Genomic DNA, 51324 nt, shown 5'->3' with positions numbered 1-51324 from the left:
ATGCTTGTGTAGGGAGTGTTGTTGGAACAAGCAATGCAGTGTTCCCAATCACGACTTCGACAACCATAACTTGGACGTATTCGGATGGGGTTAATTCATCCAATCAAAATCAAATTATTAGCATTCAAGACACGACCGCTCCAGTCGCTGCTATTTCGACCTTGCCAACTGTAAACGCCCAATGTTCGGTTGCGAGTTTAACCGCTCCAACCGCTACGGACAATTGTGCAGGAACAATCACAGCAACAACAAATGCAGTGTTCCCAATCACGGCTTCCACAACCATAACTTGGACGTATTCGGATGGGGTTAATTCATCCCAACAAAATCAAATTGTTACTATTCAAGACACCACTAAACCTAACATTTCTTGCATAAGTGATCAAACTTTATCATGTGACACAACAATACCCGATTTTAGAAACTTAATTTCGGCTATTGACAATTGTGATGATTCTCCAGTAATTACACAGAATCCTGCTGCTGGAACGACACTTATTAACGGTATGAACATAAAAATTACAGCTACTGATAAGAACGGAAACAGTTCGGAATGCAACTTTACAGTATTCGAAGAAGCCATTTGGGTAAACGCTGGGGATGATGTTTACATAAAAGAAGGCGAAAGCATTCAACTTCATGCAACAGCATCGGCTACAGGAAATTTTGAGTGGGATACAACTTCAAGCTTAGATAATTTGCATAGCGCCACTCCTTTTGCAACACCTTCGGAAACGACTACTTATAAGGTTGTTTTTAGAAATTCGAAAGGCTGTACCATAGAAGATAGTATCACCATTTTTGTAGAACAAACCCCAAAAGATGATACCAAATATGGTTTTTCTCCAAACGACGATGGAATAAACGATTTTTGGAAAATTGATACTATAGAAGAATATCCTAATAACGAAGTTTACATATATAACCGATGGGGTGATTTGGTTTTTAATATTAAAAATTATGACAATGCCAGTAATGTCTTTAGTGGTATTGCTAATAAAAAAAGAAGTCTAGGAGCCGATGTTTTACCCGAAGGAACTTACTTTTTTGACATTAAAATAAACGGTAATCACCATCTTAAAAAAACCAAGGGATACCTTGTAATAAAACGATAAATAATGAAAAACAACTTTTTTACACGGACTATTATTGCCGTTTTGTTTACAATGCAACTTCAGTTTGTTTTTGCACAGCAAACCCCAGTTTTTGCTAATTACAGCTACAACACGGTGGTCATTAATCCCGCACATTCTGGTTATTATGAAGATGTTGATGTAACTTTTATAAATTCTGGATTCTTTAATTCGGTTGAGGGAAGTCCTAAAAACATAGGACTAACTGTAAATGCACCGCTGCGTTCCAAACATTTGGGATTGGCAGCGGGAATTGCAACAGACCAAATAGGGGTTACATCAGCAACTAGTTTTTTTGGTGCTTACTCGTACAAAATCTTCTTCGATTCGGAATACGACCAAGGAAGATGGTGGGCTTATGACCCTAATATCTTATCATTTGGAATTAGTGCAGGAGGCACCATGTACAGCGAAGATTTATTAAGTCTAAAAATCGAAAATGACCCTGAATTTCAAAACAATGTCAATGCCTTTGTTCCTACTGTTGGTCTTGGTCTTTTGTACAATAAAGATCATATTTATTGGGGAATTTCGGCACCCAATATATTAGGAAACTCGCTGTCTTCTGAAAGAAATATTAATTTAAAAAATCCTTTTTACAGCTATTTTGGCTATCGTTTTTTTACCACTCAATTAGAGGAAATACTTGTAAATCCAAGCATGCTGATTAAATATGTTCCTGGAGCACCACTTCAGGCCGATTTTAATCTAATGATAAACTACATCAATAAAGTAGAATTTGGAGCAGGATACCGTACCAGCGAAACCGTCAATTTGCTGGCAGGATTTCATTTAGGAACTAATTTTAAATTATTATACAATTACAGCTATGCCCTAAAACAATATAATAATATCAATACCCACGGAATTATATTGAATTACAGGTTTGGCAAAGGGTACGAAGAAAAAGGTTTTAAATAAGATTCAATTATTCTAATTTAATCAAAAATTTTACTAGGCTAATAATTCCATTTTTTATATTAACTAACCAATTTCAATATTTTAACATAACTCATTTACTATTAGCCTACTTAAAATTTAAAAACTATACAATTTTTCAAGTAAAATTTAAAAATTTATTTATTTTATTAAGAATTATCTCTATATTTGAACTTGAAAAACAAAAATAACAAGATTAAATTTGTTAAATAAATTATTTAAATAATTGCTAAAATTATGATTCACTCTACCTCCATTTTCAGTTTTGCGACTATACGTAATGCATCAGACAAGAAAAAAATAGATCTTAATAAAAGTGTGATGCCAAGCACCGATTTATCAAAAAAAATAGTGCAAATCATAGAAACAAATAAATTAAGAGATGAAAAGATTAAGGCTCTAAACACATTTTTAAAAAATTATGTAGAAGGTTCAAAATTTTTCAAAACAGAACACGAATTATCTAAACAAGTAGTGTCTGACCCAAACATTAAAGATAAAAAAACAACTGATCTTGTAGAACAATTATATGACAACATAGTAGTTAATGTCTTAATTGGAAACACTCAATCATTGGTATATAAACTCATAATAGAAGAACTACAAACAATATTTCAAAAATTAAATGAAGAAACTATTAAAGATCCTAAAACAGTAAATATAATACTACCAAAAGGATTGTTACTTAATTTAGGCAAAAGTAATCTAACAGAATCTATAAATAAAAAAGAAACTGTTATCTCAAAAAAAACAACAGCTACTGAATCTGAAGAAAGATTAATTTCAAAACCAAGAACATTTATAAAAGCTTCACATGGTAAATGGTATGATGCTGAACTAATGGGTAATTATATAGACATAAACCAGCAAACAGGCAATAATATTATGATATACAACGATGGCTGTCATACAAAAATTCCATTTCAAATTGCCGATTTAAGAGTTGTTGAAATTGAAACTATTGGTTATTTACCTAAGGAAATCGCACATGTAAATAATGTACAAGGCAATGAAAAACATACCAAAACTACCAGAAGATTAAAACGAATAGAAACTTTCGATTCATTTATTTCTGAGAACGAGATTACCAAAGAAACCGATACCCAATCTACCGAAAAATTTAGTATTGAACGTGAAGCTGCTCAAGTAAAAGAAGAGGAAAGCTCAATTAATGTAAATGCTAGTGTATCGGCTTCTTACGGTGTCGCCAAAGCTTCTTTGGATGCTGGTTTTCAGAATACCCAATCTGAGCAGACTGCAAACGCTACATCTCAGACATATGCCAAAGAAGTGGTACAAAAAGTGATCGATCGAGTAAGTAATAAAATTAGAAGTGAACGTAGTCTAAAAACGATAGAAGAATTTGAAGAAAATGTAGAGCATATTATAGACAACACCAATTCGTCCGAACCTAAATCTTATGTCTACAGATGGCTTAGTAAAATTGTAAAAGGAACTTTGAAAAATTATGGCAAACGTTTAATTTTTCAAATCGATATTGCACATCCATCCCATTATTATTTGTATCGCACCATGAATAGTCCAGTCGAAAAAGCCAACTATCCATTAGACCCTAGAATAGCCAAAATTAGAGATAATGAAATCACTGAAAAAGATGGCATTAAATTGTTTGATTATCTAAACCGAAATAATTATCAAGAGTTTGCTGATATTTATCAAGTAACCTTACCTTTTCCAAAAGATAAGGAATTGTTGATAGGTAAATCTTTCTGTGGAAAAGATGGTTTGATAGAAAAGGACATAATGGATATTGAAAAAGGCTACTGTGCAATTGAAGTAAAAGCAGTTGACTTGAGAGACGATTGGAATGCCGACAGTCAGGTCGGTTATTTTATCGGTGTTGAGGGGCAATTTAATGGTCCTGGCGAACATCATATGTGGGGAGGAGCAAGAGCATTTGGCTTAAATCGTTCCACAAAAAATATTGCTATTTCAGTTTTTTTCAAGGGTCCACATTATTCAATTCTAAATCTAGAAATTAAACTAGAACTAACAGATGAAGGAGAATTGGCATGGAAACAAGAGTGCTACAAGTTATTAATTGAAGGATACAATACTCTTAAAGAAGCTGCAGATATAAAAATGAATTCATGGAGTATTAATGATATTGATATGAATCCAACTAAAAAAAGAGAACTCATCGCATCAGAATTAAAAAGAGATGCTTTGAAAAAAATTCTTGATTGTAATATTGCCGGACTCAATTTTACTGTTAATGATGAATACATAATTGGTGAAGAATACAATCAAAGTTGCTGTGTAGATGCTATTAATGCAGAAAAAGTTCGTTTCATAGAAAACTGTTTTGATTTTAAAAACATGACCTATGAATTATTCCCATACTTTTATGGAAATAAAAATAACTGGGATGCACAACTAAAATTAAATGACGAAGATCCTCATTTTGAAGCATTCTTAAAAGCATCCTACGCTAGTATACAGATTCCGGTACACCGAGATACTATGAAAGAACGTGCTGCTATCAATTTTATCTTAAACAATTCGATTGCAAACTATGCAGCTATACCTGCTAACGCACAAAATCTTATTGCTGAACTGGAAAACGAACCCGCAAGTCCTTTTGATTACGAAATTAATGCAAACCCTTCAATTCCACCTAAACCAATTACTACTGTAGATATTGGTATGTTTGAAGTCCCTACAGATCTTGTTATATTAGAATGTGGTACCGAAAGAGGTATTAAACCAAGAGAAGATCATGCTCTTTCTACAGCTATATTAGATCAATTTAAATCGCCTGCTATTATCGCTGATCCTTGTGTACATTAAAAATGAAAAAATAATTTGGGAATACTATTTTGAAATAATCAAATTTACAACGAATCATTTTGGAGACGGTATCTATAAAATATTAAGGAATGGCAAAAATAGAATTTAAAGAGTTAGAGCATATAGCTCTTGAAGGTGGCGGAGCAAAAGGCGTTGTTTATCTTGGTGCTATTGAGGCATTAGAAGAAAAAATGGAAGAAATTTGGCGTAAAGGTGAAGTTTTAAAAATGATTGAAGAAATAACACCTCACCTATCTCCTATACATAAAAAAGTAAAATACAATTCACTTTATAATGATTTAAAAAAAGTAAACAGACCCAGTATTTTAAATTATTTCGACATCAACGGGCAACAACAAACTAAAATCAAAAGTATAGCAGGTTCATCCGCGGGAGCAATAACAGCTTTAGCACTAACATTGGGACTAAACTCAAGTGATATAGAAAAAGTGCTAAATTATCCCTTTACTAATTTTTTAGAAGAGAAAGCTGTTGGTAAATACCGCATGATTGACAACTTGGGAAATTTAAAAATCGCACAAGATCATTATAAAAAAGTTGGTGGAGGTGAAAAACAACAGGAAAAATTTGAGTATCAGTTTAAGCGTTATGCAAAAGTAAACGGAGAAATACCTAAGCTAATTTTACGTCAAACTCTAGTTGGTACAATTTTAGAAACTATCTTTTCAGGAGTAATCCATAAAATAGATGCAATTCAAAAAACGATTTCTCAAGACAATTTTAGAGATTTTATCCAACTACCATTACCCGGACCAGGATGGATTGATAGGCGCTTTGGTTATATAAAATCAATAGGAGTTTACAAATTTTTACAAATTCTTTTTACAGAAGGTCTATTTAGAAAGACGTTTCGAAAGCCATTGAAACTGGAAATAGATACTATTTGTAACCTAATTTGGGACAGAGGTATGTTTGCCGGCTTTAGTGTTAGAGAATTTTTTTTTGATCTTATTATTTACGCAGCGACGAGAGATACTCATTTTCAACGAGGACTTTTAGAAAAAAAGTTGTTTACCAAAACAGAAATTGATGATATTAATAAAGCATACAAACATTTCGAAATAGGAAAAAGACCAGATGCAAAATTGGGACATGAAAGATATTTTAAATATTTGCAAAGTCTTACTTTTGATGATTTCTACAAAATTACAAATATCAACCTTGGATTTAATGTAACCAACATGACCCACGGAACATCCTTGCTTTTTTCACACAAACATACCCCAAATTTTTTAGTCTTGGAAGCCGCAGCTGCATCTATGACAATACCTCCAGCGATAAAGCCTTTGTACACAGAATTGGATGTTTTTGAATTTAACAAAGAAAACATTCCGAAAAAAATAATACAAGGCAAAAATTTCGATATGGATATATATCAAATTCACGAGTTTGCTGTAAAGAAATATATTTCAGTAAATAATAAAGCAGGTATACACATTGACACAAATAATTCAATAAACAATAGTGGGTATTTAAACTTAATGCGAGAAGTTTTTAACTATCAAAATTTCAAAGATGAAAAAATAACTGTTGATGAAAAAAATATTATTCCCGTAACAAAAGATTTGATAAAGTATTATTACAATTCTGCCTACAAAGGTATGCTTGTAGATGGAGGTACAGTAAATAACATTCCCTATAGTTTTTTTAGAGAAGAAAATTTAGTTAGCGAAACACCACTTCCTCCTAAAATTAAAAACGAGATTTCTAGTATGCAAGGAGTATTGGCTCTTAAACTGGATGGACTATTTCCTCCCGAAATTTGTATTGCTTTTAATGAAGCAATGGATAACATATTAAAAGAAGATGAAAAAACAACAAATAAAAAAGTTTTAAAGCCTTCTTATAATAATCATTGTATGGAAAAAGAAGATACAAAAACAATAAATAAAAAAGTTTTAAAGCGTTCTTATAACGATCATTGGATGGATATTGATGGAACAAGGCAAAAAAAAATCAATAAGGAAATTGAATCCCAAGCTAAAAAAATTTTATCAATAAACAATATTAACATAAAAGAATATGGAACATTTCAAGACATCGTATTTAAACTCCTAAAATCATATGCTGCTGAAAAAAATATACCGCCATGGAAAAAGCAGGTAAGCATTCTATCATTGGTTGGGACACTACAACATAATCTATCTGAAACGAACCAAATCAAATACCTATCAGATCACAATCACATTATCCCTTTATACAGCTATGGAATTGACACCTATGACTTTGAGTTAAACAAATTTACAAGCTTAATTAATTTATCAAACCGAAAAGCCAAAACAGCTGTTTTAAAATATTTTGATACATAAATACAAAAAAACAACCCTATTCTAAAAATATGTGAATTAAAAAAATAGTTAACTTTGAAATCACACACAAGTTCAGCAAGAAAATTATTCATTCAATCTTAATTTGAAAAGGACAAAATCGAAACCCTAAAAAAATTAAAAATGATGCCCAACAGAAGTCAAATTGATTTTTTAGATAGAGTCTAGAAACAAAAAAGCGATAATTCATTTTATTAGAATTATCGCTTTCTTTGTTAAAACAAACTAAATAATACGATTTTTATTGGAGATTATATTGGACAGTTGCTGACAACGCTTTCCCTGTAGAAGTAGCCTCTTTTTTTAATACTCCATCTACATAAATTTGCACTTTTAATGTTGATGAAGCAGAAGCTCCAACTCCGTTCATCACAATGCTAGCTACGTATGCATTTGCTGGCACAACAATCTCCGAGCTATTCCAAGTTGTTCCACTAAGACTTGATGCGGTTGTTAAACTGGTGTCATACCCATAAACAACCATTCCTACATTAGCATCAGAAGAAGTTACGGCTTTGAATACAACCTTTTTTGAAGTATTAGATGAAACAGGTGAATCATCATCACTATTACAAGAAGTTAATAGCAATGTAGAAAATAATAATAGAAATAATACTTTGTGCGAAAATAGATTTTTCATTTTTTTGGTTTTGAATTCATAAATTTTAATTTGATTATCGTAAGTTAATTCATGCTGTATAGAGATTAATAAATGAAAAGGTTGCGTCCCTTTTTTTTATAAATTCTATTTTTTTAATGTGTACACCACGTTGTAATTTAAGTTAAAGAAGTTTTTTTGTCATATCTGTAATTATCTAAGTGATTCTATATATTAGTAACTACATCTTTTAAATAATTATTTTTAAAGTTTATATGTAATGCCTATTTTACCTCCGCTTGTTGCATTACCTCCCCCAAGCTCAAAATTTACTGCAATCTTTTGATTGAAAAAATACCTGCCGCCCACTTGTCCAGCGACTCCAAATGGTGTATCATCTACAAGCGAAGTATTAGTATCTGCATCTTTTATAGTCCAATTATAATAGTTGACGCTTAAGCCTGCATAACAGTCCCACTTGTTTGGAATATTTAAAACTTTATTAAAATGATAATTAGCATTAGCTTGTAAACCAAGAATAGTACTTTTAATATCATAAATTTTATAGGCTTGATAAGACACTTCCGCACCAATAGTTATATTATCTGTAATTCCGTAGTCCAATCCTACATATATTGGCGTACCCCATCCGGAAGAACCAAACCCTGTATTTAATTGTATTTTTTGCTTTTCCAAAGGTGCTTGAGCTTTAGAAACTGTAATTGCTAATAATGATAAAAAAAGAAATAAATTTTTCATAAGAAATGATTTTTTTAATATTTTTTAGTTGTTATTGTTTAATAAAAATAGACTAGTAGTTTTGACAATATTACTGTATAATTTGAGGGGGACAAATACCTATAAAAAAGTAATTATTTTTACCTGATTTCAGGTAGTTTTATCTAGTTAAGGTTTCGCTTCTAATTTGTATTTTTGAGACACATTTGTTATCGAAAAACTTATTCAATTTCAGTTTATTGTTTCCCTCTACAGTGTGTTACCTACTATCACACTAATATAAATGTTACATCTATGAAGAAAGTTATCTTACTAATAATAACAGTCATGTCTTTTTTAAGTTTACATGCTCAAAAACCATATGAGTTAGGCAGTAGTCAAAAAATTATTGATAGTTTAAAGACAATTTTAGCAAAAGAAAAATCAGATAGCTTACGAAGTATTATTTATTTTGAACTTTCACGGCTTTATATTGGGATTGATTTAAAACAGGTCAAAAATAACTTATCAGAGGCTAAGAAATTAATTCATGGCAATCCGTATTTGAAAGATGTTTCTTATTACTATAATGCCCCGTATAGCTATTACACTTCAAAAAACCTAGATACTTATTTAAAGGATTTAATTGTTATAAATGAAAAATTATTAAAATACAATATTCCTGAAGCCAAGATCTTACGATTAAAAACACTAATCAACTTAAGTGTAATTCAAGGCTGGAAAAACAATGAGTTGGAATCGAAAAGGATTCAAATTGAAGAAGCTATTCCTCTTGCAAAAAGCATTTATAATAATGAACTATTAGGCACAATTTACCTCTCTCTTGCCAAAACTTTTTTTAATGAAAATAATTTGGACAAAGCCGAATATTATGGCAATCAAGCAATAAAAATTATTGAAAGTAGAAAATTGAAATCCTCTAAATATGACGAAAATCTATTCTTAGCTTATATATCTTATGCAGAAACTCTTTCACTTAAAAAAAAATTTAATGAGTCTGAAAATATTTTAGATAAAGCGAATCATTTACTAAAGCATTATCCAAATTCAAATTTATATTGTAATTATTACTATACAAAAAGTTTCATAGAACTTAAAAGAAGTAACTATTTAAAATCACTTTTCTATGTAAATGAAGGGATAAAAAAAGCAACCGCATTTGAAGACTTTTTTTTTGTTTATAGACTGAAATTATTAAAAATTGAATTACTAAGACACCAAAAAAAATACCTTGAGGCTAAAATTCTAATGGCTCAGGTTTTAGAAAGTGAATACCAGCAAATAGATGAAAAAAGAGATAATTATAAAGAGATTGCATTTTTCTGTAAGCAGCTCAAAGATTTTTCAAATTCTGTAAAATATTATGAAAAATACATTGAATTAAGTGATAGTTTGAATGCTACCAAAACAAATAATAACATAATAGAACTCGAAGCCAAATACGATAATTCAGAAAAGCAAAAGAAAATTATTAGCCTTGAAAAAGAAAAACAAAAGGCAACACTTATTGCTGAAAACACTAGATTGTATAGTGTAATGTTTGGCTTGTTATCTTTAATTTTATTATTGGTTATATATTTTCTTTGGCAAAATGCGAAGGCACAAAAATTATTGACATTAGAAAAGGATAAAAATTACAATCAGAAACTCTCTTTTTTAAAAACTCAAAAAGAAATTGAAGTAATGCAAGCAATGATTGATGGTGAAGAAATAGAGCGTAAAAGAATTGCACGAGAATTGCACGATGGAATTGGAAGTAAACTCTCTGCACTAAAGATTTTAATGTTTCGTTTTAACAATAAGCAGATTAGCAATGATAATTTGGCTCAATTTAATGAATTACTAAGTACATCCATTACTGAATTACGACAAGTTTCCTATAATTTAGTCCCAGAATCACTTTTAAAATTAGGCTTAGAAAATGCTTTAAGCGATTTATGTTATCTTTTACATTCTGAAAAAGTAAAAATAGAATTCCAAGCGTTTAATATTACAAATACAATTCCTATTTCGAGTCAAATAAATATTTACAGAATTATCCAAGAATTATTAAATAATGCTTTAAAGCATTCAGATTGTTCTGAAATTCTAGTTTCATGTAGTCAGAATGAAGATTCGTTTTTTATTTCGGTAGAAGATAATGGAAAAGGGTTTGATGTTTACAGTATTGAAAAAAAAACAGGGTTAGGAATAAAAAACTTAAAAAACAGAGTAGAATTATTTAGTGGAACATTCAATCTTGAAAGCAATAAATCAGGAACTTATTATAATATTGAACTTAAAATATGAAAGCTTCCAAAAAAATAAAAATAGCAATTTTAGATGATCATCCTCTAATAATAGAAGGATTAAATCTACTTTTTTCTAAATCTGAAGATTATGAAGTTATTTCTGGATTTACCAATAGTACCAGTTTATTTAATTTTAAAAAACTAAATTCAATTGATATTTTATTGCTTGATGTCTTTTTAAAAGATGATAATGGAATAGATGTATGTTTAAAAGTCAAAAAACACAATCCAAAAATAATTGTATTAGGAATGAGCAGTCAGTCTGAAAGAAGTATTGTTTTGCAAATGATAAAAAATGGAGCAAATGGATATTTATTAAAAAGTGCTAATCTGGATGAGTTTATTTATTGCATAAAAAATGCAATAGAAGGTAAAATTGTTTTCAGTAAAGAAGTTGAGACATTAATGAATATAGCCCATTTTTCTGATTTAAAAAGTATTCCTAGACTAACCCAGAGAGAAAAAGAAATTTTGCAACTTTTAATTCAAGGTAAATCAACTCAAGAAATATCAGAAATTTTGTTTTTAAGTTTTTTAACAGTACAAACACACAGACGTAATATGTTAAATAAATTTCAAGTTAAAAATGCAGTTGAATTAATCAATTTTGTAAATCAAAATGGATTGTTATAGTTGAGAGTTACTTTTGTCTTATCACAATTTTCAGTGATACTGTTATTGTCATTATATCATAAAGTATGTAAGTAAAAAGATGTTATGTTCGTCAAACTCTAACACCTACATTGAATAACAAATCCGAGATCTCTACAATTTTGAGGTTTTTGCTTCTTCCATCTCAATGATAACCGAAAACGTACTACGTCACCATTGCCTGTCCAAAAATACCCTTAAAATCTGTTTGTTTAATCGCTTAGCTAAATAGTCATTAAATCAAAGTAGGTCACAATAATTGAATAAATTACCTAAAATCAGGTAGATAAATTTACTTGTTATTGGGTATATCAGGAGAGTACTAGAATCTATACATTTGAAAAATGGGTCTCAGAAAAAACGATATTTATTTAATCATAAAATTCATGAAAGTAAAAGCTATCGCTCTGAATAAAGAAGCTAATCGTAGACAAGGAGAAAATAAATGAATTAATAGTTTTTTTGTAAATGAATTAATTTTAAACACATTAAAATGTTCGTTAAATTATTGAGCAGCAATAAAAAAATAGAGGTTGCTATAACCAAGATATTTAATTTCTAAATCCAAAATGAAATCAATATTCGATAATACAACAAGAGTAGAATTAATTAATAGGATAATGACTTTAAATGACAGTTCTATTCGTCAATGGGGAAAGATGAATATTCATCAAATGATAAAGCATTGCATTCTATGTGAAGAAATGTATTTGGGAAAAACTAAATACAAACGTAGTTTTATTGGATTCCTATTTGGAAAAATTGCATTGAATATATTGATAAAAAATGAAAATCCTAAAAAAAAGAACTCCCCAACAAAGGTTGATTTTAAGAACTTTGAACTATTAGGGAATATTGAAACAGAAAAATTGAAGTGGATAAAACTTGTTCAAGAATATGAAACTTACACTGAAAAAGAATTCATTCATTGGTTTTATGGAAAAATGACCAAATACCAGATAGGAATATCAGTTTACAAACATATCGACCATCATCTTAGACAATTTAATTCCTAACTTAAATTGATTTTGTAACAAGAAATGCGTTTAGCTGACTTATTTATAAGGACAATTATTAATTTACTTAATAAAGATAATTCTATGACAAAAAAAACATTTAGCAAAATAGTAATATTTTTTACACTATTTACAATAACTGGAATTTTAGGATTAACACTTTGGGATTATTTTCATGGTGGTGTACCAGGACATAACCTCTTAAAAAGGGTAGTGTCTCACTAACTGTGTAAGTAAAAAATAATGGGGTTTAATACCTTATTATTTTTTTGTTTAATTTTAAATTTTACACAGTCTTATGAAAAAAGAAGATTTATTATCCGCTGAATTTTTAAAACAATTCAAAACAGGTGAAGACCTAAATGGTTTTCTTGCAGAACTTCAAAAAAGAGGATTAGAAGCCATTCTTAATGGTGAATTAGATTCTCATTTAGGTTATGACAAACATGAAAAATCTAGTTCTTCCAATTCTCGAAATGGTTTTTCCAATAAGAAAATAAAAACTTCATTTGGTGAGTCTCAGATTCAAATTCCCAGAGATAGGGAAGCTTCATTTAATCCTCTTATTGTTCCAAAACGTCATAGTATGATTGATGGTTTAGAGAATGTAATTGTTTCTCTTTATGCCAAAGGGATGAGCGTTAGTGATATTGAAGAACAGATTAAAGAAGTTTATAATTTTGATGTTTCTACATCTACTATTTCAAGAATCACTGAATCGGTTTCTAATGATATTATAGCCTGGCAAAATCGTCCTTTAGATGCTGTTTATTTAATAGTTTGGATGGATGGAATTGTCTTTAAAGTTCGGGAAAATTCAAAAGTGATTAACAAAACTATTTATCTGGCTGTTGGTCTGAACAGAGAAGGCAAGAAAGAAGTTTTAGGAATGTGGCTGGGTAAGAATGAAAGTGCCAGTTTTTGGTTAGGAGTTTTAACAGATTTAAAAGCCAGAGGTGTTGAAGATATATTAATTACAGCTACTGACAACTTAAATGGCTTTACTCAAACTATTAAAAATGTATTTCCAGAATCACAAACTCAAATCTGTGTAGTACATCAAATACGCAACTCTGCCCGATATGTAGTCTGGAAGGATAAAAAAGAGTTCTCTAAAGATATGAAGCAAATTTATGATGCTCCAACAAAAGATTCGGCTAAAGCTGCTCTTGAAGATTTTGCATCTAAGTGGAATCAGAAATATCCTTATGCCGTCAAATCTTGGCAGGAAAACTGGGAAGAACTCACCATCTTTTTTGACTTTCCGCTAGAAATTAGAAAAATCATTTACACCACAAATTTGATTGAAAATCTTAATGGAAAGATTAGAAAATACACCAAAAATAAATTGTCTTTCCCCACAGACGAAGCTGTTTTAAAATCGGTATATTTGGCTTTAAGAGAAGCTACTAAAAAATGGACAATGCCAATCCATAATTGAGGATTAATACTTAATCAGTTCTTAACTATATTTGAAAAAAGGGTTCAACTTTAATTAAAAAGTCAAACCCCGTTATTTTTAAACTTACACACTTTTTAGGACAGTGTCTTAAAAAGAAAAGATTTGCCAAAAATTTCAAATTGGTGGGGATTATTATCAATTCCATTAGTAACCTTTATTTCATTAAAAAGAATTGAAAAGCGAATCGACTTTAAAACAGATTTCACTAATCAAATATTTTTTAAAAAACATATTGTGCCATTTTTAATTGCTCTTGTTTATGGTATTTTTATAGTTGTATTTTCTTCAACAGGAAATTCTAAAATATCCTATTCAATGTTTTTAATTCTATTTGTGGTAGCATTATTTGTTCCTATCTATAAATCAGAATATTTTTTAGGGTTTGTTCTTGGACTTACTTACACTTTTGGTGGAGCTCTGCCTGTAATCATTGCACTTGTTTTGTCAACTGTCTTCTATCTTTTGTTTAATTACATAGGACCAATTTTCGTATTTATTGGAACTAAAATTGGAGTTTTTGAAAAAGGTAAATAATTTAATGAGAAGCAAACGATTAAAATTATAAACAACAATATTAATGTCCAAAAGTCATAATTAATATTTAATACAAATAAAATGAAAAAATATACTTTACTCTTCCTCTTATTTTTTACCATTAACTTCATATCAACTTATAGCCAGTCTGGCACAAGTAAAAATATCAGCATATCCGAAAGTACTAAATATATTTATTGCGAACTGGTGCAGCAGGATGTATATCGGCTTGACGGAGTACGAACAACCATATTTCTAAATTTTGGCTCCAAATCAGAATACAAAAACCAGACTACAGAAAGCGATTTTATAAAGTTGCAAAAAGACGGAATGGACGCTTTAAACTATATGAGCGAAAATGGCTGGGAGGTCGCTTTTAAAAACAGTAGAGAAGCTGGTTCTGCAACTATCGAAACCATTTATTTATTACGAAGGAAACCTTTAGAAGAAAAATAATATTTTAATAGTATTTTAGAAAAAATATTACTTAAAATTTAATTATATGATTTTTAGAGAAGCAACAGTTGATGATATTGACAACTATATGGTTGTGAGAATGGCTGTAAAGGAAAATGTATTGAATAATCCAGCGTTAGTACCAAGAGAAGACAATGTGGAGTATTTAACAAAATATGGAAAAGGTTGGGTATGTGAAATTGATAATGTAATTGTTGGTTTTTCAGTTGTAGGATTGACGCAACACAATGTTTGGGCTCTTTTTGTGCTTCCAGAGTTTGAAGGAAAGGGTATTGGCAGAAAACTTCACGATATTATGATTAATTGGTATTTTAAACAGACAAGTGAAACTATTTGGTTAGGGACAGAGCAAAATACCAAAGCTGAAATTTTTTACAAAAACAGAGGTTGGACAATTGTAGGAATGCACGGATCTGACGAAACGAAATTTGAAATGGCATTTGAAGATTGGCAGAGAATAACAACGGACCACCGACATCAATAACTGTTGCAGGTGTTCCGTTTTTGAATGATAATAAAACAATAGACATAAAAGTGACTCTATCTTTTTACAATACTAATATAATGTGGATTTACAATTTTTATCAAATGCAACCAACCTTAAACTATTAGTAGCAAATCTGACAGGAGTTGTGATAGAAACCTCTCTCTGAATTTTTTAAGAGATATTACAGGTCCTTACCGAAACTTGAACAATAATAAAAAGCTATAATACAAGAAAAAAGTAATTGTAATTTCTTTGATATTTCTATTTATCCTTTTTTGACAAAATCACTTCCATAGGAAACAGACTATAAAGCATTTTTTCCAGAGTGCCTATGTTCAAAAAGTTCTAAGAATTTTTAAAGATGATGAAAAGTACAAACGAAATTTAAGAAAACACTTTAAGCAACGACCTTTTGTTTTTCATATATTAAAAAGATAACTTAATTGTAATATACAATTAAGTAGAATAAAAATTACTATATTTGAGTATATTTAAATTTTTGGAAGATTTAGATTCAAAATAAAAGCTCTGTTATTCTTAAATTCAGGGCTTTTATATCATTTATTTTATATCAAAGAAGCGGAAAAAATGAGACCATCAATATCTTTGATACCAAATAACTTCTCTTAAAATCCTTTTTGTATAATAGCTCAATAAAATTAGAATTCACTTTTAATTCTCAATACAAATTTATTTAGTTATAATAAAAAAATTGACTATTATTAATCTAATAAAAAACGGATTTTTAGTTAATTTTTATTATTAAAGATACTTAGTATTTTGTTTTTAAATACTCTCGAGATGTACAACCAATTTCTTCTTTAAAGGTACTTGAAAAGAAGTCCGTGAAGAAAATCTAACTTTATCTCCTATTATATCAAGCGTTAACGAATCTAAAAGACACCTATCTTCTATTAGCTTTTTCATCTTCTATACTCAGTTTAGTACGTATTTTTGTCAATTTAACTTTAATATACTATTGAAACAATAATAAAGATGATGTTTAGGTACGTTCATAGATTAGTAAAGTCATTCTATTGAAAAATAAACATTTAGAAAAATTTTACTCATTTTTAATGTAATCTAAAATCGATTGAGATAATTCAATAAATCTTAATTCAATATCTTTTTGTAGGAGGCTTTTTGGGTAGATTTTTTTATCTAAAGCATCTGACATTTAGGCTAAAAAACTCTTAAAAAATCATTCGCTCTTATAGGCTGTATTTTTTCATTTTGTTGTAGAAAATAATCATTTATATTTCTTCTAGCGGTATTGCTATAAAACACAGCCGTTAAAAGATACTTTTTGATAAAAAACAACACATTGTGCATTAAACGAGGAAAGAACATAAATAAAACCTAGTCAAAAAATATAGAGTTACGGTTGATGCTCCAATTATGGTAAGTCATTAAAATTGCTAGAAAAATAGTAAATACAGAAATATAGAGTACTACAAAGTTATTTTTTTTAACTTATAAATTATTGGCTTTTATGTTCTTAAAAGTTAAAAAATGCAGTTTTAAAAACAAGATTTTTTAAAATCAACAATGCTTGCTTTTTTCAAACCAAATATAAAAATATAAGATAATAATTGTTAAAAATATTTTCTATGCCAAATTCTTCGTTTTTGGACAATATTGAAGTGTAAAACATTATTTTGTAGGAAGATTTTACTTTTTTTTGTGAGTACAAAAATCAATCCCATAGGTAGGTTTAATTTTAAAAACAAATAAAGCGAAAACAATGAGTAAAATCTACATAAGTAATAATCTAAGAGAGGACGTATACGTAATTGCCACAAAAAACACAGATTGGTTATTAGCAGATGTTGGTTTTGATACGATATCACTAGCCGCTAGCCTTGCTACATTAAATGCACCTGTTGCTATTAATTCGTTAAAAACTTTGTGGACTGCATTTAGTTATATCAAAACCATAGGTAAAGCCACCTATTTTCCAGCAGGAGTAGCTGTAAAAATATTTGACCAACTTCGTCCAAACGCAATAAAGATACCCTCACACGAATTTAAAGAAGTAACTAGTGACACTATATTGAAATACACATCTATAAGTGGCATTTTCTCTGAATTGGGAGCTTCAAACAAAACATTATTTATTTATACCAAAAACTTTCAATTCAGTACTACGTTCAATACAAATGATAACGATTCTTGGATTGTTATGGAACAAGGAGTTGTGAAAGCGAAATTTGGCACACTATGGCAACCAGAAGATAAAATTTACACTTTTAAATACGATAATATGGAAAATACAGATCAAGTTGTAAAAGCAATTTCAGATTTAAAAACAGTTCGAAAAGATTATGATAGTCTTTTAAATAAGATAGAAAACGAGACGTTTTCAATATCAGCTTGGATTGGTGATAATGTGTTTAGACCCGATAATCCAGAGAGAAAGAAAAATGCAATAGAAGCTATAAAAGGAAAGGATGGTATTATAACAAATATTGACATTGTTATTGACGAGTTAGATAAATTAAAAGATCTTTTGAAAGGAGATATTCAACAAATAATAAACAACTATGAGTCATGGAAAAAAGATGTTAATATTCAACTAGTATCCTTAAGTTTAACTGTACCAGCATTTCAGGATTCATTCACAAAATTTAACACAATTGATACAGTCGTTGGTATAGGAATAGGAATCTCGATATTTGCTGCACCTATTCTACCAATTGCATTAGCACTTTTTGGGATTATTGAAATAATTACGGCCATTTTTGCTGCGGAAGAAAGAAAAGATTTTTTTGAAAAAATAATGAATGAAACCAAAAAGTCAAATGAAAAAATAAAATCAGTTCGATCGGAAATTAATTCTTCTATGGAAAAAATTAAAACATTCTATAAAAATATTTTGACAACATTTTATGTTGCAGGATTTCTTACTGAAGTAGAATATAAAAAATTTAAAGAAATTGACACTAGCAAGGATAATGCTTATCATGAATTTACAGAGTTCATAATAATGCAAAGAACTGAAATGAACAAATGGACTGCTGCCATTAAAATGATAGAAAACACTGAAGAAGATGCTAAAGCTGATAATGAAGAATTTGACTTAAATACATCAATACGTTTCGCAGTCGTTAATCTTGATTCTATTACATATTATAATAAAAAAGAAAAAAAAGATATATTAAAAGCAATGTATTTATTGAAAGATGAATCAAAATCGGTTTCTGAAATTAGCTCTCAAACGGGTATTGAAGCTAAATACATAATAGATGCAAAAGCTGTTAATATGCTATTGCAAGGAAAAACACCAAGAGAAATTGCCGAGATGTTGAATATAGAAGAAAAGTTAGTTGAAGAACTTTCTAAAAAACACACATCAATTATTGATTTAATATCTAATAAAGCGTCAGCAGCTTAATTTTTTGAAGATAGGTTTTTAAAAGAAAAATCAAACAAATAAAGAATTAATTAAAATCATCAAAATGAAAAAAAAATCTATACTTCTTTCTCTAGCTAGGGGGAAAACTTTAAAAATTGCATGTCTGCTTTTTTATGGCTTTTGTACGGCACAACTAGTGACTAATAATTGTGATAAAGTAAAAATTTCTGATGGACTTGCTGTAAAAGTTAACGGAAATTTTAGCAACACCGCAAATGCTGTTCTGGATATTAACGGTACATTAAATATAGACAGTAATTTGGTCAATAACGGAAGTGTAACAGGAAATGGCATCTTGCTTTATGTTTCTGATTTTACAAATTCTGGTAGTTTTTCGCCTGGTAATTCATCTGCAGGAGCATTGGCAATTAACGGTAACTTTAGCAATGGAACAGGTGTTTTAAATTTTAAATTAGCAGGTACTACAGCTGCTACTCAATATGACCAACTAAATATTACAGGCAATTTTAGCTGTTCTGGAACTATTAATGTAGCTACAATATCGGGATTTACGCCAGCTAGTAATACTATTTTTGAACTTGTTAATGCCTCAAGCCTTTCCGGAACTTTTGCTACAAAAAATTTACCTGCCAATTGGACTATAGAATACACCGCAACCAAAGCTTTGCTAAAGTATAACGGAAATTTAGCCAATGAAACCTTTGAAAAAAAAGCGCCAATAGTTTATTTTAAAAACCATGTTTTGTACATAACCTCAGAAATAGCGATACAAGATGTAACTATATATGATGTCAATGGCAAAAAATTGTTTTATCAAACTAAAATAAAAAACAATGATTATTCAAAAGAATTTCACTTAAATAATGGACTCTATTTTGTACATATTCTCGATGAAAATCACAAATTATCAATCAAAAAGGTCATAAACTAAAACAATAAATTCAAAATTACTTATATCATGAAAAATAACAAATTATTTTTAATTGCATTAATGCTTTTATGCGGAACCGTATTCTCACAAAATAACATGGGAATTGGTACCTTAACTCCTGATACTTCTGCCATCCTAGACGTAAATAGCACTACTAAAGGTATGCTTGTACCTAGAATGACAGCTACTCAACGTACTGCTATTGCTACCCCTGCTACTGGATTGTTAGTTTATCAAACTGATGGTACTTCTGGATTTTATTCTTATGATGGTAGTGCTTGGAAAAGTTTAATCGGATCAAGTACAGCTAATGCAACAGTTCTTCCTAATTTTTCTATCGGACACAATGTAACTGCTTCATCAACTCCAATAACACTTTACACAAGTGCCTTTACAACTACAACAGGAACATCTGTATCATCAGCAACATCTTTCTTTATTCCTGGGGATATTACTTTTACCATAAATTTTTATTCATATGATGATGAAGCATATACCTATGAACTTTGGAATGTAGCACCAGTTTCAAACGCTGTTAATTACACTACAACAGGTACAGTGCTTGCAACAGCTAATAGTACTGCATATTCTAGTGGTACTCCCACTCAAACATCATTTACTTATACTGCAGTAGCAGGACAATTACTAACAATAAAAATATACAAACCTTCTGGAACATCAAATACCACAACAGGAGGTTTCTATACAATGTTTTCGGCAAATTAGAGATGCTCATCATAATTCTTGAAGTCAAAAAAAGATGAAGAAAAAATAGAGATTTTGCTTTTGTGAATAGCATAAAAAAATATTATTAACGAGAAAACCGAAAATCGTAACAACAGAGTAGGTCTTTTTAATGAATTAAATACTAAAGAAAAGATGGAAGATTATATAGGAGTAATTAAATTATTTTCAGGAAATTTCATTCCAAAAGGTTGGATGTTTTGTAACGGTCAGGAATTAGATATTGTAAAATATACCCCGCTATATTCAGTTATTGGTAAAAGTTATGGAGAAGCAAAAAGCCATACTTTTAGAATACCCGATTTATGTGGTAGAGTACCCGTGGGCATTGGTAGTATTGATGAGAAATCTAAATCTTATAATATTGGAGAAAAAGCAGGAGAAGAAAGTACGATACTTAACTATTTAAATATACCACCTCTTAGAGGTGGTTTTTCTGACAAGGCTACATTAGGAATACCTTGTGCAACATCAGGAGGTGATAGTAACCCCATTGGTAAAACAATAGGTGATGGTAATACTACTATTTTTAGTAACGCTACGCCTAATCCTACAGACACACTTAAACCGTTTAATTTAAACAAAGCAATAAGTGATGACCATATTGTTTATACCAATTTCAATAAAGAACCAATTGTACCTTTTAGCAATGTTCAACCTGTTTTAGGAATTATTTACATTATTTGTTACCAAGGATTATTTCCTGAAAGAGAGCAATAATAAAATTAAAAAGTATCAAATTTAAAACTTATGAAAAGTAACTATTTGAATCCATTGACCAAAAAACAACAAGTAATTTCTATTTTGTCGGCATTGTCTAATTGCAATCAAGGTACTGTACGAAATAACGAAAAAGAATTACAGGATCATTTATGCGAGCAAGTAACTTCAGCTTTAAACAACGAAACCATAAAATCATACATTGGTAATTGGGAAATAGATAAAAATTAAAAATTGAATTCATTACAGATAATGCTATGTTTGTTGCAAAAGGTGAGGATCCTGATGATGAAACCACAACACTTTATGTAATTTCTTTTTCGGGGGACCAATCTTATTTCAATATTTGGATGGCTTGATGAAGATTTTAGAGTAGCAACTAAACTTATGAAAAATTGGGAAACCTAGATTTTTATAATTCTCTAAAAGCTTTTGATTATGATGATGGAGTAGCTAATGCAATAAATGTATATTTAAGACATCAATAATGAAAAAGAACTTTTTGTGATATAAAAGTTAACTACTTAGTTGTTAAAAAAACTAAGTAGTTAATTTTTATATTTATTAGAAAAATGCTTAGGATTTTGTTTTTAAATATTCGCCAGGTGTACAACCAACTTCTTCTTTAAAGGTACTTTGAAAAGAAGACCGTGAAGAAAATCCAGCTTTATTTCCTATTGCATCAAGCGTTAATGTATCTAAAAGACCATCTTCTATTAGTTTTTTTGCATATTCTACCCTCAGTTCTGCTCGTATTTTTGTCAATTTAACTTTTAATATACTATTGAAACAATAATAAAGATGATGTTTGGGTACATTCATAGATCGGGAAAGTTCTTCCATTGAAAAATTAGCATTTAGAAAAATTTCACTCTTTTTAATGTAATCTAAAATTGATTGAGATAATTCAATAAATCTTGGTTCAATATCTTTTTGTTGTAGCTCTTCTTCGGGTAGGTTTCTTTCTTCTTTATCTAAAACATCTGACGTTTCGGTTGAAAAAACATCTTTTACTTCAGGTTGTATTTTTTCATTTTGTTTTACAAAATAATCATTTATATTTCTTCCTCTTTGCGGAATTCCATACAATAATTCAGGAAAAAATAACATGCTTAAAGGTATTATTAACAAGCAAAAACTAACAATATCCATTGGTAAACTAGTTTTAAATTGCCTAAGATCTGGATTTGGTTCCTTCAAAAAAGAATAGGAAAGTATCGCAAAAGAAACAATTATAAAGACAATTATAAAGACAAAACTAAAGAGCCATATTAGCATTTTGCGAGTTTGTTTTTTAGGAATACGATTATTGGTATTCATTTTAGCCCAAAAACGAAATAACATAATAAGTACCGATACCACATAAATACAAAGCAAAGCAGGTCTTGCAATGATGTTTACAATATTAGGATAAAGTCCTACTGTAAACGTTTTTGCAACCATAGTATCTTTGACTATTCTATGTGCCAATGATAATTTGTAAGTAAAAGGCGTTAGTAGGTAAGGTGTTATACTAACCAGATTGACAAAGGCTGGAATCAAGTGTAAACAATCTTTTTTGGTTAACTTACTATCATCAAATAAAGTACCTCTCACATAAAAATATAATAATGGCCCAATCAAAAAACCAATCGGAGCGGTATTATTATAAAAAATAGCCAGTAAAAACACACTCTTTTTAAAAAACAATACATAGTGTATTAAGGAATATGATGAGAGTACATAAATGAATCCGGATAAAAAAATGGAATTACGGTTAATATTCCAATTATGATAAGTCATCAAAATTGCCAGAAAAATAGTAAATACCGAAATATAAGGGTGCATCAAAGTTATTTTTTAAACTTATAAGCTATCGGCTTTTAAGTTCTGCAAAGTTAAAAAATACAGTTTTAAAAACAAGATTTTTTAAAATCAACAATGCCTGTTTTTTAAAATTAAGTATTTACTGGCAAAATATTTTTGTTTGCCAAAATCTTCATTTTTGGACAAGCTTTAAATCTTTACACAAGTATGTTTTTAAAGGTTTTTGTTGTTTTGCAAGTTCTTAATTTCTAATATACTTTTATGGAAAAAACACTACTCTTTGATTTTTGGAAAGTCTTTCAAAAACTTAAAATGCTATTGCTCCTTTTAGCACTACTCTTGACTCCGTTGTGGGGAAATGCACAGAATGGACACACAATACTAAATACCGCCAGTGTGGATTTAAGAAGTTCATACAACTTTGGCGAACATTGGAATGCTAAGATTGTTGGTTCTAAATTGTATATTTCGGCTATGATTGCCGATGGTGATCCAGAAAACATGGATGATTATCTAAAAAGATTATACATTAGCGTAGGTGACGAAGGTGATATTTTTCATTTGACTAAGCTTCTTTATTTGCCAAACATGAGTACTACTATTTTTCTTACCTCAGGAGATGGCGATCTTGATGATAGTTATTGGTATTTCGATTCCTATAGAACCGCAGGGCCTAATAATATTTCGTACTATGAAGGTAAAAGATACGGAGACAAAGGTGTGTTGTATATTACCTACCAGCTTCCGGCAAAGTTTTTAAATGGAAATCAGCTTACTATTGGTGGTGAGGCAGAGACGCTTGACAATGGTAATGGTGGCAAAAGTGGTAAAACTACTTATTTAAATGCTTCTTTGAGTACTCCAACTTTACCTGGTATGCCAACCGTAAGAGCGACTCAAGGTTGTAATTCAGTAAAATTATCCTGGGATAAAATGACTATTCCTTCGAGTTTTAATTCTGGCGATTTTAAGTATGTAGTCGATAACGGCAGTGGTCTTAATACCGAGGTATCAATTGACAAGACTAGTTTTGTGATAACAGGTGTTACTGGTGCTATTAGTCCAATTGTACGGTTGTATTGGCAAGGAACTTACATAGACGAAGCTTCTACCGAAGGTTCTGCCTACGACCCGTTGCCTATACCCGCCGATTTGACTGCTAGTACGACCAAATGTGATGGTTCAGTCGATTTAAAATGGCAATGGATGCAAGCCAGTCCGAGTAATTTTGTGGTGTATAGTTCTACTAGTCCAAATGGTGTTTTTACGGCTTTATCCGATGTTATTTCGGGGTCTAAACGTTCTTATACTATTACCGGACTTACTCGTGGACAAAAATATTATTTTAAAATAGCCGCCAATGGAGGGAAATGTCCTGATGCCAAAGGCGATAAATCGGAAGATGCTACAATGGGAATTTCTCCTGCTAATCCAGTAGCACCCACAAATGCCCAAATGGTTATGGTTACAGGTGCTGACTCTGGAGTGAAACTATCTTGGAATGAGTCTCAGTGGAGTTTGGAAGATTTTGAAAAAGCAACCGATCAGAAATACAAAATTTTTAGAAAGGATTTAAAAAAAGGTACTGAAACAACTATCGAGTTACCAATAGGTGATTTCTACGAAGGGCAAATTAAGGATCAAGTAGCCGGAAACAACGGGTATTTGCTAACTTATACAGACAAGGAAATAAGTACCTGCGAATCGTATTCGTACAAAATTGTAGCAGTAAACAGTTGTCAGTCGTCTGCAGCTGCAGTTTTTGTTCAGGACAATGCTTCAGACAAATTGAGTATTACCAATATTGATCTTTCGAGTGTGTTTTTGGCTAATAATCTGGAAACCTCAAAAGGATATTTTGGGAATTTAGTACAATTGGACTGGAAAATCGATGAAAATGCCGACTTTGTAGGCAATTACAAAATTTATCGTCGAGTGTTAAACAGCACAGTTGCTCCCGAATTGCAAGCTACAGTTGATAAAACCGTTCGTTCTTGGGCAGATAATAAAGCCATTGCACAAACACTTTATGAATATTTTGTAGTAGCTACTGCCGATTGTGGTTTAGAAAAAATAACCAGTTATGATATAAACGGAGTTTCAGGAACTCCATACACACAATTAACTGGTTTAAAAGGCTTAGCAACAGGTATTGGGTTTCGATTGCCATCGGCAGTTGTAACCGGGAATGTAACGTATGTAGGCGGCGTTGCCGTACCTAATGTAAAGGTCGTTGCCGAGAAAGACGGAACAGCTACAGGAAATGCTTTGGCTTTTGATGGTATAAACCAAACCGTAAAAATCAATCCGAACCAAGAAAATATTGTGTATAATACAACCGGAATCTCAGTTTCGATATGGGCAAAACCAAAAGCGTGGACTTCTAAACAAGTTTTAGCCAGTCAGTCAGGTGTTTTTGAAGTGGCCTTGCATAATGAAAGAGTAGAAGTTACTATCGCCGGAACCACTATAACTTCAAAAGCAAAACTGGTTGACGGTAATTATTCTAATATTTTTGCTACGTATGATAATAGTAAATTAGTATTATACATCAACGGAAAACTAGATAAATCGATTAATGCTAATGGTGCATTAACAGCCAATGTTAGCAATGCTATTTATTTAGGAAGTAACGGGTCTGATGATTATTATAACGGATTGTTAGATGAATTCCGTATTTACAAAGACGCTCTTACCGCTGCAGATGTAGAACGAGATTACAGCCGATTGGTGCAGGCCGAAACTCCAAATATTGTTGGAAACTGGCGTTTTGATGAGGGGGTTGGGCCTTTTGTATTTGACTCGTCTAAAGAATCGGGTGTCTTTAATAAAATTGATGGCGATTTAATTGGTGCTACTTGGAGTAAAGAAGTTCCTTCGAGAGAACAATTAGGTTTTGCAGGATTTACAGATAAAAACGGAAATTACGTTATCGAAGGTATTTCTTATACTGGTTCGGGAGAAAATTTTAGTATAACACCAACTATAACGCTTAGTGGTGCTATTCATGCCTTTTCGCCAAGCAATCGTGTTTTATTTTTAGGTGAAGGCAGAAGCATCGAAAACAATATCGATTTTATCGATCAGTCTTCCTTTAATGTAACAGGAACCATTCGATATGGCTTTGATAATACCGAAAACGACCCAACTCATTTTCAGAGTTCGGGCTCAAAAGGAGTTTCTATTTGGTTGGACGGAACGCAACAATTGATGAAAAACGGACAAGCAATTTTATCAGATGAGTTTGGACAATTTCAAGTAGTTGTACCTATTGGTAAACACTTTTTAGAATTTAGAAAAGACGGACACACGTTTGTAAGCAATAAATTTCCAGCAACAGGTACTTACGATTATCAGGATATTTTGTCTGGCATAGAAGTCTTAGACAATACCAAGCATACTCTTACAGGTTGCGTAGTTGGCGGATTGGTTCAGGCGAACAAAAAATTAGGATTTTCCGATTATAAAGGAAAATTACAAACAGACGTACAACGTATTAACAATATTGGAGCAACTTATTTTACATTGACTTCAAAAGATACTCGTATTAAACGTTCAGTACAAACAGATCCTGAGACGGGAGAGTTTGAAATTAAGTTGCCTCCAAATGAGTACGAATTCTCAGATGTGTCTTTTATTGGAGACGAAGCAAATCCTGCTGATGATAAAATTTTGTTTTTATCAAAAGACATATCTTCTATAAAATTAGACGATGATGCGGCCTATAAAGGAATTGAAGAAGAAGAGCCTGTTTTGGTTTCTGGAGGGTATGTTGCCCAAAAAGTAAGATACAACGCAGCCAAACGATTGATTTATAGAAGCACCCCAAGTATGGTGGTACAAAGTAATACTTCGTTAGATTATTTACCTAACACCCAAGAACTTGATAGTAATGGAAATATCATTACCGAAAAAACATTAGTGGGAGAAACTACGGTAAAAATATACGACAAAGAATTATCTAAAGACATTAATTTACCTACCAAAACATTGCCATATCCTGCTTTTTTACAAGGAAAAGGTTATCAAGTAACGATTAAAGCGGTTGAAAAATATGCGTATTACGGAACAAAACCTGTCAAAAATCCAGCTACAGATCAAGTACCAGTTTTGGATGGTCAAGTTACGATAAGCAACAATATAAGTGCTAAAGCAGATGGAGGTTCATCGGCAGCTTATCAGTTAACCGATGAAGAATGGGTTACTCTTTCAGGAAACACACATCAGTTTGATTTGCAAAATGAAGGTAGCGTCAACTATAACTTTGTAGGTGGAGATCCAGATTTAATTCAAGGCTCTGGTGTTGAAGATACTTTTGTAAAATCAATGTCTATTGCCTTAAAAACGGGCGATTATACTATTTATTGGCCAAATTCAAACGATGCTTCCAAAGGATATAAAGCGTATGTTTTAGGAGGGTCTAAAATGCCAGGAACTGATTTTATTACCGAAGCACCCGCTTCTATAACCACTACACTCCGAATTCCTCCAGGAAGCGGCAGTAGCGTAACCTTGGAAAGCGGTAGTACCATTACCAAAGAAACAACTACTAGTACACAAGCGGGTGGAGATTGGAGTGTTGGTGTAGGTATTGCTTGGGACGCAGAAATTTCGGTTCCTTTAGCAGGAGTAGTACTTAGTAAATCGGAGGGACAAATAATGGCTACAACCTATGGTTCCAGAACAGATGGTAGTGAGAAGACAAGTGCAAAAGCAACAACAACAACAACAAATCTTACTATTACAGCAGAAGATGCTTTTGAAAAAGGCGATTTCTTTATTGCTGATTCTAAAAACATAGAAATTGGTCGTGCCAATAATTTAAAATTTATTTTGGCTAATAAATGTGTGGGATGCGTAGGGCCAAAAGTAACTGGAGATGATGGTCAAGAATACATTTTGAATAAAGGGGAAACCTATTACCAAAAAGAAAAAGGTGAAACCATGCTATTGTATTCTGAAGATCATATCAAAACGGATGTTATTCCGAAATTGGCAGCCATTAGAAACAGTCTTTTTGTAGATCAAGCCAATGTTTATATTACCAAGTTGGATGCGTCAAGCCCATTGTACGGATTAAATAATGATGATCCGCGTTTGGGTACTTTGGCTAATGAAAACGATTATACTAAGGATAATACTGAAGATGACACTGGTGCAAGTTATGAATTTAAAAGAGCCATTGCTCCTAAAATAAATGGAGTTTATCAAGACAAAGTACGTTGGTACAATAATCAAATTAGAGCTTGGGAAGAAATTTTAATGAACAACGAAATTCAAAAATATACTGCTATTTCAGGTAACAAACCCAAACAAAAAAACATTTCTATTAGTTCAGGAATTGCTTATTCTAATACTTCTACTACCGAAGCTACCGAAACAACCATAAGTTCTACAGAAATAATGGCGGGTGCGTCAGGTGATACAGAAGGATTTGCAGTAGTAGCCTCTACTGGTCCTGCTTGGAATCTTCACGGTGGTGGTGATAAAACTTCTGGAGATAGTAATAATAACACTACAATTAATACTGTTACTACTTCTTATACCATTCAGGATAATGATGCTTTTAATGTGTATAGTATGAATATTTATGACGGAAAAGGTAGTGATGGTCCAATTTTTCAAATTGTAGGAGGACAAACGTCTTGTCCTTTCGAAAGAGAAAAAGAATTAGAAGTAACCAAAGAGCATACCTATTATTTGGATTATTGGATAAAAATGTTTCCAACAGTTTTAGATGAGCAAATAAAAATCATAAAAGATAAACATCTTATTGCAAATCCTTTAGGAGGGCAAATAACAGATGATCTTGATAAACAAAATCAAGAAATTGAAGCTGTAACTGCAGTTATCGAAGAGAAAAAAGCAATTTACAGCCAGTTATTGGGAATGTATAATGACTCGCAAAAACCTTTGTTAAGCAAACGCACCGTTCAAATCGAAAAACCAGGTATATTGGTAAATGGTAACGACAAAGCCACAATGGTAAACGTACCATCGAGCAAAGCCGCTACTTTTGATTTAGAATTACGCAACGAAACCGAGCTAATTCCTTCTTCTGTAGATCAGGAGATTACGTATCAAATGTCGGTAGATCCTGCATCTAATCCTGATGGTCTGGTTGTATTACTGAATGGAGAAACCTTGGTAAAACCTGTGGAGGTTTCTATTCCTTTCGGACAAAAAATCCGTCAAACCTTAACTGTTTTACGAGGACCAAAAGAATACAAATACAAAGATTTAACCTTAGTTTTAGAATCAACCTGCGACGAAAGTATCCACAAAGAAATCACTATGGATATTGAATACATTCCGGTTTGTTCTGAGGCAACTATTGCCAGTCCAGGTAACAATTGGACAGTAAATTACGATGGTAATAACCGTTTACCTATTAAAGTAAACAATTACGATGTAAATTATCAAGGGTTTAAAGGAATAAAAATTCAGTACAAACGTGCGAGCGAATCGGAGTCTAGCTGGAAACTTTTAGAAGCCTATTATCGAAATGATGAGGCACGTACCAATGCTGGTTCTGAAGAAGTAGCCAGAAAAGCGCCTTTATTAACAGAACAAGGTGGTACAGACTTTATTTACAATTGGGATGTGTCCAAACTAACCGATGATTTGTATGATGTACGTATCCAGAGTATGTGCCAGGGAGAGGCTGATGATGTTGTTTTTACATCCCCAACTATTACGGGGATTATCGATCGTATCAATCCAAGTTCGTTTGGTGCCCCACAACCTTCAGACGGAATCCTATCTGCGGGTGACGAAATCATGATACAATTTAATGAACCTGTGAATGCTGGTTTGTTAAATCCGTACAATTTTGATATTCGAGGTGTCATTCAGGGGGGCGAATTAAAACATCCTGCAAGCGTTTATTTTAACGGTGGCAATGATTATATGGAAATACCAGAGGGTATTCAATTAAACCGTCGTTCATTCTCACTTGATTTTTATGCTAAACGTAAAAAAACAGGTTCAGAGATATTGCTTTCTCAAGGTAGCACCGAAGCACAATCATTAAGTGTTGGGTTTAATGCTGCTAATCAATTTGAGGTTGCTTTGGCGGGTGTCAAATTAAATTCGGTTAAAACGATTCCAGTCGATGACACATGGGTACATTATGCTTTTGCTTATGATGCAACAAGCCAAGAAGGTAAATTGTATATCAATGGATTATTAGATGTTGTAAAACAAGGTTATGCTCCAAATTATGAAGCAACAGGTAAAATTTTTGTTGGAAAAGATGTTTTATCGAGAGCATCTTCTTTCAAAGGAAACATGCACGAATTACGTTTCTGGGGCAAATCACTCACAGTATCTCAAATCAATGTTGTAGCGACAAAACGTTTGAAAAATAATGAGCCAGGTCTTTTAGGAAACTGGACAATGGAAGAAACAGAGGGTGTTATAATCAATGATATTGTTAGAGAACGTCACGCACAATTAATTTCGGGTTCTTGGCAAGTGGCTTTGTCTGGCAATGCGTTGTCAACTTCGGCTACTAATGCCCCATCAATTAGCTCGCCTGCTTATTTGGATGTAGCCAATTTTAGTATCGAATTTTGGTTTAAAGGCGATAAAACTACCGGAACAACTTTGTTGTCTAATGGTAAAGGAGACGATTTGGACTTAAACAAAAATGGTTGGTCTATTCGTGCCAATGCTTCAGGCTTATTAGAGGTTTGGAACAACAACAATACGTTTACGGCATCGCCAACCAATTATTTTGATAATCAATGGCATCATTTTGCGTTAGTTGTCAATCGTGCGACAAATACGGTTTGTTTTATTGATGGAAATCAACAAAATACTATTGAAACAGATAAAACTGGATTTATTGGATTTGGTGGAGCGGCACTGCATTTGGGTGCTATGGGCTGGGTAGATGCCTTTGGAACCACACATCAGTCACAACATTTTACAGGTTCATTAGACGAGGTTAGAATTTGGCAAGGTACTCGTTCTGCCTTACAAATTAAGCGTGATATGCATTATATGTTAACGGGCGATGAGGTTGGATTGGATTTGTATCTCCCTTTTGATAAATACAAAACTACAATGGGTATCGAAATGCTAGAAGCTTCAAAAGCCTCTGCAGCTACCGGAAATACTGCAGTAAAATCTAATGGTGTGGCTGCAGAATTGAATGGACAACTGGCTTATATGCAAGATACTCCTTTGGTAAAATTGCCAAGACCGGTTAGAAAAGTAAATTTTGGTTATTCGGCCAATCAGGATAAAATTATTTTAACGACTACCGATCCTGACAGTATTCTGGAAAATGTTATTTTGGATATTAGCGTGACCGGAGTACAAGATTTGAACGGAAATATCATGAGAGCGCCTGTAAGCTGGACAGCTTATGTAGATAAAAATCAGGTAATTTGGACAGAATCGGATAAACATTTTGCCATAGAATCAGGTACAGGATTTACATTCGAAACCAGAATCGAAAACACTGGTGGAAAAGTGTTTAATTTCAACATTAGTAACCTGCCTTCGTGGCTTACTGCTAGCCCAAGCAGCGGTGTATTAACTCCTGTAAGTTCTATTCCTGTTACTTTTACAGTAGATAAAAATGTGAACATCGGAAATTATGTTCAGGACATTTTACTGGAAACAGAATTTGGATTTGCTGAGGTGCTAAATCTTAGTTTGGATGTTGCCAAACCATTGCCTGCAGATTGGAAAGTTAATCCGGCCAATTATCAATATTCGATGAACGTCATTGCACAATTGAATATTAACGGAGATGTTTCAAGAGATCCTAATGATCAAGTAGCTGCTTTTGTTGGTGATGAATGCCGTGGAATTGCAAAACTAACCTACATAAAAGCCTTAGACAATTATCAGGCTTATGTGAGTATTTACAGTAACAAACCTTTGGGAGAAGCTGTAGAGTTTCGTATCTGGAATGCCAGCGACGGACAAATTCACAGGGATGTGACACCATCTTATACTTTTGACTCGAATACGGTAAAAGGAACTGCGATTAATCCGGAAATGCTTAAAGCAGTAGATGTTATCGAATATACGTATGATTTGCCAAAAGGCTGGACATGGATTTCGTCTCACTTAAATTATAATTACAATCCGAGTAAACAGCTTACAACAAACGATTTGCTAAAACCAATCAAAGCAGTAAGCGGCGATTTGATTCGTGGTATTGATGCTGTAGATAGCTATAGCACTAAAGAAGGATGGTTAGGAACACTTACTACCAAAGGAGGTGTTAAAAATGGAAGCGGTTACAAAATTTTTGTAACAAACGAAAATCAGTTAAAATATAACGGACTTTTATTAAAAGGAAGCGATGTAAAAATTGATTTGGTTAAAGGTTGGAACTGGATTGGTTACATTGGTTTTAAAAATACGCCAATCAATCAGGCTCTGGCTGGTTTTGCAAACGTACAGGAAGGAGATGTTATCAAAAATCAATATCATTTAGCGATTTACAACAAGAACATTGGTTGGGTCGGCGATTTAACAGCGCTAAAACCAGGTGAAGGATATATGATGAAAACAGCTTCTGATGGATATTTTTATTATCCAAATTTGAGTTATTCGGCGACTAGTAAAATGTCAAATAACGCAAATCTATACGCAAATCAGACTATAGAAGCGGTTACTAAATATGCTAATACAATGAACGTTGTTGCAGAAGTAGCAGGCGATAATCAATCGAAAAACAATTATTTGAAAGCTTTTGTTGGAGAAGAATTAAGAGGTCAGGCGCCTGCTATTTACAATCCAACAACAAACAAAACCTCGTATTTTATGACTATTTATGGTAGTAATGATAACGATAAAGTCCATTTCGAATTTTTAACCGATGAAAAATCTGCTGCAATTAATGAAGTAGTCACTTTTAATAATAATGTGGTTATCGGAGGTTTGACAACTCCAAAAGAGTTAACAATTGCTTCAGAAATACCTCAAGAAGCTGTAATGAGTTTAATGGTATATCCTAATCCGTTTGCCAATTTGATTAATATTGATCTTTATCAAAATCATAAAATTAGTAGTATTGGTATAGCAGACATGAAAGGAGCTACAGTTAAAACTAATACGGTTTTGCCAACAGATTCTAAAGTAATCATAAATGTATCAAACCTTCCTTCGGGAGTTTATTTGGTATTATTTTATGATTCTAATGGAGATGTGCTGGAGTCCAAACGTATGATAAAAAACAGATAAACCTTCTTAATTGAGTTAATAACACTGCTATGAATTTTGTAGCTGTGTTATTTTTAAAACTTTTGCCAACGATTTACAATGAAATTATTCGATGTAATAAGCATAAGTTCAAACCACGAAATTTAATACAGTAAAAAATGAAAAAAATAATAATGCATACCTTTTTTGTGTTGCTTTTGAGTATCGCCAGACTTTACGCTCAAGTACCGACAAATTGGACTGTAAAGCCAAGCGACTACAATCATTCTATGGTAATCACTTCTGTTCTAAATATTAATTCTGAAGAATCCCGTAACACACAAGATGTAATTGCAGCTTTTATAGGCTCAGATGTTCGGGGAGTTGCTTCTCCTATAACCTATTTAAAAAGTCAGGATCGTTATGTTGCTACCTTAATCGTTTATAGTAACGACCAAGATGTTCCTATTACTTTTAAAGTGTATAATCAAGCCAATAATATAGTTTCTAATTCATCCGTAGCACCCATCAATTTTGTAGCCGATGGAATCGTTGGAACGCTCGAAAACCCTTTTGTTTTTAGTGATAGCAGTATTCCAAAAAAAATAAAGTACAACAATCTAATTACTCCAAACGGAGACGGACATAACGATGTTTTGGTTATAGAAAAATTAACATTATTCGATCAGTACAACTTGTCTATCTATGATGTTAGAGGACAAAAAGTGTATGAAACAACCAATTATCAAAATGATTGGAGTGGAAATAATTTATTAAGCGGAGAATACTACATCTACATCAACGGAAGAGATCAGGACAAAAACAAGTTTGTTTATAAAGAGGTTTTGCATTTAATAAAAAATTAAAACCAATTGAACAAAATACCAATTGTACTATAAAACCTGTGATGAAAAAAGGTAATAAATAGTCCATTTCTAAAAACAAAAAATTAAATGAAAAATATATCAAAAAGAGTATTTTATCTATTAAGCTTTACCATCTTTTTTGCCCCCTTAGCCCATGCTCAGTTTCAATTGAGCAATAGGCTATTTAAAGATAATAAAACGGCTATTAACGTAGGATATGCCGGTGAATTTGAAAAAATCCGTATAGCAGGAGTGTACGGAATTACATCCAAAAAAATAGATGATGCTCAAAATTTAGTCTGGCAACAAGCGATATTAGATTTGCCATTGGCCAAAAAAGTAGCCATGGCAACTCTTTTTACCAATGTCAAACAAGGTGATTTTACACAATTCGAAATAAAGCAAGCCTTTGCTTACAAAATTGACATTTCGGATTCTCAGTCATTATCTGCTGGTCTTGGAATAACTTTTAACAAACAATCTGTTCACTACAGCAATGGTTTTGATCCCAATGATAACGTTGATTTAGAAGACCCTTACTTGTTAGAAAACAGTTTCTCTAAAGACGGATTTGACATGGAAGTTGGTTTTGTTTATAAGTACAAAAAATTGCAAGTTGCATTAGCGCTTCCTTCTTTATTAAAACAAAAGCAAAAAAATACAGGACTAACGGCTTATACAGAATACGAGTTTAAGCTAAACGAAAAATTCGATTTAACACCTTCTGTTTTAATGCAGGAAGCACAAAATAAAAAAGTAGAAGCATTAACTTCTTTTAATTTAAGTTATATTAAAAAAGCATCATTTCAAATAGGCTACAGCAATTTTAAGCAGGTTGCAATGGGTTTTGGAGTTAATTATAAAAAAATAAATTTTGCTTATAATTATTCGTTTTCTTCCAATTCTGAGTTTAAATCCTTAGTAGGCAGTACACAACAGATAGGATTGTTTTTTAGCATTTAGCATTATACTCAATTTACCGAGTCGTTTTGTTTGTTGATATAAAACAAAACCTATTTTATGAAGAAGCTGTTTTAAAAATAGTCTCTTAGTTAATTATAGTGTTAAAATAGTTTTAACCAAAAATTTTGACTGGCTAAATAAGACATTTACACTCAACTTCATATTCATAAAATGAATAATATATTTTTTCTATCCATTCAGAATATACATAAATAATTATTCTTCAATTTGTTCTTCATTTATTAAAAAACCTCTGCGCAAAAAGTACAGAGGTTTATCTTTTAGAAGATACTGAAAATATATTTATAAAAATTACTCTTCAATATAAAAATCATTTTCTTTTAAACTGCATATTAAAAAAATATAAAACACCTAAAATGGTCATTTTCTAAAACTCAAAATACCTATTTTGCAAGAACTATTCTTTATAAGCTATAAAAATAAACCTGAATACATGAGATATCAGACCTAGTCAATTCAACTTGGCTCAAAATACACCATGGCTGAATTCATGAAAAATTTTTCAAACACAATTTGTACTTATAATCTATTCTCTTTATATCAAATTATATTTTCAATCAATTTAAATCAAAATCTATAAATCAAATTAAAATGCAGTTAAAGTTAAAGAAGTTACCTTTATTTTACCTGCTGATCCGGAATAGTAATCCACAAATACTTCTATATAATCATTCGTATTCATGTCTATAGACCCTGACAAAGGAATAGCTACTGTATCAGAAATTGAACCTGTATAACCATATACTTTTGACTGACCTACTATCACCCCATTTTTAGCAATATAAAATATGTATATTCCTGTTTTTCCATTACTATCTGCAACAAATGAAAGACTTCCTGCAAACTGTACTATTCGCTTTTTAAATCCGGTATAAGTAAGCCTTGCTGTATTATTGGCAGAAAATCTAAAAATAGAAGTTGTGGCCGTTGTTACTGTTATTTTTGCAGCTGTCCCTGAATTATCGACTGTAGCCGCAACCCCGGTACCTGGTGTCAAATTAACACTAAACTCACCTGTTGCATTAGCATCAGTTTCCGTTGGAATTCCCGGACATCTTACACTCCATTTGTTGTTGAAATTATATCCTGAATAACTTCCTGTTGAGTAACCATTAACATACTTACCTGTTGTAAGTGTTCCTGTATATACTACTGATTCCATTACTGCATCTCCGTTTATAATAGGATTGCCAGATACATCAAGTCCTATTTGGCTTCCAACTACTTGGGTAAATCCTCCTACTTTTTCAACTAAACCAAAAGTCCCTTGTAGGGTTTCGTAAGTCCCTAAATTATTTCCAAACCAACCTACATTACTAAGTAATACTTTGCTTATATCCTTATAGATAATCCCATTTGTATTACCAAGAAACTGAACAATACTTAGAAACGCAAATGCCATATTTTCAATTTTACCTACATTACCAGAACCTGTAACAATACAATCTCTAAGAATTAAACTTTGTGTTTGGGTATTTGCAGCTATTGATCCTGTTCCGGTAATATCAAAAACCTTACCTGCGGCTGTAAGAGTCAAAACTCTTATTGATCCGCCAGTTGTACCTACAAATAAATCTCCGCTTGCTTTAATTAACTTGTCATCAGATGAGTCCAGTCCCATTATATAAGCATTATTTAACTCTATCGGAAAATTAAGATTTATTGTTCCGTTAATTTCATATAATGTATTAGAATTCAAAAGATACTTGGCTCCTCCCCCTGCAGTTAATTCTGCAGCTAAAACAGTTGATAAAACATCGGTTGATTTAATTAGCTTGTAATTAAGCCTTCCCTGAGCATCTCCATAAATTTTTCTCCAAACCGGAACACTGGAATCATAATATTCAAAAGCATTAAGATCCGTATCATAAACGATTAACCCATTAGCCGGACTTGCAATTGCAGTTCTTTGTGCTGTAGTCATTCTTGGTGTTAACATTCCCTGAGTAGTAGAAGTTACATCTAATACAGAACTTGCATTTGGAGTAACAGTTCCAATTCCAATTTGAGCATTTACTAAAAATGTTAACAGAAAGAAAAATAGCAAGAAAAATTTCGTATTACGATTTTTTAAAGTAGTTGTTATCATCATAATTTCTAAAATAATTTATTTAATGTTTTAATTTATTTGTGGTCTGAATTTGAAATAAAAACTTTTTGTGTTATTTTTTCATTGTTGGCTGTTAAGAATTCTGCAATATAGACACCCTGGCTCAAAGTACTGGTTGAAAAAGCGTAATTAGCGTTAGAACCCAAATCCTTTTTGAATAATATAACTTTACCAAGCATATCATATAATATCAATGATTCTATGTCTAATAGATTTTTATTTGTGGCATTTAAACTATGATTTGTATTATCCTGACTGATTATAAAATTTGTTATATCTTCTTTAACAGTTCCCAGTTGTTGACTTGCAAAGGTTATTTTAAAACGATCTGAATACACACCCGGTGTAACAGTAACCTGATATGATCCGTTTTTTATATCATGATAAGATGAATCAAAGGCATCATACAAGTAGATCGTTTCTGATGGAGTAAAATTTATAACCTCAGGAATATAGAATTTAAATGTAGAATTAATAGTAGCTTTTACTGTTAATGATATTCTTTTAGAAGGCTCAAAATTAGTTCCCTGAATAACGTAAGCCCCATTTTCTATAGAAAAAAGGACATCATTAGGAAGACTCTCATCCATATTCAAAGCATCAATACCAAAATCGATTCCGTCTGTAGCCTCTGGTAAAAACGCTAATGCTAATTGTCTGGTAAACTGATTATTAATTATTGTATTTAACTTAAAATGCGAAATCTCGACTGAAGCCACTTCATCGACTCCCATTTTTTTAGAAGTTTTAGCAGGTTTTTCAAATTTTGACAGCCCGCTGTTTTCTTTATAGTACACTCTGTGTGCATTTTTAAATGTAAGACTTCCGTTTGCCGTTCCATTAATTACAAACCCCTGTCCAATTGGAGAATATTTACGTTCTATTACAAGTCCTGAAGATGTTCCGGTTGTGTTTAATGATCCATCCGTATTATACGAATTAAAAGTAGCTGGTACATAAACACCGTTTGAACCTAAAGTACCTGGGGAATATGTCCCATACCCTCCTCTGTAATCAGCAACATAATGGGAGTTTATTGTTTTATCCTGCTCCCAAAAATACGCTACCCCACCAGAGGCACTATTTACGGCATCTAAAAGAAATGCATTAAGATGCAAGGCCGATGGATAAGGATTTCCTGTTAAAGTTGAACTATTGAGTCCTACTGCTATAGTAATATTTCCGTCATTCGGTTTACCTCTAAAATCATACCTTTGTGCACCAGTACCCGGATTATTAGTTACTCCGGTGCTTTCAGGATCGGTAGAATCACTTCCGCTTGTTCCTTTCATTGTAAACCCCTCTCCCGGAGCAATTGTTGTTGCACTTCCTACAGCTATCCATTGTGAGTAATTGTTTGCGTTAGTTAGCTTATAAATCCAGGATGATGCTATTGAAAGAGGATTTGCAATTCCATCATATATACCTGCCCCCAGGCTAATAGCCGGAACTGCAGCTATTGAAGTAGTTGGTCTGTTTAATAATGTAATACCGAAATTGGTATTACCAATAGCCCCAGATGGTACACCAACAGGAGAACACCAATAATTATATTCAAAATTATCAGACGTTCCTTCCTGATACACTGAAAAATTACCATTCCCTGTGTTTGCTGAGGTATTAGTTGTACCCTGTACAAGCTGAGAATTATTTCTCAGATAAAGATTTGAATTTGTCGCTAAATTTATATCTTGCCCTACATACAAGACCTGATCTCTTACATACATCGCTGTATTATTCCCAAAATAAATTTGAGAAAGAGATTTAGAACTGATGAATAACAGATATACTAATATTACTTTTTTCATAATTATCATATTTACACTAATTTATTTTTTTGTCTTTATAAACATTAAAGACACTCAGCAATTGTGTTTGACTTCCTTGATTTACGAATCCAGAATACTCCTAAAAAAAGACCTGCTACAACTAAAACATAAATTTCTTCATTAATACTTACTGGTGGTTGCGGAGTCAAACCAGGTGGTGGTGGTGTTACTCCATAGGTCAGATGGGTTATAAAAACTAATGAGGTTAAAATTTTTTTCATAGATTTCATTTTTACATTTAAGATAATTAACAAATTATAATACTGCATTTAAAGAAACATGAAAGAGTAATTCTCTATAAAAAATTAAGTATATTAATAAATCAATTTTTATTAAAATAAAAACTCATTAAGTCTAACTCTTTGTCTATCAAATGTAAATTATAAATATGAATCCATGCAGCATAAATTACCTTGTAGGTATTTTTTTTCAAATAAAATTAATTTTAACTAAATAGACGCTTTTTTCTTAATAAATTTAAAACAACAATACCGTTTTTTACAGTTTAATCAAAAATAATTCACTGTTAATCAGGTGTTTTTATTTAAAAATCAAAAATAAATCACTATATAATTAAAAAAAAGTCTGCATTTAGTCGATTAACTGTAAAAAAAAACGCTGAAATACCAATAGTAGTTATTAAAATTTTATCCATTATCATTAATTTATCTAACTTAATGCAATAATAATTTTAAAACATTAGGTTTAAACACTTTATTTCCCTTTTCAATTCATAACTTTGGCAACTTTAAACTAATAATATTTAGAACTGCTTAGAAAAATGATTTCTTTTTTTTTACAAATTTCTTCTTAAAATTCCTTCTATAGTAAAGACAATATTATTTATATTTGCGCCGGTTTTATTGCAGTTTATTTTAACAATACAATACATACAAAATAAATGCTTAAGGAAAATTATAGAGTGAAAAAACAAAATTGGAAGTAAAAAAGTAATTTTAGAAATGAGGTTAACACTATCAGAGAATAAGACTTTTACCTTACTCCACTCATCTTGTCATTTATTTTTAATTAACACATGCAAGGAGTTATTATTTAACACTTACTAAAATTAAAACATAAATCCTGGTTAAATGTATAGATTAAAATAACAAAACCCTTTTTTGGAAATTAAACATTAGGTACTATTGAAATACAACAGATCAAGATTTTTTTCTAATACCTAAAATTAAAATAATCGTGAAAAACAAAATTTATGTGGAAAATTTATTTAGATCTTGTCTTGAGTTCTGAAATAACGGTTTGGGTATTAGTAATTATTGATACGCTACTTTTACTTTTCTTTATTAAGGATCATATTAACAGAGAAAAAAATGCTTATATGTTTAAAAAAAAATCTGAACTTAAAATAAATAAATTTCTCAGCTTTTGGTCACGAAACTGCTAAGTATATAATTATGTAAAACGTGAACTTATTAAAAGAGTTCGTATTTTAATCAACAAAAATAACTGATTTACAATTATTTAAATAATTATGTTTTTATTCAAAGTATATTACATAAAACCTAATTTAGAAATGTAAAATAGAAACATTCGTAATGTTCAATCAAAAATGACCTTAGATTCTAAATCTTATATTCTTAAAACTCATTAAACAGTTAACCTCAATATCATTGCAAAAATTAGTTCAAATAAAATAGACTTTAAATCAATTATAATTATCTAAATGAAAAAAACTATTCTGTTCTTAATCCTATCAATCCAATATATTTACTCACAACACAAAACTGAAAAAGACAGTACAAAAAATAATCAGCTTGAGGAGGTTATTGTTACTGCAAACAAAATAGAACAGAAAAACATAGAGGTCCCTGTAGCAGTTACTTCTATTTCTGCCAAAGCAATATTAGACTCAAGATTGGTAAGCTATTCCGACTTAACAGGCAGAGTTCCTAATTATTTATATCAGGGTTCCAGTGTTGGTTTTCAATCTATAAATTCGATTAGAGGTATTCAGGTATTTAGCTATAACCCCGCAGTATCCATTTATGTAGATGATGTAAACTCATTAGATATTATGGCTGGAGGATTAGAGCTTACTGACATTGAAAGAATTGAAGTTTTACGTGGCCCGCAAAGTACTCTTTTTGGACGAAATGCTATGGGAGGTGTTATAAATATTTTTACAAAAAAGCCTACCAATAAAACTACGGGATTCATAGAACTTGAAAATGGGAATTTTGCTTTACAGCGTTATTCTGCAGGTATTAAATCCCCTATTATCAAGGATAAATTATTTTTTGGCTTAAATGGACTATTCCAAAAAAGAGATGGCTTTATGAAAAATAACATCAAAGGGACGACTTCAACCGATACTAGCTTAAATGGAAAAACCATTGGCGATGAAGAAAACACCTATGGAAACATTTTTTTAAAATGGCTTGTTAATAGTAAGCTAAATTTTACTGCAAATGTAAAACATCAAAGAGATTTTTCAAATGCTTCCGGTTATCTGGTTGCACAAAAAACAGAAAAAATCGCATTAGAAACTCCAACAGTTATTAATCTGACCAGAATAGGAAGACATGAGAGAGAAATGACTAATTATTCCCTTACAGGAAAGTATCAGACGCAAAACTTTGAAATAACTTCTATTACTGCTTTCCAGCAAATTTCTTTTTCATTTAGAAATATGGATTTCCCAGGTTATTATGAATCATTTTACAGAACTGCTATTGGAGAAAAACTACCAACACAAAATGTTTGGAGTCAAGAGATTCGAATCAATTCTGCTCACAAAGAGAATAAATTTCAATATATTGTGGGTTTATACGGTTTTAAACAAATTAGCTACGATCCTACAAATAATTTAGCCTATGAGTTATCTCCAGCCAATTATGTAATTTATAGAAATAAAAGAAACAATAATGGATATGCAGCTTTTGGAGAAATCAGCTATAGAATTTTCGACAAACTAAAAGCAATTGCTGGAGTTCGTTATGATATAGAAGAACGCGAATCTATTTTTAATGGTTTTGGAGATGCTATTTTTGTAGGCGGGGTATTTACACAAATTAATCCTGACCTTACAAAATCGGTAAAATACAATGCCTTTTCTCCTAAAACCTCTTTAATTTTCAGTCTTGATAAAAAATCAAATATATATGCAACTTTTACACGAGGTTTTAGAGCCGGAGGAATAAGTTCACAGGCTGTTCCAGCAGGAGTTCGTCAAGATTATGACCCGGAATATTCAGATAATTTCGAATTAGGTTACAAAACCGGTTTTTGGAATAACAGAGTTAATTTTAACGCTGCTGCATTTATTATCAATTGGCAGGATTTACAATTCTCTAATTTAGTCGCACCAACTACTTATTCCATGGAAAATGTAGGTGATGCTTATTCAAAAGGTATCGAATTAGAGGCTAATATTATTCCTGTAAAAGGATTGCAATTAGATTTTGCTTATTCTATCAATGATGCTCAATACAAAGATTTCGATTTAAAAAGATTAAATTTTATAACAGGTTCACAGATTATAACACCAATAGGAGGCAATAAATTATCTAATGCCCCTAAAACAACATTTTACGCTGCCACTCAATATTCAATTAAAACTTCTGAAAATGTAAATTTACTGTTTAGGGTTGAATTTAGAAATGTTGGAGGGTATTATACTGATATTCAAAACAGTCTTTACCAGCCTACCTATCAAATCGTAAATACAAGATTTGGATTAAGTTATGACAATTATGGATTATTTTTATGGACTAAAAATTTAACAAATGAACATTATTTGTTTTATGGAAGCAGTGATACCAGTTTAAGAAGATCATCTGTAGCAGCAATGCCAAGTCAGATAGGAGTAACATTATCTGCAAGATTTTAGTTAATTATTAAGTAATATTAAAACCGATCATCTATATTATTTTTTGTTTAAAGAAGATTTCTTTTACTTTATTATATAAAAAGCCAGATTGTACAGTTTATACCCGCCCATTTTGAATTGATCGAAAAGATGCGATACAGCGGACGGGTTTAAACTAATTGGAGCGACAAACAATTTCTTTGAACACAGAAAGCTAAATTGCAGGTGGGTGAATATTCAGCACGAAAAAATAGGTTCTGCCTAAAACAGGAAAATTTAAAAAAAATCCTCTTTAGAGGTCATTCTTCCCTGAACAATTTACAGAACAAAAAACCCTACATAATAGTAAGAGAGGCATTTATAAATGAATATTATTTTCAATTGCCTCAGCCTCTAAAAAACTTGACTAATAATAAACTTTCTTATACAAACTAAAAATAAGCTGTTTAATTTCGTAAATTAATTCAAGCTGCTAGGTTTGTATTGCATAAAAAAACGAAGCAACCGTTTAGTAAATTTATTTTGCGAACTAATAAAATTACCCAATGTTTTGTAAAGTATCATTTTTTTTAAGACAAAAGAATGTAGATTTTAAATCATTAAATATTGTTTTACAATAGATCACTCTATTGTGTATAACATCATTTACTTCACCATTATACCAATTCCGCTTTGTTCCGCTTTAAGGCTATTTAAACTCTTAGAAATAAGTTTGTACTTATTGTTTTTTTCATCTTTCACTTCATCTAGAAAATATATCTGATCATTTTTTCTAAATACTCTTGTTTTTACCTCTTCATCACTTGCTTTTTCATCACTGTTTAAATCAATAGTGAGGCACCTTATCCATGGAGCGTCATCAGAATGCAGGTAAGTGATAATTTCATTACGCAATCCTTTTTTATATCTGTAAACGGAAAAATCATCTGCGCCGTCATTATCTAAATCGCCTTCTTCAAATAGTTTATCATCGTTGGGATTTAGTTCTGTGTCAACTACTGAGAATGCTTTTCCTTTAGAAAAAACAATATGCCCGCTATTTGGAGAAATGAAAGCATAATCGATAAAACCGGTGCCGTCAAAATTACCCTTTATAGTATGAGTAACTTCATTGCTTTTTTGACTTTCAGCTTGTAAACTATCGTTTAAAAATTGAGCTCTTTCAAAATCTATTGGAGCTTCTTCTTTTATAAAATAACGCCCAATAAAACTTTGTACAACATATTCTACGTGACCGGGAATGTGTTGATAACCAATATAATTTGCAAACCAAAGTGTGCCAGTGCAAAAAATAAAAAGCGCTATAAGTTTGTTCTTATGTCTTTTAAAAAAAATCTTCTTCATCAAAATTTATCTTATAATTTTTAACTCGTCTTCACCTTCAGGAATGTACAGGTAGTATTTAAAAAAATCAAACATCATACCGTCTCCTTCATCAAATTTTGCCCATAATGCTGATTTACCTCTCATTATTGATTCCTGACTTCTAAGATCTAAACAAACTATTCTGCCATTACCATAAAGTTTAAGCTCATAGTCTTCTAATGGCTGAAGTTTATAATCCTTAATTGTAAAAGATTCTAGTTAAGATTCTAATTTTCTAGTAATTTCCATTATTCGAAAACCATAAAGGTTTCATCTAAATTTCTATCCGTTTTGTAATGAACATCTTTTAATACTATAGATTCATTTTGTAATTTAGTATCAATTTTATATAAATTATTATCCGAACATAAATAGTAAAAAAAACTATTAACATAATTAACCTTACCAACTATTTTTCTGTTTGAAAAATATTTTCTTTTAGTTAATTTACCATTATTTTTATTTATTAATAATATATAATGTTCTGTATTAGCAACTAAATCATCAAAATTTGTTTCTATTGCTTCTAGATATTCTTCATTTGGGATTAAAAAATGTTTATTTCCCAAAACTTCTTCATCACTTTTGGGGAATTCTATTTTACAAACTCTTATTTGCCATTTTTTAGTTCCGGATAATTTATCTAAACAAACTATTTCATCACGTCCATAAAAAACATTGTTTTCATCTATTACTAAATTATTCGTAATGTAAAGTTTTTTCTCTGGGGTATATTGCCATTGAACATCTTTTTCATCCATACATAAGACAATTCCATGTTCATCAACTGAATAAAAAAACTTTTCATCTTTTATAACTTCATTATAAATAGAATTTTGGGAATCTACATACATAATTCCTTTTCCTGTATGTGGATCGATTATAGAAACATTACTAGCTAAACTTACTGCAAGAAAATTTTTGTAAATAATTGGAGAACTTTGAATCGGAAAAGGATACTGATTAGTCCAATTCGTTTTCTTTGTTTTGATGTTTATTGACTTTAATTCACCATGACTGTTTGCAAAAATTATTGATTCACCAAAGACAATAGGATATTGATAAAACAATCTAAAATCAACATCTGAAAAATCATACCCATAGTAAGATTGATTAGGTGAAACTTTATCATTATATTCCCATTTTATTTTTCCCGATATTTTATTAAGTTCAATAATTCTTCCATCACAATATGTCCTATAAATAATGCTGTCTAGAATTGTAAAGTATGTGATTTCATCAGTGTCTTTATTACCCGATATTTTCCAGTTTAATTTTTCTTTTTTAAGATTAATACTGTACATATCTCCATTACTAGTTGATAAATAAAGCGTATTATATTTCCTTTCTTTGTTGTGGCAAGAAATAAAGAATAAAAAAAATAAAAAGTAAAAATAATTTTTAATCGGCATCATTATTATGTGGATTTAATTCATAATCAAAAGGGATTCTCTGTGAAAGATTTTCAACATACCAATTTTCTGGATCGAAAGAATATCTAACAAAATCATATGCTATTCTTAATGGCATTTCAATATTACTTAGATTTTCATTTTTCCTGTTAAAACCAGATACCATGCAAGTAACTCTTGCTATTTCAACTCTATCCGGATCAGTATTTAATAAAGGAGCAACATAGCATTTTCCTATTTTTAAGCTTGCTTCATACTTTTTAAGTAACTTTATAACGGGTCCACCATAGTGTCTTACTATTGCATATTGACCTTCTCTATCGGTTGGAAAATCTTCTGCAACTTTTAATTTAGAAAAATCAACTTTCCTTAATTCTTCCAACTCTTCTTTGAAATCATCCTCAACTTCACCATCGTGAATATATAATAAACTGTCAAGAGGATATTTTGGTGGTTGAAGCACTACAATAGTATCTGGAGAATTTTTAACAGAATGTTTATCATACTCTTTTGTTATGAGTTGGTTATTATTTCTTTCCTCAGTAGTAAATTTATAAACAATGTATTCTCGCCAAAGATCGTGTATGTGCCCTGGAACATGTTTAAATCCTACCCAATTCATAAAAAGAAGTATTGCAAATCCTAAAAAGGAAACTGTAATAATCTTTTTTTTATGATTTCTAAAAAAACTCTTTTTTTTCATAGACTACCTTATCATTACTAATTCGTCTTCACCTTGAGGTATGTATAGGTAAAATTTGAAAAAATCGTCTATTTCACCATTATCATCAAATTTTACCCATAAAGCTGATTCTCCTCTGAAGTCATTATCTAAACTGTTAAGTTCTAAACAAACAATTCTTCCATCTCCGTATAACTTTAATTTATAATTTTCTAAAGGCTGCATCTGATAATTTGGAATAGTAAAAGGATCTAAATACAAGTCTAAAATTTGTTGCAACTCTTTTTTATTAAAATATAAACTCTGACGAGTTTCTTTTTCTCTTAAATCTAAATATGAGAAGTATTCTTCTAATTTTTTCTCTTTTAGCAGTGTCAACTGATTTTTATAAAAATCGACCACTTTTTCTTCCAGTTTTTCGGGATTCCATTGTCGCAAATCCTGCCCTTTCTCTAAACTATTAAATTCGTAAGGAACTTTTGCTTCAAAAGTAAAACTGGCTTCATAATAGGTTTTTCCTGTTGCTATAAATTCTTTCTCCTCATATGCATTACTATTTGCGATGGTTTGCGTGACATAATCTGCAATTTTTTTTCCTGGTTGATTTCGTTTTTTATTATCGGATTCTGATATTTCGATTTTCATATCGGTCTGTCCAGTTAATGTATGATGATCAAAATCTTTACCTTTACTTGCCGGGTATAATCGAAAAGTCACTTTTTGCAAACCACTCTTAAAAATATAATTGTTTATCCTTATAGTTTGCCCATCGGCAACTTCTGTAAAATTCTTTTTAAGAGGTCTATCATTTACCAGTATTTCTGAATAACAGCTGTTTTGTACATAAGTCAGAAAATATAATGGTTCGTACTCATAATGCTTAATCGTTTTAAGCATTGTTTCTAAATAATTTTCGCTAGTCAAATTACTAACTCTAGGTTTACTTTTTTGAGAACAAGCGCCAAGACAAATCAACAATAAAAAACACAAGAAATACTTCTTCATCAAAATTTATCTTAAAATTACGAGTTCGTCTTCACCTTCTGGAATGTATAGATAGTATTGTAAAAAATCTGCCACCATACCATCCCCCTCATCAAATTTTGCCCATAAAGCAGATTCACCTCTTAAATTATTATCTAAACTTTCTATTTCTAAACAAACAATTCTCCCATCGCCATAAATTTTAAGTTTATAATTTTCCAAGGGCTGTATTTGGTAATGAGGAATTTTAAAAGCATCTAAATAAGCTTTTAAAATTTCTTCCAATTCTTTTTTTCTATAAAATAAACTCTGGCAAGTTTCTTTTTCTTTTAATTCTAAATAAGAAAAATATTCCTCTATTTTTTTCTCTTTTAGTAGAATAAATTGGTTTTTATAAAAGTCAACGACTTTCTGTTCCAGTTTTTCCTGATTCCAGTTTCTTAAGTCTTGACCTTTATCCAGACTAGTAAATTCATAAGGCACTTTTGCTTCAAAAGTAAAACTAGCTTCGTAATAGGTTTTTCCTATAGCGACAAAAGGATTATTTCTCCCTTCTTTTTTTGGAGTTGTATATTTGATAATTTCAATGTCTTTGTCTGTTTTTTTATGAAATGTTATAACAGAAACTGAGATTCCTGTTTCAGCAATAAAAGAATCAATGTTTTCATCTTGATATTTACCAACAGGATACATTCGTATGGTAATTTTTTGTGTACCGCTTTTAAATATATAATGGTTAATATCTACAGTTGGCTCTATTAGTGGTTCTTGAAAGTTTTTAAATACAGGAATATCATTAACCAATATTTCGGATGAGCACCAACTATTTTTTATCACAAGTTGATACAATGGTTCATCATCATAATATTTAATATTATTCATCATTGTTTCTATATAATTTTTGCTCGTTAAATTGCTCATTTTTGTTGTTTTTGTATTATTGTTTTCTTTACAAGATGGAAGTATAAAAAGAAGTATTAAAATTAGAATCGCATTTTTCATATTAATTTATTTTTGAGGTGTAGTACTGAAAAGGTAAATTGTTTTTAGCGTCTGAGTATAACCTTCCAGCACTGTAAAATCTATTGGTTTTCCGTCATTTGGAGAATAACCAATAGGTTTACGTTTTCTAAATTGCACAGTAGAGCTACCTTTAAATGTTCCTTTGAGTCCAGAAAATTTTAGTTTTTGCGTCATAAAAAGTCCTCTTCCATTTTTTTTATCAAAACCATATTCCGTTATAACGATAGCTTCACATGCTAAGTCCAATGTAACATTCGCCGTCACCTTTGTTTCTAAAGGGGAAAACTCGAAGAATTTTCTAGAAACGTCTCCTTCTAAATGAACAGTACCATTTATCTTCTTACTGTAGGTAGTATTGTTTTTTTCAACGAAACTGCTAAACTTATCTTTTAAACTATATTGTTCATTCAAAAGATTATATTGTATATTTTGTTCTAAAGCTATTTCTCCACTCATTGTTAGAATAAGAGTTAGATCATTTTTACCCATTTTAGACAATATGCCATTTATTTTATCATTCTCTTTTTGCTTGTCTTCATCTGTTTCATTTTTTGTTAGTTTACTATGTAGGAGACTTTTTATAGTGTAATGCTTCTTAAAATTTATCGCAACAAGTGGATCGGCCTTAATATTGGCTTCAAAAATGAGTGCCATTCTTCTGTCTGCCTGCATTTTATAGTACCCCCCCGTATTTATAGCGATCGATGGAGGAACTAACTCTGCACCAATTTTTTCTGCATAATCTGAGATTTTTTTTGCTTTTGCTACAACTTTAACCACTTTAGCTTCTGCACTTCCTCCTCTGGTTAAGTAGAGCATGATTAAATCGATTGCAATTCCAATTGCCACCATTTCATAAATGATAAAGGCAACGATACGCCTGGTGGTTGTATCTGTTTTTATAAAGTCTAATTCTGTACCACCTTTTAAGCTTAATTCTTCTCCCGTTTTTTCTAATTTTCTATCATATACAGCATGTAAGCCTACATCATAATACTTAGCCTGACTTTGCATGTATGGCAATAGAACCTCCTTTGTAAGCCAGCCTCCGGGAACAAAATTCAAAATAAAACCTATAATAGAGTTTGTAAGTTCGTTTATTTCCTGTTCAATTCCGTTCTTTAATTCTAACGTTTTTATATCGTGAAAAAAATAAGGATCTTTGAAGGTTTCATCATCATCATCTCCCCAATTTCTGATTTTATAATTGTACAAAAAATGACCAATCCATACAATATCGGGATATGCATTTATAGCGAAACTAGGATATTGGGTACCCGAATAATACGTACAGGAATGAAGATAATAGCTGTAAATGTTTCTGTAATTTCTTCCAAAATTAAAAAAATCAGTTATTTTCGGTACGGTAGGTAATCTGGAATTCAGTTTAACATCAATTGAATTAGGTTTGTTTTCAGTTAAATCATAAGTAACGGGTTGCTCATAACTATCAAACGATTTAATGGTATTAAGATGTTCCTTTTTTTTATGACAGCCTTTTCTAATAAATCCGTCTATATTAATTTTTAACGCAGCAGGTTTTTTATAACTTGGTACTACAACATCGTACACAAGTGTTTGTGCGTTATTTTCGAAAATCTTAAATCGCAGAGTGGTTCTTCTGTTTTCCTGATGCTGGGCTTCAGACAGATTAGCTCCTGTGCGAACCGGTTTTGTTTTTCCGTATCCTTTTCCGGAAATTAAATGCGAAGGAACTCCTTTTGAAATTAAATATTTAACTGCAGCATCTGCTCTTTTTGCAGACAAATCCAGATTATATTCCTCTGTCCCTCTGCTGTCTGTATGTGCACCGAGTTCAACAGGCAGAAAAGGCGGCTCTTTTAAATAATCCGCAATTTTATCTAAAACTGGTTTTGCATCATTACGGATGTCCCATTTATCGTAATCGTAATGTATTTGCTCTACAATATTAAAATTATCTTTAGGATCCATTTTACGGAGAAACTTTCCTTCATCAAAAAGTAAGTCAGTTTCATCCTGATAAGCGACTCCAATTTTTGTAAACTTGCAGGTGCCTGCATTTTTATCATATGTTTTTAACTTACCAACTTTTGCCTTGCTTAAACCAAGGTCTATTTTAGGGAAAACAAATTTATTTTCATTCTTCACCTTTAAATAACGAGCATGATAAACATCATTATTATCGTCTTTTATGTATTTGTTTGTTGAAGGGTCTTTTACTTTTATATAAAATTGTTCTAGATTGTCTCTATTTGTTATCTTGCCTTGCCAGGAAAGCGAATCTTTAATGATGATATTAACTTCGCCATTATTTACAGGAGTTTTACTGTAAACTTTTATTAACTGATCATCATTTGCACCCTTTCCTCGCTGAACTCTTCTGTATATCTCGATAATCAGATTATTGGCTCCATTTAATCCTTCGGTAGTAAGATTAAGATAAAGTGGTTCTCCATAAGTAAACTGATATGTTTTTCTTACGTCTTCTCCATTGCTTTCAGTAGCCCATGCACTGGAGATTATCTTAGGCTCACACCATCCGCTAATCAGTAAGCCTGCAGATTTTGAGTATGACGAATTTAGCAGACTTGTCTGGAGATAATACGTAAAAGGGCCGCAAAATTTTTTAGCCAATTTGATTCCGTAAATTTCATCGCCTTTTTTTGTCAATTTCAAAACACTTTTTCTTGGAGAATAGGTTTGAAAATGCCATAAAACAGTTCCTTTTTTCTCTTCTGCAGTGGTGCCATCATGCCATTCTGCTATTTTAAAGTAAACAAACTGGTCTGCTTTAATTTTAGCTCTAGGGTTTTTAACTGAAAAGTTACCAGCTATTTCACCCTTACCAGCCCATTCTATTTTTTTAATTCCTTTTGCCATAATTATATTTGTGATATACCGGTAAAATCAAATTTTGGTTGTATTAAATCATTCAGCCCTAATAATGGATTAATTTTATTCTGAACGTCAGGATTTGCATTTTTAAGATTTTGTTCTGATGGTTCTGCAATTTGTCCATGATCTAAAAT

At 31.3% G+C, this 51324-nt stretch carries 33 protein-coding genes (1 of these 33 cut by a window edge); 20 read left to right on the top strand and 13 right to left on the bottom strand.

Features of this window, described 5'->3' with window-relative positions:
• The 4 genes from JE46_RS19475 to JE46_RS19460 all read left to right on the top strand — a co-directional run.
• The coding region (locus JE46_RS19475; RefSeq protein ID WP_031456960.1) for a gliding motility-associated C-terminal domain-containing protein at positions 1 to 1115 on the top strand (1115 nt) is incomplete at its 5' end.
• A gap of 3 nt (positions 1116 to 1118) precedes the next feature.
• Positions 1119 to 2054 (top strand): PorP/SprF family type IX secretion system membrane protein, encoded by a 936-nt coding sequence (locus JE46_RS19470; protein WP_031456959.1) that lies wholly within the window; start codon positions 1119 to 1121, stop codon positions 2052 to 2054.
• 255 nt (positions 2055 to 2309) lie between these two features.
• On the top strand, positions 2310 to 4883 hold the full coding sequence (locus JE46_RS19465; protein ID WP_031456958.1) for a hypothetical protein: 2574 nt from the start codon (positions 2310 to 2312) through the stop codon (positions 4881 to 4883).
• A gap of 89 nt (positions 4884 to 4972) precedes the next feature.
• A complete protein-coding gene (locus tag JE46_RS19460; RefSeq protein WP_031456957.1) occupies positions 4973 to 7213 on the top strand; it encodes a patatin-like phospholipase family protein in 2241 nt (746 codons plus the stop codon).
• A gap of 259 nt (positions 7214 to 7472) precedes the next feature.
• Here the strand turns inward: JE46_RS19460 and JE46_RS19455 are convergent, their stop codons facing one another.
• Entirely contained in the window at positions 7473 to 7871 is a 399-nt protein-coding gene (locus JE46_RS19455; RefSeq protein ID WP_031456956.1) for a hypothetical protein, read from the bottom strand.
• A gap of 222 nt (positions 7872 to 8093) precedes the next feature.
• Complete coding sequence (locus JE46_RS19450) at positions 8094 to 8588, bottom strand: outer membrane beta-barrel protein (RefSeq protein ID WP_031456955.1); 495 nt, start codon at positions 8586 to 8588, stop codon at positions 8094 to 8096.
• A gap of 273 nt (positions 8589 to 8861) precedes the next feature.
• Here JE46_RS19450 and JE46_RS19445 point away from each other — a divergent pair, with 273 nt between their 5' ends.
• The 12 genes from JE46_RS19445 (at position 8862) to JE46_RS19385 (ending at position 21487) form a co-directional block, all read left to right on the top strand.
• Complete coding sequence (locus JE46_RS19445) at positions 8862 to 10856, top strand: tetratricopeptide repeat-containing sensor histidine kinase (RefSeq protein WP_035136877.1); 1995 nt, start codon at positions 8862 to 8864, stop codon at positions 10854 to 10856.
• Positions 10853 to 11491, top strand: a complete 639-nt coding sequence (locus tag JE46_RS19440; protein ID WP_031456953.1) for a LuxR C-terminal-related transcriptional regulator — start codon at positions 10853 to 10855, stop codon at positions 11489 to 11491. The genes JE46_RS19445 and JE46_RS19440 overlap by 4 nt, the downstream gene beginning before the upstream one ends.
• A 587-nt stretch (positions 11492 to 12078) precedes the next feature.
• A complete protein-coding gene (locus tag JE46_RS19435) occupies positions 12079 to 12525 on the top strand; it encodes a DUF1569 domain-containing protein (RefSeq protein WP_031456952.1) in 447 nt (148 codons plus the stop codon).
• A 298-nt stretch (positions 12526 to 12823) separates the two neighbouring features.
• Positions 12824 to 13966, top strand: a complete 1143-nt coding sequence (locus JE46_RS19425) for an IS256 family transposase (protein WP_051872945.1) — start codon at positions 12824 to 12826, stop codon at positions 13964 to 13966.
• A gap of 123 nt (positions 13967 to 14089) precedes the next feature.
• Positions 14090 to 14521 (top strand): hypothetical protein, encoded by a 432-nt coding sequence (locus JE46_RS19420; protein WP_031456950.1) that lies wholly within the window; start codon positions 14090 to 14092, stop codon positions 14519 to 14521.
• A gap of 81 nt (positions 14522 to 14602) precedes the next feature.
• A complete protein-coding gene (locus JE46_RS19415) occupies positions 14603 to 14977 on the top strand; it encodes a hypothetical protein (RefSeq protein ID WP_031456949.1) in 375 nt (124 codons plus the stop codon).
• Positions 14978 to 15023: 46 nt separating this feature from the next.
• Complete coding sequence (locus JE46_RS19410; protein WP_031456948.1) at positions 15024 to 15482, top strand: GNAT family N-acetyltransferase; 459 nt, start codon at positions 15024 to 15026, stop codon at positions 15480 to 15482.
• A 1747-nt stretch (positions 15483 to 17229) separates the two neighbouring features.
• Positions 17230 to 18879, top strand: a complete 1650-nt coding sequence (locus JE46_RS19405) for a hypothetical protein (protein ID WP_031456947.1) — start codon at positions 17230 to 17232, stop codon at positions 18877 to 18879.
• Positions 18880 to 18943: 64 nt separating this feature from the next.
• Positions 18944 to 19792 (top strand): T9SS type A sorting domain-containing protein, encoded by an 849-nt coding sequence (locus JE46_RS19400; protein ID WP_083480912.1) that lies wholly within the window; start codon positions 18944 to 18946, stop codon positions 19790 to 19792.
• A gap of 27 nt (positions 19793 to 19819) precedes the next feature.
• Complete coding sequence (locus JE46_RS19395) at positions 19820 to 20518, top strand: hypothetical protein (RefSeq protein ID WP_031456945.1); 699 nt, start codon at positions 19820 to 19822, stop codon at positions 20516 to 20518.
• A gap of 153 nt (positions 20519 to 20671) precedes the next feature.
• The gene (locus tag JE46_RS19390; RefSeq protein WP_051872944.1) at positions 20672 to 21256 is read left to right on the top strand and encodes a phage tail protein; all 585 of its coding nucleotides are present in this window, start codon (positions 20672 to 20674) and stop codon (positions 21254 to 21256) included.
• Positions 21257 to 21286: 30 nt separating this feature from the next.
• Positions 21287 to 21487 (top strand): hypothetical protein, encoded by a 201-nt coding sequence (locus JE46_RS19385; protein WP_031456943.1) that lies wholly within the window; start codon positions 21287 to 21289, stop codon positions 21485 to 21487.
• A gap of 345 nt (positions 21488 to 21832) precedes the next feature.
• On the opposite strand, the gene JE46_RS19380 is transcribed toward JE46_RS19385, so the two are convergent.
• Positions 21833 to 23083, bottom strand: a complete 1251-nt coding sequence (locus JE46_RS19380; RefSeq protein ID WP_031456942.1) for a helix-turn-helix domain-containing protein — start codon at positions 23081 to 23083, stop codon at positions 21833 to 21835.
• A 240-nt stretch (positions 23084 to 23323) separates the two neighbouring features.
• On the opposite strand from JE46_RS19380, the gene JE46_RS19375 reads away from it, so the two are divergent.
• From JE46_RS19375 to JE46_RS19365, 3 genes are all read left to right on the top strand, one after another.
• The gene (locus tag JE46_RS19375; RefSeq protein WP_031456941.1) at positions 23324 to 33271 is read left to right on the top strand and encodes a T9SS type A sorting domain-containing protein; all 9948 of its coding nucleotides are present in this window, start codon (positions 23324 to 23326) and stop codon (positions 33269 to 33271) included.
• A gap of 137 nt (positions 33272 to 33408) precedes the next feature.
• Positions 33409 to 34095 (top strand): T9SS type B sorting domain-containing protein, encoded by a 687-nt coding sequence (locus JE46_RS19370; protein WP_031456940.1) that lies wholly within the window; start codon positions 33409 to 33411, stop codon positions 34093 to 34095.
• Positions 34096 to 34182: 87 nt separating this feature from the next.
• On the top strand, positions 34183 to 35058 hold the full coding sequence (locus JE46_RS19365; RefSeq protein ID WP_031456939.1) for a PorP/SprF family type IX secretion system membrane protein: 876 nt from the start codon (positions 34183 to 34185) through the stop codon (positions 35056 to 35058).
• 607 nt (positions 35059 to 35665) lie between these two features.
• On the opposite strand, the gene JE46_RS19360 is transcribed toward JE46_RS19365, so the two are convergent.
• From JE46_RS19360 to JE46_RS19350, 3 genes are read right to left on the bottom strand one after another with little or no spacing between them, the layout of a single operon-like run.
• A complete protein-coding gene (locus JE46_RS19360; RefSeq protein ID WP_236010774.1) occupies positions 35666 to 37171 on the bottom strand; it encodes a hypothetical protein in 1506 nt (501 codons plus the stop codon).
• 32 nt (positions 37172 to 37203) lie between these two features.
• On the bottom strand, positions 37204 to 38997 hold the full coding sequence (locus tag JE46_RS19355) for a T9SS type A sorting domain-containing protein (RefSeq protein WP_031456937.1): 1794 nt from the start codon (positions 38995 to 38997) through the stop codon (positions 37204 to 37206).
• Between the two features lie 44 nt (positions 38998 to 39041).
• Positions 39042 to 39239, bottom strand: a complete 198-nt coding sequence (locus JE46_RS19350) for a hypothetical protein (RefSeq protein ID WP_157505950.1) — start codon at positions 39237 to 39239, stop codon at positions 39042 to 39044.
• Between the two features lie 1463 nt (positions 39240 to 40702).
• On the opposite strand from JE46_RS19350, the gene JE46_RS24640 reads away from it, so the two are divergent.
• A complete protein-coding gene (locus JE46_RS24640) occupies positions 40703 to 42868 on the top strand; it encodes a TonB-dependent receptor (RefSeq protein ID WP_031456935.1) in 2166 nt (721 codons plus the stop codon).
• A 624-nt stretch (positions 42869 to 43492) separates the two neighbouring features.
• Here the strand turns inward: JE46_RS24640 and JE46_RS19340 are convergent.
• The 7 genes from JE46_RS19340 to JE46_RS19310 form a co-directional block, all read right to left on the bottom strand.
• Positions 43493 to 44191 carry a hypothetical protein gene (locus tag JE46_RS19340; RefSeq protein ID WP_031456934.1) on the bottom strand — a complete coding sequence of 233 codons (699 nt, stop codon included), beginning with the start codon at positions 44189 to 44191 and terminating at the stop codon, positions 43493 to 43495.
• A gap of 269 nt (positions 44192 to 44460) precedes the next feature.
• The gene (locus JE46_RS19335; protein ID WP_031456933.1) at positions 44461 to 45627 is read right to left on the bottom strand and encodes an outer membrane protein assembly factor BamB family protein; all 1167 of its coding nucleotides are present in this window, start codon (positions 45625 to 45627) and stop codon (positions 44461 to 44463) included.
• Entirely contained in the window at positions 45614 to 46327 is a 714-nt protein-coding gene (locus JE46_RS19330; RefSeq protein ID WP_031456932.1) for a hypothetical protein, read from the bottom strand. The genes JE46_RS19335 and JE46_RS19330 overlap by 14 nt, the downstream gene beginning before the upstream one ends.
• Before the next feature lie 3 nt (positions 46328 to 46330).
• Positions 46331 to 47203, bottom strand: coding sequence for a hypothetical protein (locus JE46_RS19325; RefSeq protein ID WP_031456931.1), 873 nt, complete (start codon positions 47201 to 47203; stop codon positions 46331 to 46333).
• Positions 47204 to 47317: 114 nt separating this feature from the next.
• Positions 47318 to 48292, bottom strand: coding sequence for a hypothetical protein (locus JE46_RS19320; RefSeq protein WP_031456930.1), 975 nt, complete (start codon positions 48290 to 48292; stop codon positions 47318 to 47320).
• Between the two features lie 6 nt (positions 48293 to 48298).
• On the bottom strand, positions 48299 to 51175 hold the full coding sequence (locus JE46_RS19315) for an OmpA family protein (protein WP_031456929.1): 2877 nt from the start codon (positions 51173 to 51175) through the stop codon (positions 48299 to 48301).
• A 2-nt stretch (positions 51176 to 51177) separates the two neighbouring features.
• Positions 51178 to 51324, bottom strand: partial view of a DUF4280 domain-containing protein gene (locus JE46_RS19310; protein WP_031456928.1) — the 3' portion only. Its footprint extends 351 nt past the window's final position; 147 of the gene's 498 nt are visible here — the last part of the coding sequence; its start codon lies beyond the right edge, outside the window; its stop codon occupies positions 51178 to 51180.

The sequence above is a fragment of the Flavobacterium chungangense LMG 26729 genome (assembly GCF_000735715.2).
GTDB lineage: Bacteria > Bacteroidota > Bacteroidia > Flavobacteriales > Flavobacteriaceae > Flavobacterium > Flavobacterium chungangense.
Note: the sequence above shows the minus strand (reverse complement) of the source record. Positions and strands in the feature narration are given on the sequence as shown.

Coding starts and splice junctions, on each gene's coding strand:
- JE46_RS19440 (WP_031456953.1), top strand. CDS start 10,853: ATGAAAGCTTCCAAAAAAATAAAAATAGCAATTTTAGATGATCATCCT.
- JE46_RS19350 (WP_157505950.1), bottom strand. CDS start 39,239: ATGAAAAAAATTTTAACCTCATTAGTTTTTATAACCCATCTGACCTAT.
- JE46_RS19385 (WP_031456943.1), top strand. CDS start 21,287: ATGAAAAGTAACTATTTGAATCCATTGACCAAAAAACAACAAGTAATT.
- JE46_RS19360 (WP_236010774.1), bottom strand. CDS start 37,171: ATGATGATAACAACTACTTTAAAAAATCGTAATACGAAATTTTTCTTG.
- JE46_RS19370 (WP_031456940.1), top strand. CDS start 33,409: ATGAAAAAAATAATAATGCATACCTTTTTTGTGTTGCTTTTGAGTATC.
- JE46_RS19415 (WP_031456949.1), top strand. CDS start 14,603: ATGAAAAAATATACTTTACTCTTCCTCTTATTTTTTACCATTAACTTC.
- JE46_RS19425 (WP_051872945.1), top strand. CDS start 12,824: ATGAAAAAAGAAGATTTATTATCCGCTGAATTTTTAAAACAATTCAAA.
- JE46_RS19355 (WP_031456937.1), bottom strand. CDS start 38,997: ATGAAAAAAGTAATATTAGTATATCTGTTATTCATCAGTTCTAAATCT.
- JE46_RS19450 (WP_031456955.1), bottom strand. CDS start 8,588: ATGAAAAATTTATTTCTTTTTTTATCATTATTAGCAATTACAGTTTCT.
- JE46_RS19465 (WP_031456958.1), top strand. CDS start 2,310: ATGATTCACTCTACCTCCATTTTCAGTTTTGCGACTATACGTAATGCA.
- JE46_RS19325 (WP_031456931.1), bottom strand. CDS start 47,203: ATGCTTAAAACGATTAAGCATTATGAGTACGAACCATTATATTTTCTG.
- JE46_RS19375 (WP_031456941.1), top strand. CDS start 23,324: ATGGAAAAAACACTACTCTTTGATTTTTGGAAAGTCTTTCAAAAACTT.
- JE46_RS19395 (WP_031456945.1), top strand. CDS start 19,820: ATGAAAAATAACAAATTATTTTTAATTGCATTAATGCTTTTATGCGGA.
- JE46_RS19315 (WP_031456929.1), bottom strand. CDS start 51,175: ATGGCAAAAGGAATTAAAAAAATAGAATGGGCTGGTAAGGGTGAAATA.
- JE46_RS19470 (WP_031456959.1), top strand. CDS start 1,119: ATGAAAAACAACTTTTTTACACGGACTATTATTGCCGTTTTGTTTACA.
- JE46_RS19435 (WP_031456952.1), top strand. CDS start 12,079: ATGAAATCAATATTCGATAATACAACAAGAGTAGAATTAATTAATAGG.
- JE46_RS19405 (WP_031456947.1), top strand. CDS start 17,230: ATGAGTAAAATCTACATAAGTAATAATCTAAGAGAGGACGTATACGTA.
- JE46_RS19365 (WP_031456939.1), top strand. CDS start 34,183: ATGAAAAATATATCAAAAAGAGTATTTTATCTATTAAGCTTTACCATC.
- JE46_RS19390 (WP_051872944.1), top strand. CDS start 20,672: ATGGAAGATTATATAGGAGTAATTAAATTATTTTCAGGAAATTTCATT.
- JE46_RS19410 (WP_031456948.1), top strand. CDS start 15,024: ATGATTTTTAGAGAAGCAACAGTTGATGATATTGACAACTATATGGTT.
- JE46_RS19320 (WP_031456930.1), bottom strand. CDS start 48,292: ATGAAAAATGCGATTCTAATTTTAATACTTCTTTTTATACTTCCATCT.
- JE46_RS19330 (WP_031456932.1), bottom strand. CDS start 46,327: ATGAAAAAAAAGAGTTTTTTTAGAAATCATAAAAAAAAGATTATTACA.
- JE46_RS19340 (WP_031456934.1), bottom strand. CDS start 44,191: ATGAAGAAGATTTTTTTTAAAAGACATAAGAACAAACTTATAGCGCTT.
- JE46_RS19400 (WP_083480912.1), top strand. CDS start 18,944: ATGAAAAAAAAATCTATACTTCTTTCTCTAGCTAGGGGGAAAACTTTA.
- JE46_RS19455 (WP_031456956.1), bottom strand. CDS start 7,871: ATGAAAAATCTATTTTCGCACAAAGTATTATTTCTATTATTATTTTCT.
- JE46_RS19460 (WP_031456957.1), top strand. CDS start 4,973: ATGGCAAAAATAGAATTTAAAGAGTTAGAGCATATAGCTCTTGAAGGT.
- JE46_RS24640 (WP_031456935.1), top strand. CDS start 40,703: ATGAAAAAAACTATTCTGTTCTTAATCCTATCAATCCAATATATTTAC.
- JE46_RS19445 (WP_035136877.1), top strand. CDS start 8,862: ATGAAGAAAGTTATCTTACTAATAATAACAGTCATGTCTTTTTTAAGT.
- JE46_RS19380 (WP_031456942.1), bottom strand. CDS start 23,083: ATGCACCCTTATATTTCGGTATTTACTATTTTTCTGGCAATTTTGATG.
- JE46_RS19335 (WP_031456933.1), bottom strand. CDS start 45,627: ATGATGCCGATTAAAAATTATTTTTACTTTTTATTTTTTTTATTCTTT.